Origin of the sequence: Pantoea sp. DY-15, from assembly GCF_019795935.1 — a bacterium.
In the GTDB taxonomy this organism is placed as follows: domain Bacteria; phylum Pseudomonadota; class Gammaproteobacteria; order Enterobacterales; family Enterobacteriaceae; genus Pantoea; species Pantoea leporis.
In genome coordinates, this window is sequence record NZ_JAIMIF010000003.1 from 344,450 (window position 1) to 402,120 (window position 57,671).

The window sequence follows — 57,671 nt, forward strand, 5'->3', positions numbered from 1 at the left end:
GAAATCGAAGCGAACCGCGGTACCGTCGGCGATACCATCATCGGCCCAGGCGGATTGTGCAAACAGCGTGGAGAGACCCGTCATGCCGCTAACAGCGGAGAGGGCCATGGACGCTTTCATAAATTTTCTACGATTCATGCCGGAAATCTAATCCTTAGCTGCTCGGGTGTATTTTGACTCTCGTAAGACGAGAAGCGTCTGACTACAGGGGGTTACGACAGTCGTGAAAATGAAAAATTCAGTCTGCGGAAAATTTATCAGATTAATCAAATAAGCGAAGCAGAATTCGCGCCGCTCCGCCGCTGATGACACAACTTTTCATTGAGAGGGATGAAACTCGGTTAAATCCTGGCAGCTGCCGCCCAGCAAATCTGGAATTTATGACTATAGTTAAACCACAACGAGTTAGGAACATGGAGGAACTACATAGTGTCATCTTCAGACCAATTTGAAACGCACCTTGACGACGACCTGGCGCTGCTGACGGAAACGCTGGAAGAAGTGTTACGCGCGTCAGGCGATCCGGCCGATCAGAAATACATCGAACTGAAACTCAAAGCTGAACAAGCGCTGGAAGACGTGAAATCGCGCGTTAGCCAGGCGTCAGACAGCTATTACTATCGTGCCAAAAATGCGGCCTATCGCGCCGATGATTATGTGCATGAAAAACCGTGGCAGGGGATTGGCATCGGTGCCGCCGCTGGCCTGTTTGTCGGTTTACTGCTGGCTCGACGTTAAGTTCCAACGGGCGCGACACGCTTCGCGCCCGCTTCCTGATTTCCTCGCCGCTTTTCCCGCTAAATCCCTGTTTCGCATCATCCGCGATTGTGTTTAGCCTGCGCGCTTCCTACAGTAAAGCGACAGGGAAAAGGAGAACGCAACGTGATACGTGTAGAAATGCTCTCAACGGGCGATGAAGTGTTACATGGGCAGATTGTCGATACCAACGCCGCGTGGCTGGCCGATGTGCTGTTCCAGCACGGTTTACCGATGACCAGCCGTAGCACCGTCGGTGATGCAATGACCTCGCTGGTGGAGGCGCTGCAGAGCCGCAGTCAGATTGCTGACGTGCTGATCGTGAATGGCGGTTTAGGACCGACCAGTGATGATCTCAGCGCGCAGGCCGCAGCCATTGCCAGCGGCAGCGAATTAGTTATTCAGCAAACCTGGCTGGAAAAAATGGAAGCCTGGTTCGCCAGCCGCGGACGTGTGATGGCACCGAGCAACCGCAAGCAGGCAGAAATCCCCGCCATTGCTGAGATGCTCGATAATCCGGTCGGCACCGCATGCGGCTTCGCGCTGCAGCTCAATCGCTGCTGGATTTTCTTCACCCCTGGCGTGCCGTCGGAATTTAAAGTGATGGTTGAGCAGGAGATTATTCCGCGCCTCAAAGCACGCTTTGAACTGCCTGAGCCACCATTGTGTTTGCGCCTCACCACCTTTGGACGTGGGGAAAGTGACATTGCCGCCGAGCTGGAGCCGCTCCCGTTGCCGGAAGGCGTGGTGATGGGCTATCGCTCATCGATGCCGATTATTGAAATCAAACTCACCGGACCCGCCAGCCAGCGCGTGGCAATGGAGCAAGTGTGGCAGCAGGTAAAACTGTTGCTGGCTGAATGCACCATCTTTGAAGGCACCGAAGGTTTACCGGCGCTGCTGGCGCGCGAGTTGCAGCAGCGTGGCTTCCATTTGGCGCTGAGCGAGCAGTTCACCGCCGGCTTACTTAACTGGCAGCTGGCCGCAGCGGACGTGCCGCGCAGCAAAGCAGAGATTCTGCCGCCGCAGGATGAGGATCTGGAAGCGCAGGTTGCACGCACGCGTGACTGGGCGAAACAGCAGGGCGTGGCGCTGGCGTTGTCGGTGGGAAATTTAGTGGAAGGCGAAGTATCGATTGCGCTGCATACGCCGGAAGCCAGCTGGGGCCAACGCGTAAAGTTCACTCATGGACGTCATAACGTGGAAACGCGGCAGAAAGTGGTGGCAATGATGGCGATGAACATGTTGCGTCGCTGGCTGCACGGCAGTGAAGTCAGCACCGGTCACGGTTGGATTGATGTGCTGGAAACGGTGAAACGCTGATTGATCACCAGGTCGCCATAAATGGCGGCCTGGTCAATCACAGCTCGATCTCAATCTCCCCTTTGGCGCGACAGCAGCACGGCAAAATCTCGCCTTGCTGCACAAACGCCAACGGGGTTTCGGCATAATCCACTTCGCCTTTTAGCAAACGCATGCGGCAAGAGCCGCAGTAGCCTTCGCGACACTGAAACTCAACGCACAGATTATTAGCTTCCAGCGTCGCCAGCAGATTGGGGTGATCTTCTGCGCACTCCAGCCGGGAGCCGGAGCTACGCAGAATAACAACAGAGCGGCTCATGCTTACAGCTGGAAGCCGTCGAAATCGTCTTCGCCCACTTCAGAATCAATCTGACCGACCAAATACGAGCTCACTTCAACTTCCTGCGGTGCAACCTGTACGTTGTCCGACACCAGCCACGAGTTGATCCATGGAATGGGGTTGGAACGCGTCTGGAACGGCAGATCGAGACCCACCGCCTGCATACGGATGTTGGTGATGTACTCGATATACTGGCACAGAATGTCTTTGTTCAGGCCAATCATCGAGCCGCCGCTGAACAGGTATTCTGCCCACTCCTTTTCCTGCTCGGCTGCCTTCTTGAACAGATCGAAGCATTCATCACGACACTCCGCGGCGATGGCTTTCATCTCTGGATCGTCTTCACCGGTGCGCAGCAGGTTCAGCATATGCTGGGTGCCGGTCAGATGCAGCGCTTCATCGCGTGCAATCAGCTTGATGATTTTGGCGTTGCCTTCCATCAGCTCGCGCTCGGCGAAAGCAAATGAACAGGCGAAGCTGACGTAGAAGCGAATCGCTTCCAGCGCGTTGACGCTCATCAGGCAGATATAGAGCTGCTTTTTCAGATCGCGCAGGTTAACGGTAACGGTTTTACCGTTGACCTGATGCGTACCTTCACCCAGCAGATGCCAGTAACTGGTCATCTCGATCAGGTCGTCGTAGTATTTCGAGATATCTTCGGCGCGCGCCAGAATCTGCTCGTTGGTGACGATATCGTCAAACACCACCGCCGGATCGTTAACGATGTTACGGATGATGTGCGTGTAGGAGCGCGAGTGAATGGTCTCGGAGAATGCCCAGGTTTCAATCCAGGTTTCCAGCTCAGGGATGGAAATCAGCGGCAGCAGCGCCACGTTCGGGCTACGACCCTGAATCGAGTCCAGCAGCGTTTGATACTTCAGGTTGCTGATGAAGATGTGCTTTTCATGCTCCGGCAGCGCCTGGTAATCGATGCGATCGCGCGAGACGTCCACTTCTTCCGGACGCCAGAAGAAGGAGAGCTGCTTCTCAATCAGCTTTTCAAAGATGTCATATTTCTGCTGATCGAAACGGGCAACGTTGACGGACTGGCCAAAGAACATCGGCTCTTTCAGCTGGTCATTTTTGTTCTGCGAGAATGTGGTGTAAGCCATTTTGAGTCCAAATGTGAAGAGGGCCGACCAATGTCGGCCCTGACAAGATGAGATTAGATCTTACATGCGCCGCTTTCGCAGCCATCATCCTGAATGGAAGGTGCCAGATCGTCCTGTGCATCTTCCGCACCGTCGCGGGTGTTTTGATAGTACAGGGTTTTCACGCCGAACTTGTACGCGGTCAGCAGGTCTTTCAGCAGCTGTTTCATCGGCACTTTGCCATTCGCAAAGCGGCTCGGATCGTAGTTGGTGTTCGACGAAATCGCCTGATCGATGAACTTCTGCATCACGCCAACCAGCTGCAGATAACCGTCGTTAGACGGCATTTCCCACAGCAGTTCGTACTGGTCTTTCAGACGCTCATACTCTGGCACCACCTGACGCAGAATGCCGTCTTTCGATGCTTTGATGCTGATGTGTCCGCGCGGCGGCTCAATGCCGTTGGTGGCGTTCGAAATCTGCGAAGAGGTTTCAGACGGCATCAGCGCAGAGAGCGTCGAGTTGCGCAGACCGTGCGTGGTGATGGATTCACGCAGGCCTTCCCAATCCAGATGCAGCGGCTCGTTGCACACTGCGTCGAGATCCTTTTTATAGGTATCGATCGGCAGAATGCCCTGCGAGTAAGTGGTCTCTTTAAACCACGGGCACGCACCTTGCTCTTTCGCCAATTCGTTCGAGGCTTTCAGCAAGTAGTACTGAATGGCTTCGAAAGTTTTGTGCGTTAGATTGTTGGCGCTGCCATCAGAGTAACGCACGCCGTTTTTCGCCAGGTAATACGCGTAGTTGATCACGCCAATACCCAGCGTACGACGGCCCATGGCGCCGCGTTGTGCTGCCGGAATGGGGTAATCCTGATAATCCAGCAGTGCATCAAGCGCACGCACCGCGAGGGTGGCCAGCTCTTCCAGATCGTCAAGGCTGTTAATCGCGCCTAGGTTAAAGGCAGACAGCGTACACAGGGCGATTTCGCCGCTTTCGTCATTGACGTCGTTCAGCGGTTTGGTCGGCAGTGCGATCTCGAGGCACAGATTCGACTGACGAACTGGCGCGATGCTTGGATCGAACGGGCTGTGCGTGTTGCAGTGATCGACGTTCTGAATGTAGATACGGCCAGTTGACGCACGCTCCTGCATCATCAGTGAGAACAGCTCAACGGCTTTCACGCGCTGTTTGCGGATGCTGTCGTCTTTCTCGTATTTGGTGTACAGACGCTCGAACTCGTCCTGATCGGCGAAGAACGCATCGTACAGGCCAGGCACGTCAGACGGGCTGAACAGCGTGATGTCTTCACCTTTCAGCAGGCGGGTGTACATCAGTTTGTTGATCTGTACGCCGTAATCCATGTGACGCACGCGGTTGCCTTCAACACCGCGGTTGTTTTTCAGCACCAGCAGGCTTTCAACTTCCAGATGCCACATTGGGTAGAACAGCGTCGCTGCGCCGCCACGTACGCCGCCTTGTGAGCAAGACTTCACGGCAGTCTGGAAATGTTTGTAGAACGGAATACAACCGGTGTGGAACGCTTCGCCACCGCGGATCGGGCTGCCCAGCGCACGAATGCGGCCAGCGTTGATGCCGATACCCGCACGCTGAGAAACGTATTTCACAATGGCGCTAGAAGTGGCGTTGATAGAGTCGAGGCTGTCGCCGCACTCGATCAGTACGCAAGAGCTGAACTGGCGCGTTGGGGTACGCACGCCGGACATAATTGGCGTTGGCAGCGAGATCTTAAAGGTTGAGATCGCATCGTAGAAGCGCTTCACGTAATCCATACGGGTTTCGCGCGGATAGCCAGAGAACAGGCACGCCGCCACCAGAATGTAGAGGAACTGGGCGCTTTCGTAGATTTCGCCGCTAACGCGGTTCTGCACCAGATATTTCCCTTCCAGCTGCTTAACCGCTGCGTAGGAGAAATTCATGTCGCGCCAATGGTCGATAAACTCGTCCATCTGCTCGAACTCTTCGGTGCTGTAATCTTCCAGCAGATGACGGTCGTATTTGCCCATCTCAACCATCTTCACCACCTGATCGTACAGCTTCGGCGGCTCAAACTGGCCGTAAGCTTTTTTACGCAGGTGGAAGATAGCCAGACGCGCGGCCAGGTATTGGTAATCCGGCGCATCACGAGAGATCAGGTCTGCGGCAGCCTTGATGATGGTCTCATGAATATCAGAAGTTCTGATGCCATCGTAGAACTGAATGTGTGAGCGCAGTTCAACCTGTGAAACTGAAACATTGTTCAGCCCTTCGGCTGCCCAATCCAGTACACGGTGAATTTTGTCGAGATCAATGCGCTCCTGGCGGCCATCGCGTTTAGTAACGAGCAGACTTTGGTTCATGTCGCGTTTTTACCTGTCCATGCATGAATGACGTATTTATCCCCCATCTATGCACAAGGTTTATGCACAAGCCGCTCGTTGTGAGTAAGCCTGTGGATAAACACTATATATAGGGGGTGCGGGAAGTTTGAACAACAATATGGTGAGTATTCTAGTCAGCAATCTCTTCTTAACAAGAGTTGATTTTCACTCAAAAATCGTCCTTACCGGCTGGCTAAAATCCTGGATCCGCATGCCGCAAGGCCTGCACTTAGTGTCAACCGCTCAGCACTTTTTTTTCACTTTATGATCGGACGCGTGTTTCTTGCTCAACCACCGTGCTTCAGGAATTTTCTTAGATGAAAAAAGCCCCGACAAGGCCGCCAGCAGCGAACTTATCTAAAATTGCTTATGAATTTTTTGTGACTTGCTTAGCCTATAAAAAAGGCTGGTACGCGTCTAAAAGGAAATTGATCTGGATAGGGCCAAAATTAGGGGATAAGAGGTCGCCATGAAAGAGGTAATGCTTGTTAGTTAAGAAAGCATTTTGCTTGAAATCTGCTGCGGGCTCTGACACATCTGCTGCGTCACGGGCCGTCCTCGCGCCGCTAGCGCGGTGCCTTCGGCTTCCACGTCGTGCCAACGGACCGTTCGCGGATCGGCCATCTCGGCCGGCCCCGAACTGCCTCACGCATCCCTGCGTGAGGCTCCTGACCCAATGTAAAAGCCTCAGCGCTGCGAATGGCCCTTTTGCCGCAGCAGAAGCGCCAGCGCCTCTGGCAAAGGATGACATCACTCCTGACGATGCGTATGAATCATGTAGTTCACATCGACACCGCGACCCAGACGGAACTGGTTGGTTAGCGGATTGTAGTGCAGGCCAATCATATTTCTTTCACGCAGCGGGGTTTCATCCACCCAGTTCAGCAACTCGGCGGGACGGATGAATTTCTTCACGTCGTGCGTCCCGCGCGGCACCATGCGCAGCACATACTCAGCACCAAATACCGCCAGCAGCCAGGCTTTTGGATTGCGGTTGATGGTGGAGAAAAACACTTCGCCGCCGGGCTTCACCAGCTGCGCGCAGGCTAAGACTACCGAGCGCGGATCCGGCACATGCTCCAGCATCTCCATGCAGGTCACCACGTCATATTGCCCGGCGTGACTTGCGGCGTGATCTTCCACGGTTTGCTGCACATAGTTAACGTTAACGCCGCTCTCCAGCGCATGCAGACGCGCCACTTCCAGCGGCTCAGCGCCCATATCCAGGCCGGTAACCTCAGCGCCTTCACGCGCCATGCTCTCCGCCAGAATGCCGCCGCCGCAGCCGACATCGAGCACTTTCTTGCCGAACAGGCCATTACTGTGCTGCGCTATCCAGCCAAGTCGCAGGGGGTTAATACGGTGCAACGGCTTAAATTCACCCTCTAAATCCCACCAGCGGGATGCCACGGCCTCAAACTTGGCGATCTCGGCGTGGTCAACGTTCTGGCGGCTTTCCTGCGGTTGTTCACTCATTGAATCATCACTCCAGACAAAATATTCCCTCAGTATAAACGCTTAACTCACGCGAACGCATCTCTCACGCTCAAGGAAAAGCGGGATTAAGGCCTGGTTAACGTTCACCGAAGGGAAGCAATGTGATATACTTTCGCACCTTTAAATCCGGGATTATGTAGAGGGATAGCGGCTCCATGAGCGACCTTGCGAGAGAAATTACACCGGTCAATATCGAAGAAGAGTTGAAAAACTCCTACCTCGATTACGCCATGTCGGTCATTGTTGGCCGAGCCTTACCCGATGTGCGTGATGGTCTGAAGCCGGTACACCGCCGTGTGCTTTTTGCCATGAGCGAACTGGGCAACGACTGGAATAAACCCTATAAAAAATCCGCCCGTGTGGTCGGTGACGTCATCGGTAAATATCACCCGCACGGCGATTCCGCGGTATACGAAAGTATCGTGCGTATGGCCCAGCCATTCTCCCTGCGCTACATGCTGGTTGACGGTCAGGGTAACTTTGGTTCGGTCGACGGCGACTCCGCCGCAGCGATGCGTTATACCGAAGTCCGCATGGCAAAGATCTCTTCGGAGCTGCTGGCTGACCTGGAAAAGGAAACCGTCGATTTCGTGCCGAACTATGACGGCACCGAGCAGATCCCTGAAGTCCTGCCAACTAAAATTCCTAACCTGCTGGTAAACGGTTCTTCCGGTATCGCCGTTGGTATGGCAACCAACATTCCACCGCACAACCTGACGGAAGTGATCAACGGCTGTCTGGCGTTTATCGAAGATGAAGACATCACCGTTGAAGGCCTAATGGAGCACATCACCGGGCCAGACTTCCCGACGGCGGCCTTCATCAATGGTCGTCGTGGTATTGAAGAAGCCTATCGCACCGGGCGCGGTAAGATTTACATTCGCGCACGTGGCGAAGTGGAAACCGATGCCAAGACCGGCCGTGAAACCATCATCGTGCACGAACTGCCGTATCAGGTGAACAAAGCGCGTCTGATCGAGAAGATCGCCGAGCTGGTGAAAGAGAAGCGCGTGGAAGGCATCAGCGCACTACGTGACGAATCTGACAAAGACGGCATGCGTGTTGTCATTGAGATCAAACGCGATGCGGTGGGTGAAGTGGTTCTCAACAACCTCTACTCGCTGACACAGCTGCAGGTCTCTTTCGGCATCAACATGGTGGCGCTGCATCAGGGCCAGCCGAAGATCATGACGCTGAAAGGCATCATCGAAGCCTTCGTGCGTCACCGTCGTGAAGTGGTTACGCGTCGTACCATTTTCGAACTGCGTAAAGCGCGCGATCGTGCTCACATCCTTGAAGGCCTGGCGATTGCGCTGGCTAACATCGATCCGATCATCGAACTGATTCGTCGTGCACCAACGCCAGCCGAAGCGAAACTAGGCCTGCTGGCGCAGTCGTGGGATCTGGGTAACGTTGCCGCGATGCTGGAACGTGCCGGTAATGACGCTGCACGTCCGGAATGGCTGGAAGCCGAGTTCGGTATTCGCGATGGTCAATATTATCTGACTGAGCAGCAAGCGCAGGCGATTCTGGATCTGCGTCTGCAGAAACTGACCGGCCTCGAGCACGAAAAGCTGCTCGACGAATACAAAGAGCTGCTGGATCAGATTGCTGAGCTGCTGCACATCCTGCAAAGCGCTGAGCGCCTGATGGAAGTAATCCGTGAAGAGCTGGAGCTGATGCGCGATCAGTTCGGCGACGCACGTCGTACTGAAATTACCGCGAACAGTGCAGACATCAACATCGAAGACCTGATCAATCAGGAAGACGTTGTGGTGACGCTGTCGCATCAGGGTTATGTCAAATACCAACCGCTGACCGACTATGAAGCCCAGCGCCGCGGTGGTAAAGGCAAATCCGCCGCACGTATTAAAGAAGAAGACTTTATCGATCGTCTGCTGGTGGCCAACACCCACGACACCATTCTGTGCTTCTCCAGCCGTGGCCGTCTCTACTGGATGAAGGTCTATCAGCTGCCGGAAGCCAGCCGTGGTGCGCGCGGTCGTCCAATCGTCAACCTGTTGCCGCTGGAAGCCAACGAACGTATCACCGCCATTCTGCCGGTGCGTGAATACACCGAGGGCTTCAACATCTTCATGGCTACCGCGAGCGGTACCGTGAAGAAAACCGCGCTGCAGGAGTTCAGCCGTCCGCGTAGCGCGGGCATCATCGCCATCAACCTGCGTGAGGATGACGAGCTGATTGGTGTGGCGCTGACCAACGGTAGCGACGAAGCGATGCTGTTCTCTGCCGCCGGTAAAGTGGTGCGCTTCGCTGAAACGGCAGTACGTGCGATGGGCCGTTCGGCTTCAGGCGTTCGCGGTATCAAGCTGGCTGAAAGCGACAAAGTGGTGTCGCTGATTGTGCCACGCGAAGAGGGCGCGATCCTCACCGTGACGCAGAACGGTTACGGTAAACGTACCGCCAACAGCGAGTATCCAACCAAGTCGCGTGCGACGCAGGGCGTGATCTCGATTAAAGTCACCGAACGTAACGGACCGGTTATCGGCGCGGTACAGGTGGTGGATGGCGATCAGATCATGATGATCACCGATGCCGGTACGCTGGTGCGTACTCGCGTGTCGGAAGTCAGCGTGGTAGGCCGTAACACTCAGGGCGTGATTCTGATTCGTACTGCGGAAGATGAAAACGTGGTGGGTCTGCAACGCGTCGCGGAGCCGGTGGAAGAGGAAGAACTCGACGCCATCGACGGTAGCGTAGCGGAAGGCGAGGAGGATATCGCGCCGGAAGTGGACAGCGACGACGAAGCACCAGAAGCTGACGACGAAGAGTAATTCGTAACGGCTTTAATAAGCGGCAGGTCAGGAAACTGGCCTGCCGTTTTTTTATCTGAGTTTTCCCCTAAAGGCGCGGGCTAGCTGGCTTTTTAGGGCCGATAAAGCTAGTGTATGGAAGCTTTTCAACATCCTGATAACCTCTTACCGCCAGTGAGCCTCTTTTGAAATATCTCGTCTCCTTTCGCACTACGCTTCGAATTTCGCGCTATCTGTTTCGTGCGCTGGCGTTGCTGCTCTGGGCGCTGGGTGCGCTGCTGACCACTTTCTACATCATCAACGTGCTGCATGAGAAAGAGAACGCGGTGCGTCAGGAGTTTGCCGCCAATTATGGTCAGGCTGAGTGGTACGTGCGCCATTCGGCGGACGTGATGCGCGAGCTGAAATACATCACCGAAAATCGCCTGAGCAGCAGCGCTAATGGTCTGGATGTGCTCAACGGTTTGCCGCCGGGCAAAGGTGCGCTGCCGCAGTTCACGCCGCTATTTTCCGATGGCGACTGCACGTCAATGAGCAATACCTGGCGTAACTCGCTGGACTCGCTCAGCTACTACATCAATTACTGGAAAAGCAATTTTGCCTCGGCGTATGAATTGAACCGCGTGTTCTTCATCGGCGGAGAGAATCAGTGTCTGGCTGATTTCACCATCGGCAGCAACAATTCGGTCGATCGTGAACGTAGCCTGAAAGCGCTGCGCGAACGCGTGCTGCATTATCGCAACGGCAATGAAGAAGAGCGCCGCCAGCCGATGTATTGGATCACCAGCAGCGCGCAGCCGGGCGTCGGCAACTTCTATATGGTGATGCCGGTATATGTGGCGAACAAGCTGCAGGCGTTGCTGGGCGTGGAGCAGAATATTCGCCTTGATGAATTTATTCAGCCGGGCGGTTTGCCGCTGGTGGCCACCATCACCGATGAAAACTACCGTCCGCTGATCAGTTCGCGTCGTGGCGGGCCGGGCTACTCGCTCGACGATCTGCCGGATAACAGCACCTGGTTCGGCTATCTCGACAGCTATCGCCAGCTGGTGCTGAAAAAGCCGCTGCCGCCGTCGAATCTCAATGTGGTGTGGTCGCTTTCCACCGACGTGTTAACCGATCAGCTCAAGCTGATGCTGATTAACGCGCTGCTGCTCAATATCTTAACCGCGGTGATTTTGTTCACGCTGGCGTGGATTTTTGAGCGCCGCATGTTCCTGCCGGCCGAGGAGAATGCGCATCGGCTGGAGGAGCACGAGCAGTTCAACCGTAAGATTGTCGCCTCGGCGCCGGTCGGCATCTGTATCCTGCGCACCAGCGATGGCACCAACATTCTGAGTAACGAGCTAGCGCATAACTATCTGACACTGCTGACGCAGGAAGATCGCCAGCGTCTGAATGAAATCATTGGCGGTCAGCAGGTCAACTTTGTCGATGTGCTGACCGGCAGCAATACCAACCTGCAAATCAGCTTTGTGCATTCGCGCTATCGTAATGAAAACGTGGCGATTTGCGTGCTGGTGGATGTTTCGGCGCGCGTGCGCATGGAGCAGTCGCTGCAGGAGATGGCGCACTCGGCCGAGCAGGCCAGCCAGTCGAAATCGATGTTCCTCGCCACCGTCAGTCATGAACTGCGCACGCCGCTGTACGGCATTATCGGTAACCTCGATCTGCTACAAACCAAAGTGCTGCCAAAAGGCGTCGATTCACTGGTGACGGCGATGAATAACTCGTCGAGCCTGCTGCTGAAGATCATCAGCGACATCCTCGACTTCTCGAAGATTGAATCCGAACAGCTGAAAATTGAACCGCATCCGTTCTCACCGCGTGAAGTGGTCAATCACATTGCCAGCAACTATCTCTCGCTGGTGGTGCGTAAACGCCTAACGCTGTATGTGTTTATCGAAAACGATGTGCCGCTGATCATGGATGGCGACGCCATGCGTCTGCAGCAGGTGATATCCAACCTGCTGAACAACGCCATTAAATTCACGCATACCGGCTGCATCATCCTGCATGCTTACGTCAAAGAGGGGTATCTGGCATTCCGCGTACGCGATACCGGCGTCGGTATTCCGGCCAAAGAGGTAACGCGCCTGTTCGATCCGTTCTTCCAGGTGGGTTCTGGCGTGCAGCGTAACTTCCAGGGCACCGGCTTAGGGTTGGCGATCTGTGAAAAGCTGATCAACATGATGGACGGCGACATCGAAGTCGATTCCGAACCGGGTATGGGCAGCCAGTTTATCGTGCGTATTCCGATCTATTCCGGTCAGCTGGCGGCGCCACCGCTGCTCGACGGCTTGCAGGAAAAAGCCATCTGGCTGGATATGCGTAATGAGTATCTCGCCAGCTTCCTGCTGCGTCTGCTGCAACAGCAGGGCATTCAGGCAGCGTATTACCACGGCCAGGCGGCGGCTGATGATGTGATCATCAGCGATCACGATGAGCCTGCCGCGCAAACTGGACGCGCACATATTCGTATCTGTGGTGAGCACATCGATATGCCGCACGAAACCGCGCCGGGGCAATGGATTCAGAGCAGCGCGATGCTCCACGATCTGCCGCAGCTGCTGGGCCGCATCTACCGCATCAACATTAATAGCCAAACCGCCACGCCGCTGCCGTTAACCGCGCCAAAAGCCGCCGCGACTTTCGAAGATATTATCGTGCTGATTGTTGATGACCATCCGATCAACCGCATGCTGCTATCAGAACAGCTCGGCACCGTCGGCTATCAAACCAAAACCGCGCAGGATGGCGTTGATGCGCTGAACGTGCTGAGTCGCAACCATATCGATATCGTGCTGAGCGACGTGAACATGCCGAACATGGATGGTTATCGCCTGACGCAACGTCTGCGTCAGCTGGGACATACTTTCCCGGTGATTGGCGTCACGGCAAATGCGTTAGCGGAAGAGAAGCAGCGCTGTATGGATGCGGGTATGGATAACTGTTTGTCGAAGCCGGTCACGCTGGATGTGTTGAAAAGCACGCTGGCGGTGTATGCGGAACGCGTCAGAAAGGGCAGGGTAGAGGCGTAAAGCGGATACTAAAAAATGGGCGGTGTCAGAAGACGCCGCCCATTCGTATTACTCTTTGTCGACCTGAGTGGCGCTGACAGAAGAGAGATAGTTCAGCAGCGCGATATCGTTTTCCACGCCCAGTTTCATCATGGCTGATTTCTTCTGGCTACTGATGGTTTTGATACTGCGGTTAAGTTTCTTAGCAATCTCAGTCACCAGGAAACCCTCTGCGAACAGACGCAGTACTTCACTCTCTTTCGGCGACAGACGTTTGTCACCGTAACCACCGGCGCTGATGCGCTCCAGCAGTTTTGCCACGCTTTCCGGCGTATATTTTTTGCCTTTCTGCAGAGCCGCGAGTGCTTTTGGCAGATCGGTTGGTGCGCCTTGCTTCAGTACGATCCCTTCGATATCCAGATCCAACACCGCGCTCAGGATCGCTGGGTTATTGTTCATGGTCAGAACGATAATCGAGAGGTCCGGATAGTGACGTTTGATGTATTTAATCAGGGTGATACCGTCACCGTACTTCTCGCCTGGCATGGAGAGGTCGGTAATCAGGACATTAGCGTCCAGTTTGGGCAAGCTGTTTACCAGTGCTGTTGAGTCTTCAAACTCACCTACAACGTTAACCCATTCAATCTGTTCCAGTGACTTACGGATACCGAACAGAACGATCGGATGGTCATCGGCAATAATTACGTTCAAGTTATTCATCTTATTGGTTACCTTGCTGCAGCAGTTGGCTGACGTAAGCGTCAATTTCACTGGTGGTATTTTTAATGGTTAAATCGTCACATACTTTAATGTGTTGTTCTAACGCTTCACAAAGCTGTTTACCTGAACCCAGATTGAGCATGGCAAACACGCCTTTCAGGCGATGTGCTGTCTGAGCAAGCGAGGGATAATCCTTTTCCGCCGCTTCAGTATACAGTCTCTTCACATCTGGCGGTACTGTCTCGGTAAACAGCTGGAAATAGCCTCCGCTCATTAGCGGCGTGGCTTCTTCATCTTCGCGACTCTCCTCTAACAAATCATGAGAAAGTTGCTTTTCAATCAGGGCCAGCAGCGCATCAAGCAGTGCATTACTGAGATTGAAGTTGACCCGGAATTGCTGATCGTTCAACGCGTGATGACCCATTTCGTCACCGGCCAGCAGCAGCGCCCAGCCGTTCAGGCGCGCCGGATCGTCGGTCACCAGCACATCATGATCCTGACCAGTTAAACGCTCATCCGAGGTCAGGCATTTCGCTCCCCAGTTTTCGAGGTGGCGACAAACGATCTTGTGTACGTCTTCTACGGCGATATCCACCAACGCGGTCACCCCTTCCAGCAGTTTTTCTTCCTGCTCGCCTTGCTGCTCTAACGCCAGCGGCAGCTGAATATTGTAGCGTGTGCCGATATCGGGTTTAGCGATGATCTCCAGCTGGCCGCCCATCTGTTTGCACAGCTGCTTACAGAGGAAAAATGCCATGCCGGACGCCTGGCCAAAACGATCTTGCGTGGTGTCGCCGAGATAGGGGAAATCGACATTCGCCAGTTCATCGACGCTCAAGCCGGAGCCGGTATCCACCAGCTGCAGCAAGACCTGGTTGGGCTTGTCTTCACTGGTTTTGATCTCCAGCGAAATCTTGCCCCAGCGCGTGGTGGTCAGCGAATAGTGCATCAGCGTGGTCAGCACTTTACGCAGCGCACGACGATCGCCAAAACGCATCTCGTCATTGGCTAAATGGTTATTCACCACCAGCGCTAAACCTTTACGACGCAGCAGCGGCAGGCTTTCCAGCGCGATTTCGTCCAGCATATCCTGCAGGTTGAACACGCTGGCATCAGGCGACCAGTCATGCGCTTCCAGGCGATTAAGCAGCACGATGTCATCCACCAGGCGCGCCAAACCCTGGCTCTCGTCGAGCAGATCGAGCACGCTTTCGTCATCGTCACGCTGGCTAAGTTGTACTAGTTGCTTAACCATGCTTTGCAGTGGACCATTGAGGGCGTGACCGAGGTTATGCATTAACTGCTGACGCATCTGGTGATTACGATCCAGCACCTGTTGCGCCTTCTGCAACTTCTTATTCACCAGTAATTCGCGGTCCTGATCGCGCATCATAAATAGCTGAGTATGCGGCGACAGCACGCTACGCGCGTGGCGAATTTCATACACTTCGTTATTGATGGTCGCCTGCAATACGCCCTGATGTTGATCGGACATATTGATGATTTTCTGCAGATTCAGGTGCGGCAACAGATGTTCAGCGATTTTATTGCTGAGCAGCGTGCGGTTAGTGGCGAAGTCGTACACCAGCAAGCCGACCGGCAAACTGGCGACGATCTCTTCGTTAAGCATGCGCAGCGAATCCAGCTCGGCGCTCTGATTCTCGTTCGGGCGCAGCGATTGCTGACGCAGCAGCGTAATGCCCGCAATCGACAGTAAAAACAGCACAAGGTTGATCAGCAGCGGCCACATCAGATTATGCAGCGTATCCAGCGCCAGGCTGGTGAGCGGCACGCGATACACCAGCTGCAGCGAAGTGCTAGGCAGCGAGGCGGCGATCTCCAGATTCGGGTTTACAAGCGCCACGTGCGTGCTTTCGCTGCTAGTGTCGTCGCTGGTGGTGGTGTTGGTGGTCGACGTTTGCGTCGCGTCCTGACGCAGTTGGAAGTTCTCCAGCGGCATATTACGCGGAATCAGATCGTTAACCGGCAAATCAAATGCCACCACGGTGGCTAAATGGCCCGGCTGATTGAAAGTGGTGCGCAGGGTAAAGTAGTGATCGTTCTGCCAGGCGAAGTGACGCAGCGGCGAGAAGCTTTCGCGCTCATCCAGCGCATTGGCCTGCTGCAGCATCTCGGCGCGGCGGCTATCAACCAGCGAATTGATCGCACTCTCTTTATAACGTGTCGCCATGTCTTTCAGCGGCAGCGTGGAGATCATAATCAGGCTGTTATCCTGACCATTGAGGAAGTACATCGACCAGGTCGGATTTTCCGCGCCCCACAGCGTATCGAGATAGTTGGACATGCGCATGGTCATATCCAGCGTGCTGCTATCGTGCGAACCGAAAATCAGTGCTTCGGTTTTGCGGCGGGTTTTTTCCAGATAATAGACATCCGGGCGCAGGCGGGTTTCCTGAAGATTACTGTTCGGCGACGAACCGGCGGCGCTGGTGGCCAGGTTCTCATAGATCTGCCACGTAGCGAAGCGCGACGCATCGATGCGTTTCTGCATCGCACGCGCCAAATCGGTCATCGCATAGCGCTTCTCTGTCATCCAGGCATTCACGCTGTTGTGCACCATCGCGCCCAGCGCCAGAAAAAGCACCAGGTTAAACACCACGAAAAAGCGCGTTACATTGCCGGATGTCAGAGGAAATTTATAAGGCAGCATAGTGTCTCAGGATCATGGAATTAGCGCGCAACCCGTCGGGCACTGGCAGCGACGGCCAGCAGCAGCAGAGCGATAAGCAAAAATGCACCACTCAGGCTGATCCACTGGGAAATTAATCCGATTAAAGCCGGACCTGAAAGAATACCTGCATAGCCTAACGTTGTCATGGCCGAAATCGCCAGATTCGACGGCATATCGTGTTGATTCCCGGCAGCATTGAACAACATCGGCACCGTATTGGCGAGGCCAAATCCCACCAGCAGGAAAGCCAGCAGCGCAATTTGCGGCCACGGCAGCAACACCGCCAACGTCATGCCTGCGGCAGCGGCTAACGCACCGGTCAACATCACCGGATAACGGCCGAAGCGCTGAATCACTTTATCGCCGGTCAGACGACCAATGGTCATTGCCACCGAGAACACCGCATAACCTAAACCGGCGTGCGCCGGGCTCATCTCCGGGCTTTGCAGCAGCAACAGCGCTCCCCAATCCAGCACCGCACCTTCGGCAAGAAACAGAATAAAGCAGAGTAAACCGAGGAATGCCACCCAACCGCGCGGAATAACCAGCCACGGCTGATCGGGCTGATGCAGGCGTTCGGTCATCAGCGTCGGCAGGCTCCACACCAGCAGCAGCACAATCAGCGCCATCACCGCGCCAACCGCTTGCAACGGCGTCAGGCCGCTGCCGAGTAACAAGCTGACGGAACCGGCGCCGATGATCCCGCCGAGGCTAAAGAAGCCGTGGAAACCGGACATCATCGGCTTGCGTGCGGCTTTTTCCACTTCGACAGCCTGCACGTTCATCGCGACATCCAGCATGCCGAGTCCGGCACCAAACACCATTAAAGTGGCGGCCATCAGCCACATCACATTAAGCGTCGCCAGCAGCGGTAACATCGCCAGCACCACCAGCGTGGAGCACAACATCACCCGACGACCACCGAAGCGCGCAATCAAACCGCCGGTAATCGGCATCGCCGCCAGCGAGCCAATTCCCAGACACAGCAGCAAACCGCCCAATGATGCGCCGCTCAATGCCAGACGCTGGCTGGCGAATGGCACCAGCGGTGCCCATGCGGACATGCCCAATCCAGCGATGAGGAAAACGATACGTGTCCCGAGGTTGACACGGTGATGCAATTTATTTTGCGGCGCGGCGTCCAGTGCTGTCATAAAGAGTAGTTTTCATTAGCGGGTGAAGCGACGAAGTTTAGCATCAAAGCGCATGTCACACCGCGCATCAGACCCTATCAGATGGCAGCGATTAAACGCCAGAAACAGGCATATTACCGATTTTTTACGCATCGCTGCGCTTTTCCAGAACTTTCCTGGCATGTGCCAATCATTACTGGAGTGACTTAAGTAAAATTTTTTCTGCCGAATGATGCAGTATACTGATGAAAGATTCCGCGCCACATGCGGCCTGGACGTCAATTTTTTGGCGCTGTCGCAAAGCATGCATTTCCGGATTTTCGCCAATAGGCAGCGACCACGTAAAACCGATATGTTAGTCATCCCATCAGCTCCCGATGCGGAATATAGCGAGATCGAGATTATTTCTCCCCCTTTGGGAGAATTTTGCTGTGCCTTATTTTAGTCCTTGTTACCTGCGGGTAACCCGTTTTCATCAGGCGAAGCGGGCCATTGATTAATGGCCTGTATGGCGCACCGGTACGCTTAAAACATTAATAAGCTTAATGACCGTTGCAATACCTTCCCTGTAACGAGGTTACCTATGTCTTCACGTCAATCCGAACAACAATTAGCGGCGATTCTGCACTCTGCGGTCACTCTTTATCCGCTGGCAGACGACACATCATCTTTGCAAACGCGCAGCGTGGATACTACGCCGCCCGCGCCGTTACGTCCTTATGAACCTATTGCACAAGATGGCGTGATTGCCGCATGGGAATCCGGCAGGAATATTCACCTGCGCGGTCGCGCCGAATCTGAGCCAGGCGCCACCGTAACGCTGACCTTTAACGGCGAAGTCTGGCACAGCACGGTAAATAAATGGGGTTACTGGAATGCTTCGATGCCGCCGTCGGTGCTCAACGGATTGTCCGACGGTGCTTATTCGCTGACGCTAACCCTCACCGACAAAGCCGGTAATAGCACCGATACGCAGGTGGGCTTTGGGGTTTACGTGGATAAAACCATCAAGCCTACGCTGACGGTGGATCCGATCAGCGGTGATAACGCGGTCAGCGTGGCAGAAGGCATTTACGGCGTGGAGGTGCACGGCAGTGTTACGCACATGCCGGCGAACAGCCATATCACGGTGATTTTAGCCGGGAAAAAATACTCTGGCGGCGTTAACGATAAAGGCGAATGGACCGCCGCTATTCCTTCACAGGATCTTCAGGCGTTACAGGATGGCGTCTACAGCCTGAAAGTCAGCGCTACCGATCCCAACGGCAAAACCGCCGCTTATCTGCAGGATGTCACCTTAATTACCCACGTTAGCAGCCTGCCGCACATCAGTTTCGATAAGGTCACGGCAGACAACGTGATCAATAAAGAAGAGAGCCAAAACGATCTCACCTTTAGCGGCGATCTCTCGGTGGTGGTACCGGGCCAGCAGCTGTTGCTGTGCAGTGGAGATGCGGTCTATCACGCGCAGATTGGCAGCGACGGTCACTGGCAGGTAACGATTCCGGCCAGTGAAGTGGCGAGCTTTATTGCACTGGGCGAAATCCGCGTTTATGCGCAGGATGGCGCTGGCAACAGCACTGACGCAATGCTGGAACTGAACGTGGTCACCCAACTGCCAGACATCTATTACGAAATCAATATTGGCGGCGATACCACGCTGAATCAGCAGGAAGCGCAGCACGATCTCAGTTTCTATCTCGAAGGCGTGAAGGAGCTGACGCTCAACGGCAAAAACTACACGCCGGTCAACGGCATGGTCACCATCAGCGCCGAAGATCTGCAGGCGCTGCCGGATGGCGAAGTGTCGGCGCTGGCCACGCGCTGGGATGAGTACGGCAACCACGATACGCAGATTATTGAGAACCTGTTCAACGTTGCCACGCATCAGGTGCCTACCATTACGCTGAATCAACCGTTTGGCGACGGCGTGCTGGATGCGGCGGAGCTAAATAGCTGGCATCTGATTCAGGGCAGCAGCAGCCATCTCGATCAGGGCAGTTTGGTGACGTTGACGCTAGGCGATCAGAGTTACACCGCCACGGTTAAAGCCGACGGCAACTGGGCGCTGACCATTTTGGCGGGTCAGTTGGCACCGCTGGATGATGGCAGCTACCAAATGAAGGTCAGCGCGCAGGACAAAGCGGGCAATGTGGCGACGGCGACGCAGCCGGTGACCATCGATAGTCATGAGGCGGCCGCCAGCGTCAGCAGCGAGCCGCTGAATACGCTGCTGACCAACGCAGGCGACAGCGCCGCCGCTCAGCCCAGCGATGCGCGCGCCACGGAGAGCCACTACAACGCCAGCGATAGCAGTTACACCCTCGGCGATCATCTGCAGCAACATCAGGTTCAGAGCCTGGCGTAATCCGCCATCAACCGCTAGTAACATCGGCTAGCGGTTGCCTGCCCACACTCATTGCTCACGGGACAACAGGGATGACAGCACAACCCTTTAACAGCGACAACGGCATCGCGGCGATGCTGCGCGTCGCGGCACGCTTCGGTAAACCGGCGGACGGCAGCACGCTGCGCCAGCAGATGCGCTGGTTTCAACATCTGGCCCCGACGCAACAATTAGAACGTTTAGCCCGGCTGTTAGGCCTGCATTTGATGCTGGTGCCGCACAGCAAACTGCGCTGGCGGCAGGAAATTGTGCCGGTATTGCTGCTGCTGGAAAACGGCAGCGTGGCGTTGATAGAAGAGGTGGATAGTAACGGTGGCGTAAGTTACTGGCTGAGTGAAAGTGGCGATGTGGTGCGCGCAGGTCAGCTGCAGGATTTGCTCATGCAGGCCGACATGCAGGTCGGCGTCGTTGGTGTGGCGGCGCGGGCGCGTGATGCGCGCATCGATGAGTTTGTGCAGCCTTATCAGCCGCACTGGTTCTGGCATCACTTTCGTGGCATGAAGCGGCGCATTGCGGAAATCAGCCTGGCCTCGCTGGTCGGCAACGTGCTGGCGCTGGCGGGCATTCTGTTTTCCATGCAGGTGTACGATCGGGTGATTCCGGCGCAGTCGCAGCCAACGTTGTGGGTGTTGTTCGCCGGCGTGGTGCTGGCGGCCGCCATTGAGTATCTGATTCGTCTGATGCGCACCCAGGTTTCTGACCTGATGGGCAAACGCATCGACCTGAAAATATCCGCCATGCTGTTTGCGCGGGCGATGAACATCCGCAACGAAGCGCGTCCGCGTTCCACCGGCTCCTTTATTGCCCAACTGCGTGAAATTGATCAGGTCCGCGAGCTGCTGACGTCCACCACGGTGAATGCCGCCGCCGACCTGCCGTTTGTGCTGCTGTTTCTGCTGATCATGGCGTCGATTGGCGGCTGGCTGGTGCTGATTCCGTTACTGGCAATCCCGCTGATCGTCATTCCTGGCTTACTGGTGCAGATCCCGATGGCGCGTCTGGCGCAGGAAGGGTTGCGGGAAAGCGCGCTGCGTCAGGCGGTGCTGGTGGAAACCTTAGAAGGTGTAGAGGATATCAAAGCGCTGCAAGCGGAACCCTATTTTCAACGCCAGTGGGAGCAAACGCACGAAGTTAGCGCGGCCATCAGCAATCAGCAACGTTTGTGGGGCGCGCGCCTCACCGGTTGGTCGGCCAGCGTGCAGCAGCTCACCTATGCCGGCATGTTGGTGTTCGGCGTCTATCTGGTGCTCGACAATCAGATCACCACCGGCACGCTGGTGGCGTGCAGCTTGCTCTCATCACGCACCATCGCGCCGCTGATGCAGCTCACCATGGTGTTTTCGCGCTGGCAGCATGCGAAATCGGCGATGAAAGGGCTGGATGAACTGTTAAAGAAGCCGCTCGACCAACCCGATCACGCCACGCTGGCGCACTGTCCGGTGCTCAGCGGCCACTATCTGCTGCAAAATGTGCATTACCGCTACGAAGAGGAGAGCGGTAATAGCGTGCTCAACATTCCGCAGTTGCAGATCACGCCCGGCGAACGCGTGGCGATTCTCGGTAAAGTCGGCGCGGGCAAATCGACGCTGCTGAAGATGCTGGCCGGTCAGGCGCGCGCCAGCCAGGGCAAAGTGCTGGTGGACGGCGTCGATCTCACCTGCATCGATCCGGTCGATCTGCGGCGTCAGCTTGGCTGGCTGTCGCAGGATGCGCGGCTGTTTTTCGGCACGCTGCGCCAGAACCTGCTGCTCGGGAATCCGCACGCCAGCGAGCAGGAGATGCTGCAAGCGCTGCGCATCAGCGGCGCGTTAGCCTTGGTGCAGCAGGACGCCGCCAGCCTCGATCGCATTATTCATGAAGGCGGACGCGGCTTGTCCGGCGGCCAGCGGCAAATGGTGCTGCTCAGCCGGTTGATTCTGCGCCAGCCGCAGGTGGTTTTGCTGGATGAACCGACCGCGGCGATGGATGAGCAACTGGAGGCGCAGGTGATTCGTCAGCTGGCGCAATGGGGCACCGGGCGCACGCTGGTACTGGTCACGCATCGTCCCGCTCTGCTGCGCATGGTTGATCGCATTATCGTGATGGATAACGGCCGCATCGTGGCCGATGGCGCGCGCGACGAGATTCTGCGTCACGCCGCCAGTAAAAAAGGAGATGCGGCATGAGCGTGATGCTGTTGGATAAAGATCTGACGCGGCGTGAACGTCGCACCTCGGCGATCATCTGGCTGTGCGTGGTGGCGCTGCTGCTGTTTCTGCTGTGGGCGTACTTTGCGGTGCTGGACGAAGTCACGGTCGGCATCGGCAAAGTCACGCCTTCCAGCCGCGCGCAGATCATTGATAGCCTTGATGGCGGCATCGTCAAACAGCTCAATGTGCACGAAGGCAATATCGTGCAGCGCGGCGAGGTGCTGGCAACACTCGATCCTACGCGCTTTCAAACCAACTTTGGTGAGGCGATTGCGCGGGTGCGCACGCTGCGTGCCTCCTCTGAACGTTTACAGGCCGAGCTCAGCGACACGCCGCTGAGGTTCAGCGCCGATATCCTGCAACATCCCGAACTGGTGGCGCGCGAAACGCAGCTCTATCAGGCGCGGCGGCAGAATTTTGTCGAGACCATCGGCAATTTGCAGCAATCCCTTGCGCTGGTGCAGGCAGAACTCAACGTGACGGAGCCGCTGATGCTGCGCGGCGCGGCGGGTAAGGTGGATGTGATTCGCCTGCGTCGCCAGGTTAGCGATCTGCGCGGCAAAATCGACGAAGCGCGCAACGATTATTACGTGCGCGCCCATGAAGAGCAGGTGAAGAACAACGGTGAGCTGGATGCGCAGCTGCAGGTGGCGGCAGGCAAGCAGGATCTGCTGACGCGCACTACGCTGATTTCGCCGGTGCGCGGCATTGTGAAGGATGTGCGCGTCACCACCGTGGGCGGCGTGCTGGAGCCGGGTGGCAAGCTGATGGAGATTGTACCGCTGGAGGATCAATTGCTGATTGAGACGCGCATCAATCCACGCGATATCGGCTATATCCGGCCGGGTTTAACCGCGGTGGTGAAGATCACCGCCTACGACGCGTCGATTTATGGCGATCTGCACGGGGAAGTCGAAACCGTCTCGCCTGATACGCTGCAGGACGAAGTGCGGCACGACGAGTTTTACTATCGCGTCTATGTGCGCACGCAAAAAGCCGAACTGACCAATAAAAGCGGCCGCAGGTTCGCCATCATGCCCGGCATGGTAGCGAATGTTGAGATTAAAACCGGTCAGAAAACCGTGATGGATTATTTGCTTAAGCCACTGAATAAAGCCAGGGAATCACTGCGTGAGCGTTAACAATATGTGCCGGCAAATATTGCAGCGATCTTTGTTACGCCCCGAAATTAACATTGCCGATTTAAGACTATGAATTGAACGAAATGTGCGAAAAGAGACAAATAATGCGCGGCAATTATTGTGGTTAATTTAACCTGCGTAATTAACTTTACGCAATATAAGGCGATGTCTGAATTGCGGGCAAAAAAATGCCGGACCATCTGGTCCGGCGGGAAATTAGGGTAAATCAAAACATTCGGGGTGAATGAAGGTAATAATGAAATAAATGATGATAGCGGGGATAATTGTATGCTCTGGATGGCTTAGAGTTTTGTCATTCAGTGCGGAAATGTAACTCATGTAATTTGATGTTTTTAAACAATTAAAATATATGTTGTCAAAAAGTGCTATATTTTTTACCTATCTGTGCTGGTTATTAGTTCCCCGTAATTTACATTCTGAAATAACTATTAAATACACTGAAACAGTTTTGGAAATTTAGTAGCATTTTCGTGATAGATTATTGCCCAACATAAAATAACAATGGCGTGCCGGCTGAATTTTTAATCATTCAGTTCGCAGTGGCAAAAATAAAGGCACATTATAGAGGGTAATAAAAATGAAACGTCGCGTTCTCTCCCTGATGATTCCTGCATTGCTGGTGGCAGGATCAGCAAGCGCAGCTGAAATTTACAATAAAGATGGCAACAAATTAGACCTTTACGGCAAAGTGGACGGTCTGCATTATTTTTCTGACAACTCTGGCTCAGACGGTGACCAGTCTTACCTGCGTTTTGGCTTCAAAGGTGAAACTCAGGTGACCGATCAGCTGACCGGTTACGGCCAGTGGGAATACCAGGCTGCACTGAACACCGCAGAAAGCGAAGGCACCGCGAACAGCTATACGCGTGTTGGTTTTGCCGGTCTGAAATTTGGTGATGCAGGTTCATTCGATTACGGCCGTAACTACGGCGTGATGTACGATCTCGGCGCATGGACTGACGTTCTGCCAGAGTTCGGTGGCGATACCTACGGCGCGGACAACTTCCTGTTCCAGCGCAGCAACGGCCTCGCAACCTATCGTAATACCAACTTCTTCGGTTTAGTCGATGGCTGGAACTTCGCGGTTCAGTATCAAGGCAAAAACGACAACCCAACCGAATCTACTGGCTCTGGTCGTGATGTGTTGGGCGAGAATGGTGACGGCTACGGCCTGAGCACCACTTACGATCTGGGTTCAGGTTTCGGTATTGGTGCAGCGATGTTCCAGTCTGACCGTACCAATAACCAGAACGGTAACAATCCACGTACCGCCAACATCCTGGGTCGCGGTGATAAAGCCGAAGCTTACAGCGGTGCGCTGAAGTATGACGCTAACAACGTTTACCTGGCCGCAATGTACAGCCGTTCATACAACGCGACGCGTTTCGGCGCCAGCGATAGCGGCACCGTTTACGGTTACGCCAACAAAGCGGATAACTGGGAATTGGTGGCACAGTACCAGTTCGACTTCGGCCTGCGCCCATCTCTGGCGTTCGTCTCTTCTCGCGGCTCTGACATCGAAGGTTACGGCAGCCAGAACCTGAAGAAATACATTGATGTAGGCGCAACCTACTACTTCAACAAAAACATGTCGACCTACGTTGATTACCAGATCAACCTGCTGGACGACAACAACTTCACCGACGCAGCCGGTATCAATACCGATGACGTCGTAGCACTGGGCTTGGTTTACCAGTTCTAAGGGTGATGGAGCGTGACTTGCCGGTCACGCTCCCGTTTTCAGCAGCGCATCCAGCGCGGCATGCAGTACCTCAACCACCCGTTCCGCCTCCTCGCCAATCTGTACCTGCACAATCGCGCCCTCAACCAGTAACACAATCTGCGCCGTTTTCACCTGCTGATCGGGCAACAGTTTGTCGCTGATCGCCTGCGCCATCTCACGCTTATGCTGACGTATCAGTTCGCTGGCTTCCGCTAACGTGCTGCCCAGTTCCGCAGCGGTATTGATAAACGCACAGCCACGATAATCGTCATCCCTGAACCAGCTCAGTAACGCCGCGGGCAGCGCATCGATCAATGCCGCGTGCTGATTTAGCGCCTGGCGAAACGCCAGCATCCAGCGCTGATGGCGCTGCTGTAAAAACGCCAGCACCAGCGCATTCTTCGCCGGAAAGTGACGATAGAAAGTCACTTTGGTCACGCCCGCTTGCGCAATCACCTTATCCACACCGGTGGCGCGAATGCCTTGTTGGTAAAAAAGCTGTTGCGCGCACAGCAAGATACGATCGCGCGCGGAGGCGGTGGCATCAAAGATCAGAGGCTCAAGCATAAAAATTCCTGTGTTTGCATGTAGACAGAATTGTCTACATACGGCAGGATGAATCAAGTAGACAGACCTGTCTACATAATCGGGAGAAATAACATGCTGGTGCCACCGTTCAATCAACAAACCGCATTACAGAAAGTCCGCATGGCGGAAGATGCCTGGAACAGCTGCGATGCGCAGCGTGTTTCGCGGGTGTACAGCGAAGATACGCGCTGGCGCAATCGCAGTGAATTCGTCAATGGACGCGCAGAAGTCGTGACCTTCCTGCAGCGTAAGTGGATGAAAGAGTTGGATTATCGACTGATCAAAGAGCTATGGGCGTGGCATGAAGATAAGCTGGCGGTACGCTTTGCCTATGAATGGCATGATGACAGCGGTAACTGGTTTCGCAGCTATGGCAATGAGAACTGGCACTTTGGTGCCGATGGTTTGATGATTCAGCGATTCGCCTGCATCAACGATCTGCCGATCAGCGCAGATCAGCGTCTTTTCCACTGGCCAGCCGGCACGCGCCCGGACGATCATCCGGGCCTGAGTGAGTTGGGACTGTAAAGATTACTGAATACCGCGCCATTTTTTGGCTTTGGGCGCCGGTTGCGGCGGCGGGTTGGTGATGGCGCTCAGGCTGCCTTCCATCGCGACACCCGCCAGCGTAAAGGCCGAGAAGCTCAGCCAGTGCTGCCATTTACTGTTTTGTGTTTTGCTATTTTCCATTCTGCACCTCGCTGAAGTTCAACTCATCTTCAACAATGCAGCATTCATGCCAGCGCACCGCTCTCAGCGCCACGCGGGTTGCAGCGACTTTGCTACACTGCGCCAGCGCTGAAGCGGTGCAGAAGGGTGATTTTCTGGTGCAATAATTTAACGTCGGCGTGCAGGATAGTGCTGAATCAGGCGATGGCGGTACGTCTGCCAACATTTGAAACTGCCATAAATAAACAGCCCGGCGGTTACGGCAATAATCATATAAATCATCTGATGCTCCTGTAGGCATAACGTTGCAGGAACCGGTTATCCTGTGTCAGCGTTTATCGAACATCAAGCAGCTTTAGACTGCTTTACAAGCGAGTTATGCTTTGTAATTGGCTGTAGTAATGGTTTACAGATGAGGAATTGATGAGTTTTCAGAACATTCTGCTAATTAGCCTGCTGGCATTAGGACTCAGCGGTTGCGAAAAAAACAGCAGCCAACCCGCGATGGTGCTGGAAGGCAAAACCATGGGCACCGTGTGGCGCGTCAGCGTCGCCGGCGTTGATCCGCAGCGTAAAGCGGCGTTGCAACAGCTGATCCAGCAACAGCTGGATCGCGATGACGGCGAACTCTCGACGTGGAAAAGCGATTCGGTGCTGTCGCACTTTAATCAGTATCAAGGCAACGCACCGCAGCCGGTAAGCGCTGATATGGCGGACATCGTTACTGAAGCGCTGCGAATCGGGCATAAAACGTCGGGTGCGATGGATATCACCGTGGGCCCGCTGGTCAATCTGTGGGGTTTTGGCCCGACGAAGCAACCGGCGCATACCCCCAGCGAGGCAGAAATCGCCGCCGCTAAAGCGCGGACTGGCTTGCAGCATCTGCGCGTGATTCAGGGCGTTAACGGTCAATGGCTGCAGAAAGATCTGCCCGGCCTGTATGTCGATCTCTCCACCATGGGCGAAGGCTATGCCACCGATCATCTGGCGCGTCTGATGGAGCAGCAAGGCATCACTGATTATCTGGTTTCAGTGGGCGGCGCAGTATTGAGCCGTGGCGTCAATGCTAATCAGCAGCCGTGGCGCGTGGCGATCCAGAAACCCACCGATCGCGAAAACGCGGTGGAAGCGCGCGTCGATCTGCAAGGACACGGCATTAGCACCTCCGGCAGCTATCGCAACTATTATGAACTGGATGGCAAACGCATTTCGCACGTCATCGATCCGACTACCGGAAGACCGATTGAGCACAAGCTGGTGTCGGCAACGGTGATAGCCACCACCGCGCTGGAAGCGGATGGCTGGGATACCGGTTTGATGGTGCTCGGCAGCGAACGCGCTAAAGCGTTAGCGGTGAAAGAGCATCTGGCGGTCTATTTGATCAGCAAGCAGGGCGACGGTTTTACTCACTGGATGTCGCCGCAGTTTAAAACCTTCCTCATCGATCAGGCATCTCAATAAAGGAGGCGCACATGCTGGATTTATTTAGTGACGAAGCGCCGTGGCAGGAACCGCTAGCGGATGGCGCGGTGATTCTGCGACGTCGTGCCCGCGAACAGGCCGACGCGCTGCTGGCGGCGATTCACGATATCGCCGCGAAAAATCCCTTTGCCCATCGCATCACGCCCGGTGGCCATCGCATGTCGGTGGCGATGACCAACTGTGGTGATTTTGGCTGGTCCACCGATTCGCGCGGCTATCAATATACCGAGCAAGACAGCAACAGCGGACACCATTGGCCGCCGATGCCCGCGCTGTTCCGCGAGCTGGCGCAGCAAACTGCGCGCGAAGCGGGCTTTGCCAGTTTCAATCCTGATGCCTGCCTGATTAACCGCTATGAACCCGGCGCAAAACTGACGCTGCATCAGGATAAAGATGAGAAGGATCTGCGCCAGCCGATTGTGTCGGTTTCACTGGGATTGCCTGCGGTATTCCAGTTCGGCGGTTTCGAACGCGGCGACGCCACCCAGCGCGTGCTGCTGGAACATGGCGATATCGTGGTGTGGGGCGGGCCATCGCGCCTGCGTTATCACGGCATTCTGCCGCTCAAACCTGGCATTCATCCGCAGGCGGGCGCTTTCCGTTTCAACCTGACTTTCCGCCGCGCATTTTAGTTTTTGTTGTGGCGGCACAATTTATTCTTAATGTTAGTTAAGCCAGTGATGAGGGCGCTGGCCGGTGCCACTTTGGGCCGGCGGTCCTCGCGCCGCTTGCGCGGTGCCTTCACTTCGTTCGTCTGCCTGACGGACCGGCGGAGACGGGACATCCTTGTCCCGGCTCCGCCTTTCGCCCGCGTCCTGCGGGCTCTCCTGGCTTCCTCGCTTCGTTCAGCGCTGCGGAATGCCGGCCCAAAAGTGGCCCCGACCAGCTCCGAACCTTCATTGCGCGTTATTAAAAAGGGCACATTAGCAGAGGCGCTGGCGCGTCTGCTGTGGCAAAAGGGCCATTCGCAGCGCTGAGGCTTTTACGTTGGGCCAGGAGCCACGCGCATGGATGCGCGTGGCAGTTCGGGGCCGGCCAGGAAGGCCGATCCGCGAACGGTCCGTTGGCACAATGTGGAAGCCGAAGGTACCGCTTTAGCGGCGCGAGGACGGCCCTTGACGCAGCAGATGTGTCAGAGCCCGCACCAGCTTTAAATCGAAATATCTCCTTATCTGACAAGCATTGCGCAAGTTAATGCGCGATAAATCGCGCTGCTACAAACTAGCGGCAAGCAACACTGTGCTTAGGCAACTATAGGATGAGAATTATTCTTGCTATCAGCCAAGGCGACATTAAACTGCAGGCTGCTTTATTGACCGCTGGAACCCTTTGATGGCATTGCTGCAAGTCGTTTTTCGCCAGTACCGCTGGCCTTTTATTGGCGTCATTCTTCTCACGTTGTTAAGTGCCGTGCTCGGTATCGGCCTGATTGCCTATATCAATAATGAGCTGATCGTCGCGGTGAATACCTCGATTTCGGTGCTGCCGAGTTTCCTTGGGCAGCTGTTCCTATTGATGGCGGTGACGCTCGGCTCCCAGCTGGCGCTGACCATGCTCGGCCATCACTTTGTCTGGCGGCTGCGCGGCGAATTCATCAAACGGATCCTCGATACGCGCGTGGAGCGCATAGAACAGATCGGCAATGCCCAACTGCTGGCCGGTCTCACCAGCGATGTGCGTGCCATCACCATCGCCTTCGTGCGTTTACCCGAGCTGATTCAGGGCATCATTATTACGCTCGGTTCGGCGCTTTATCTCGCCTGGCTCTCGCCAAAAATGCTGTTGATCACCTGCCTGTGGCTGGTGGTGACGCTGGTTGGCGGCTGGTTGCTGGTATCACGCGTTTATCAGCACATGGCTAAGCTGCGTGAAATCGAAGATGACCTGTATCGCGATTTCCAGACCATTATCGAAGGGCGTAAAGAGCTGCAGCTTAACCGCGAACGTGCGCAGCTTATTTACGACAGCGTTTATCAGGAGAATGCCAAAAGCTATCGCCACCACATCGTGCGCGCCGATACCTTCCACCTCAGCGCGGTGAACTGGTCGAATATCATGATGCTCGGCGCGATTGGCATCGTGTTCTTTATGGCGAACGGGCTGGGCTGGGCAAATACGGCGGTGGCGGCAACTTATTCGCTGACGCTGCTGTTCCTGCGCACACCGCTGCTGGCGGCGGTCGGCGCCTTGCCAACGCTGCTCAGCGCGCAGGTGGCGTTTCGCAAGCTCAACAGGTTTGAACTGGCGCCCTATGAAGAAAAGTTCAAGGCGCTGCCAAAAGTCAGCGACTGGCAAACGCTGGAGCTGCGCGACGTCTGCTTCCACTACGGCGAGCACGGATTCCAGGTTGGGCCGATCAATTTGACGCTACGCCGCGGCGAGCTGGTGTTCCTGATTGGCGGCAACGGCAGCGGAAAATCGACGCTGGCGATGCTGCTCACCGGCCTCTATCAGCCGCAATCGGGCAGTTTGCTGCTGGATGGCAAGGTGGTGGATTGGCAAAACCTCGATGCGTATCGCAAACATTTCTCGGCGGTGTTTACCGACGTGCATCTGTTTGATCGCCTCATCGGCGATCAAGGGCAGCCAGCCAATCCTGCGCTGGTGCAGCAGTGGCTGGAGCGTCTGAAGATGCAGGACAAGCTCAAGCTGGAAGGCAACAGAGTGCTTAATCTGCAACTGTCGAAAGGGCAGAGCAAACGTCTGGCGCTGCTGCTGGCAGCCGCCGAAGAGCGCGATATTCTGTTGCTCGACGAATGGGCGGCGGATCAGGATCCGCATTTCCGTCGCATCTTCTATCGTGAGCTGCTGCCGTGGTTACAGGAATCGGGTAAAACGGTGTTCGCTATTAGTCATGACGATCACTACTTTATTCACGCCGATCGCTTGCTGGAGATGCGCGAAGGTCAACTGAGTGAGTTAACCGGTAATGAACGCGAGATGGCAACGCTGGATGCGGTGCAACGCACCGATACCGGCCATTAACGCCAGCCGGGAAAGCTTAGCGAAAACCCTTATTGGGCAAGAAGTTGCGGAGTGAGTAAAGTCACTCCCAGCAGAAATCCTCGTTTCTGCGTCCCTGGAACACTTTTCTGTCGTCTTGTGTTGTCACCGGCTCGGGTTTATTTCTGAGCCGGTTTTTTATTTTGTCGGAAGCGGATGCGTCAGCAACGTAATCACGCGATCTCCAGTCAGCCAGAAACGCGCCTGCAGCAACGCTTTGGTGGTGAAATACGCATCAAAATCCTGACACAACCGCAGCGTTGCGCGGCCTTGCTGCACGTCCAGTTCCAGCACTTCCGCCTGAAGAAAATCCATTGGCTGATGCAATTGCGGCCACAGCGCTTTGTATACACTCTCTTTCAATGAAAACAGCAGCGTAGCGGCCTGGGCAAAGGGCAGAGGCCGCGCCAGCAGGCGCTGTTTTTCCGCCGCGCTCATCAACATCCCAGCGGTTTCATCGGCGGTTTCCTCCGCCATAATCTGCTCAACATCCACACCCACGCACAGTGGCTCGCGCGTCGCAGCCATCACCGCAACGCTGTGCGTATGCGACAGCGACGCCTGAATGCCGGCGGGCCACAACGGTGAACGATCGGGCGCATTACACAACACAAAATGCGCTAAACCGAAGTGCGCGAAATTTTGCTGCACCAGCCAGCGACTCGCCAGATGCTCGGCTTTGCGTTTGGTCACCGCGCTCTGTAGCGACGCGGGCAGCGGCAGCTGCCACGCCTGATGCAGCTCAGCATGCCAATGTTGTTGATCGAATTCGCACCAGGCGATCGGTAATGTATCCAGCGACATGCCAGCAGCGCGGATAAACGGGGAAGAGGGCAGAGCAAGCGACGTTTGAGAGGCGAACATAAAAAATCACGGCTGACGGAAAACGTAGTTTTACCAGCCAGCCGGATGGAGAGCAAGCCAAAGGGGCTCGCCTACTTTTAGTTGTTTGGCGGAATCGCCATGCCTTTAATCTGCACTACGAAGTGCTGATGGCCTTTGGTGATGCGCGCACCGCGATCGCACCAGCGCGAGGCGAGACGGAAGAAATCGTCGCTGCCGATATCGTAAGCCAGTTCAACTTTATTGATACCCGAGTGCAGGAGTTCTTCCGCATCCTGCAGGTTTTTTGCTTTGATGACCATAATGGTTTCCATCGAAAAAACAAGAGCCCTAAGAGTAAGAGAAGTCTGTGACAGTTTTGTTTCAATTTGATGAAGCGCTGTAACATTTATCCAGAAATGTGATCTGGCTCGGGTTGAGTTGCTTTCGGTAAGTTACTGATTAAAAGCCAATAATCAGCATTTCTTTGGCGATAATCTGAGAATGCTTTATTGCATGGAAAACATATGAAATCGCCAGACTTTATATTCTGCCTTTACTTCCAACACATATGAATTACCATATGTAATAGATTTTTACTGGAACCTGGCCCAATGCTCCCTGTTCAACTTTTCAAACTGCTTGCCGACGAAACGCGTACGACCATCGTTTTATTATTACGAGAGGCCGGAGAGTTGTGTGTCTGCGATCTCTGCACCGTTACCCAACAATCACAGCCAAAGATTTCACGCCACATTGCCTTGCTGCGCGATGCTGAGCTGATTCTGGATCGACGTGAAGGCAAGTGGATACACTATCGCCTTTCTCCGCATATGCCGGCCTGGGCTGCATCGATTATCGATACGGCCTGGAATAGCCAGCGTGAGGAAGTGCGTGAGTCGCTGAAGAACGCCGCTGCTACGGGTTGTGAATAATCATTAAACACATTCGATTATTCGAATGCATTGGAGGCGTGATGTTTCTGGCTGGCGCAATATTTGTTTTGACCATCGTGTTTGTCATCTGGCAGCCGCGCGGCCTGAGCATTGGCTGGACGGCAACGATAGGGGCTTTACTGGCGCTGGTGACCGGCGTTATCCAGTTAAACGATATTCCCGCGGTGTGGCATATCGTCTGGAATGCGACAGCGGCTTTTATCGCCGTCATTATCATCAGCCTGTTGCTGGACGAATCCGGTTTTTTTGAGTGGTGCGCTTTGCACGTAGCGCGCTGGGGAAGTGGGCGAGGGCGGCTGCTTTTCACCTATATCGTGTTGCTCGGTGCATGCGTTGCCGCGCTTTTCGCCAATGATGGTGCGGCTCTGATATTGACGCCGATCGTTATCGCGATGCTGCTGGCACTGGGCTTTAGTAAAGGTGCAACCCTGGCTTTTGTCATGGCAGCAGGATTTATCGCCGATACCGCGAGTTTGCCGCTGATCGTATCCAATCTGGTTAACATCGTTTCTGCTGATTTCTTCAAATTGGGATTCAACGCTTACGCGGCGGTGATGGTTCCGGTTGATATTGCCGCTATTATCACCACGCTAATAGTGCTGCACCTTTTCTTTCGCAAAGACATTCCCGCCAGCTATGAGGTTTCACGCCTCAAACTACCAGCTGAAGCCCTAAAAGATCCCGCTACCTTTAAAGCCGGTTGGCTGGTGCTGTTATTGCTATTGGTGGGATTTTTCCTGCTGGAGCCGCTGGGCATTCCAGTCAGTGCTATCGCCGCACTGGGCGCGTTAATTCTGTTTATCGTTGCCAAAAGAGGTCAGGCGATTAATACCGGTAAAGTGTTACGCGGCGCGCCCTGGCAGATCGTGATTTTTTCCCTTGGCATGTATCTGGTGGTTTATGGCCTTAAAAATGCCGGGCTGACGCAACATCTTACTGACTTACTCAACCTCTTTGCCAGCCACGGTTTATGGGCCGCTACCCTGGGGACCGGTTTGGTGACGGCGCTGCTTTCTTCAGTAATGAATAATATGCCAACGGTGCTGATTGGTGCGCTGTCGATTGATGCCAGCACCGCGCAGGGCGTGATAAAGGAAGCGATGATTTATGCCAATGTTATTGGTTGCGACCTGGGACCAAAAATTACGCCGATTGGTAGTCTTGCCACCTTGTTATGGCTGCACGTACTCGACCAGAAGAATATCAACATCAGCTGGGGTTATTACTTCCGCGTGGGTGTCGTGATGACGTTGCCCGTGCTGCTGGTCACCCTGAGCGCGCTGGCCCTGCGCCTAACGTTGTCCCATTAAGATGAGAAAACCATGACTGACATCACCATCTACCATAATCCTGCCTGCGGCACATCGCGCAACACGCTGGCGTTAATTCGCAATAGCGGCGTTGAGCCGACCATTATTCTCTATCTTGAGACGCCGCCAAATCGTGAGCAGCTTAAGGCGTTGATTGGCGCAATGGGGATCAGTGTGCGCTCTTTATTACGCAAAAATGTCGAACCTTACGAACAATTGGGGTTGGCTGAAGAGAGTTTTAGTGATGAGCAACTCATCGAGGCGATGTTGAATTATCCCATCCTGATTAACCGCCCGATTGTTGTCTCCCCGCTGGGAACGCGTTTGTGCCGGCCTTCAGAAGCCGTGCTCGATATTCTTACCGATGCGCAGCAGGGCGCATTCAGTAAGGAGGATGGTGAGAAGGTGATAGATCAGCAAAGAAATCGAATCGTTTAGACCGAATTAGAAACAATAAAAAAGCAGCCATTAAGGCTGCTTTTTTTGGCTTTTGGTCGGCACGAGAGGATTTGAACCTTCGACCTCGGACACCTCATATGCTTTGGGCGTTTCCATCAACTAGCCAGGGTGGCAAAGTGAGTAAGGATGATGGGAATGTTTCTATAGTAGAGATATTAGTGTGATTAAGATCAAATTTCCGACAATTGAGAAGTGTATAAATACGTCAACTTATTATTTGCTACGAATAAACCGAGCTCTGACGAGCTTTTCAATTCGGAAATTAACAAATGAAAAATACTATGCTTGCTTTACTGGTAATGAGTTCATTTTCTACCGTGGCTGCAACTGTAGCGCAAGGTGAAGAGGCTGTATCTCATGCAGGCCGTATGATGGATGCTGCTAACGCTCGTGTAGATGCTGCTGCTTCTTCTTATGGAACAGGTACGCCAGATTCATGGGCTAATGCTTCTGATAGTGCAGCAAGAGAACAGGCTAACGCTCATGCACAAATGAACGGGGCAATCAGTACGCTAGCTAGTTCTGTTGCTACTCAGGCTGGCCCTATGGCTACGCCTCAGAAAACACCACAAACCACACCAACAACTAACACACCTCAAGCAACACCACATAAAACACCATCTTACAGTGTGCCTACTCCTACAGCACAGTTAACGTCTCAGATCGCACCTACTGAACAGTTAACTCCTTCCTACAGTGTTCCGACTGTTAAGCAACAGCTCACCCCGCAAGCCGTACCAACCAAACAACCTAAGATTACCGGTGCTTCTTACCGTGCCTATGTTAATCAGCTTGAGCAAGCACAAACAATAAACGTAGCTGTTAGCAGCCTGAAACCTTCAACACTGGTTAACGTCACTGTGAACGGGATAACTAAAACTATAACGGCTGGAGTTATTGCGGCTGTTAATCCATCCGTACAAGTATCAGTCCCACACGTTCCCGCGTTTCAGGTTAATAGGGGCAAAGGTTCCAAAAATGATAAGGCTTCATCACATTCTTTTGGCGGTAGCGGTAATGGTGCTAATAATGCTGCTAACACTAATAGCGCTCACGGCTTAGGCGGTGGGCCGCATATTGGTGGCGGTTCAGCGATGGGCGGTGGATTCCACGGTAACTGGTAAGCGAGAAAATTCAGATATGAAAAAGGGATTATCCCGCAAGATAATCCCTTTTCCGAAGTGATTTGGTCGGCACGAGAGGATTTGAACCTCCGACCCCGGACACCCCATGACCGTGCGCTACCAGGCTGCGCTACGTGCCGAACGTGGAAGAATATTACTGTTTCTACACACGATTGCAATATGAGCAGCATTTAACTGCCTCATAATTAATCAGTTTGCGACGAATCGCTTCTCTTCCGTCAATACCTGCAGCAGCAACGCCAGCTGCGGTTTATGATCTTTCAGCTTGTGACCCTGCGCATCGTAAGCGCTGTAGCTGCCGTTGTTATTCAGCACTAGCGTCACGGTTGGCGTGGTCACCACCAGTTTGCCATCTTCGCTGCTCGCCACCCAATCGTGGCTGCGTTGCGCGGCAAACAGATCTTCACCCTGCGAGAAATTGGCGGGGTTGGTGCGCACGTGCAGCAGACGCTGCATCAGCGTGGTCATCACATCCTGCTGATCGGTCAGGCGATCGATGGTTTGCGCTGGCGTATTCGGCCAATGCACCACCAGCGGCACCTGTAACGTCGCACGATTGCCTGGATTGTCATCGTTGCTATCCAGATTGACCGCACGCTGCGCCGTGATCACCACCACGGTATTTTTCAGCAAATCGCGATCCTGCAAGGTTTGCAGCACCGCATTAATCTGCTCATCGACACTGCTTGCCTGACGCGTATAGTTGCGCTGGCGTGCCTTCAGGTTGTCGCCATTAACCGTGACACCGTTCAGAGCAATCCACGAGAACCACGGCGCGCTGTTAGATCTCTGGCCGTTGAGCCAGTTTTGCCACTGCGTCACCGTGGTGCTATTCGGCTGGGTATCGGCCTGCGGCAGCGAGTAATCGGCTAACAAAGCCTGACGATACAGCGGTTGGCTGAAGCCGTCCGATGAGAACAAGCCAAACTGATAGCCTTGCGCGTTCAGCGCATTCAGCAGCACGGAAGGCGTACGCGACGCTAACACGCCATCCATATAGCTGGAAGAGATGCCGTAGAACAGGCCAAATAACCCTTTTTCCGGCTGTAGCCCCGCGCTGAAATGCTGGGTGAAGCGCACGTTCTCACTGGCGAATTGATGAAGCGACGGCAGCGCTTTTTCCACCGTGGCGTTGTTCAGACCATCAACGGTTAGCACCAGCAGATTGTGGCGCGTACCACCATCACGGAAAGTAATATCACTCAGCGGATACTGCACTGACAACGCTTCCGGATCGCCCTGTTGCACCAGACGGCGCTGATACTCTTGCGCATCTAGCAAACCGTGACGCTCAAGGAAGCGACGCGCGGTCATCGGATAGGAGAGCGGCAGATTGGCACGCTGCATGGTAATCGGGCGATAGAAATTGGCATCGGCCCAGATATAGAGCAGATGACTGGCGAAGAAGGCGCTGATAAACAGCGCAGCCAGCGGTTTACCGAACGAGCGTCGATTAAGGCTGCGCAGCTTTTGCCAGCTCCAGGTCGCGAACAGCATCTCGACGAGGAAAATCAGTGGCACGCTGATAAACATCAGCTGCCAGTCGCGCGCCATCTCGCTTTGATCAGGGTTGATCACCAACTCCCATACCACCGGATTGAGGTGCAAGTGGAAGCGGCTGAATACGGCGCTGTCGACCATTATCAGCGTCAGCCCGGCGGTGGCGATAATCGCCGACAGCACCCTGAGCAATCGCTGTGACATCACCACAAAGGTGAGCGGGAAAATGATCAGCAGATAGGCCGCGAAGACAATAAAACTGAAATGACCGATCCAGCTGGTAAAGGCATAGATACGTCCCGCGAGCGACGCGGGCCAGTCGGCGACCAACAGGTAGCGGCTGCCTAATATAAACGCGAAGATAATATTAAACAGGGCAAACCAATGCCCCCAGCTGATCATCTGGGAGACTTTTTCGCGGTAGCGCTGCCGGTTGGTTACCATATTATGAGGTCAAATCTGCATATTAATGAGCGTTATCGTCGCGTACGGATGACTGCAACGCATCCGCGAAAGATCGTGCCAGAGTGCGGCGTTGAGCCGGTGAAACGCTGGTATTGATCAAGTTAGTTACCATGTTACCCAATACCATCAGGGAAAGGTCGGTTGGCGCTTTGTCTTTTTCAAGAATCTGCGCCATCTCTGCGAGGAGCTTTTCCACGCGTTCGTCACTGTAACGGGATGATTGTGGCATATCGTCGTCTAATCAAGGGTGAAAAGGCGGTATATTACCGTAACAACGCACTTTTTTCCGCAATTTTATCGCAAGCAGAGCGATCAGTTTGTGCTGGTAGTTGAAAGCGGCTGCGGGCGGTGTTTGAATACGCGCCTGAGCTAAAAGGAGAGTCTACCATGAGTCTGGATATCGACCAGATTGCCCTGCATCAGTTAGTTAAACGTGATGAAAACCAGCTGGAACTGGTACTGCGCGACACTTTGCTGCCTGCGACCCGCGCGGTTGAAGAGATGGCAGAAGAGCTGCACCGGGTTTATAGCGCCAAAAGCAAAGCTTACGGCCTGTTTAACGAAGATAGCGAACTGGCCGATGCGTTGCGTAACTGCCGCAAAGGGGAAGATGACTTTCTGGCGTTTAGCCGTGCGGCGACCGGACGTCTGCGCGATGAGCTGAGCAAATATCCGTTTGCGGAAGGCGGCGTGGTGCTGTTCCTGCACTATCGCTATCTGGCCGTCGAATATTTGCTGATTGCGGTTCTCAACAGCCAGTCGAGCATGCGCGTCAACGAGCAGCTGGATATCAGCAGCACCCATTATCTCGATATCAATCATGCGGATATTGTGGCGCGTATCGATCTCACCGAGTGGGAAACCAATCCGGAATCTACCCGTTATCTGACTTTCCTGCGCGGTCGCGTGGGACGTAAAGTAGCGGATTTCTTTATGGATTTTCTCGGTGCCAGCGTTGGTTTAGACACCAAAGCGCAAAACCGTGGATTGCTGCAAGCGGTGGATGATTATTGCGCCGAATCGGATCTCGATAAAAACGAGCGCCAGAACTATCGTCAGCAGGTTTACACGTACTGCAACGATCAGCTGCAGGCCGGTGAAGAGATTGCGTTGCACGATCTCTCCAGCGAATTACCGCCGCTGGGCGAAAAAACCTTCCAGGCGTTTACTCAGGAGCAGGGTTACGAACTGGAAGAGACCTTCCCAGCGGATCGCAGCACCTTGCGTCAATTGACCAAGTTCGCAGGTAGCGGCGGTGGCTTAACCCTGAACTTTGATGCCATGCTGCTTGGCGAGCGCATCTTCTGGGATCCCACTACTGACACGCTTACTATCAAAGGTACGCCACCGAATCTGCGCGATCAGTTGCAACGTCGTACCAGCAGTAAATAAAATAAGCCGGGTCACCAAAGTGCCCGGCTTTTTTATCAGAAAGAATAGTTTATTCCACTGCTGATGAGTGAATCGGTGCGGAACTTGCCACCAAAGCTGTGTTTTGCGCCAATATTCGCTGACCAGTTGTCGCTGATTTTCCCTTCGAAGCTCAGATGAGCCCGGTAACGATCGTCGTCCATCGCGGCATACACGCGTCGGCTGTGGCGATCCTCAAGGGTCAGTGAAGAGCCGGAGCTGCCCGGTGAAAACTGTTTTTCAACGGTTGCGCTGAATCGCACCCTTGGTAGCAGCGCACCGAGCCCCTGCTTGCTGACTTCAATACCCGGCGTGAGTCCCCACGGCATGGCTGAACTCAGAGTAATGCTGGCATCTCGGCTTTGCAGCGTATAACCCGGCATATGGCCTGCGCTGGCCTTCACGTAAGGCGACAGCGTGAACGACGTGTCCACCAGAGGAAAGGATTTACCCAGTTTTGCACTGCCGGCCAACATATGACTGGTTTTTGAGGTGCTTTCCACTCCCAATATCGGGTCAAGGTTGATGTCCTGACGCAGGTGCAGGTAGCTGGCAGCAAGATCCATAAACCATCCATTTTCGCTCATGCCGCTTGCATACAGACCCAGAGTACTCAGCTTATGGCTGACGCTGGCTTCATCCCGGGCATTTCCCAGGCTGTAACTGGCGGTGACGCCGTACAGCCAGGCATCCGCTTGCGTATCGGCACCGACCTCCAGCTTACTGTCTTTTAACGTTATGCTATCCATCCTGCCGCTATTCTGGCTAAGACTGGCCCATGCACCGCTGTCTTCATGGCTACCGCGCAGCAGCTGAGCGCGATCGGTCAGCATGCTGCTAATTTCACTGAACAGGTAGTGGCGCGAAGCGAGTAGGGCGCGAGTACTCTGCACCAGTGGCTGATTATCAATGACGTCAAACCAGTCTTCAGCAGTACCCGGTTTTGGCGTGATCTCTGGCTCAGGCTTCACTTCAGGCTCAGGCTTAATTTCGGGCTCAGGATTAATTTCGGGCTCAGGCTTAATTTCGGGTTCAGGCTCAGGGTTAGTTACCGGATCGGGTGGCAGCACCGGATCGGGCGTTTTGGCAATGATCCATTTCACGCGACCATTCTCTTCCACAACCTGATGATCGGCGGTATACAGCGAGAACCCGCGTTTAACCGCAGGTAGCGTGAAATAGTCATGCGCGGTACCGGCGGGTGCGTTTACCAACACGATCTCTTTTGCGATGCGATTGGGGAAGGTTTCGCCCAGCATAAAACCGAGATCGAGCGTGTTGCTGCCGCCCTGCGCGCTGGAACCAATGTATAAACTGTCGCTGATGGCGGATTGTGGCGCGATACCGAAACCAAGCTGCAGATTATTTGCCGTCAGATGTTCAACAGAGAGCAGCTTCGGCGTCCAAGCCATTTCATCTGCAGAAAGCAGGGAGATGATACCGCCTTTACCTGCATCCAGGCGGTGCACGCGGCTGTTACCGTTCATGTTCCAGAACGTCTCACTGCTCAGGGTCATTCGCGCTGAATGACTGTCGTTGATGTGGCCGTGATAATTGACCTTGCCAAGATGGAGCGCTGCGTTATCGCCCAGCGTGATGTTGCCTTCGACTGTACTGGCGGGTAGCACGCGTAGCTCATCATTGTTTCTGCGTGCGACAGTGCAACTGCTGGAACTTTTCAGTACGGTTGAAGTGCAGCGTAAAATTTGTTGCTCATCAGCAGCATCGGGATGGTAACCAAGAATAACCTGACTGTTGTCACCAGTCTGAATATCGGCTTTAACCTGCGCGTATTCACCCACCTGGAAGCGCGCGCCACTGGCGACCACTACGTTATTGGCGGAGAAAGAAGAGGCATACCAGTCATCGTCAATAATCAGGCCACCGGCATGAGGAACGGGCTGGCCGGAAAGCAATAATGTTCCGTTATCGACATTGATATTGCCGTCAATATCAACATTGCCGGTGAGTGCTAAATTATATTTTTCATCCACTGGAGAAAAGCGTAAATTAAATTTGTCACGTTTTTTATCCTGAGAAACTGAGCCAATGTCTCCACGAAAGACTAACTGATTCAACTGAGTCAGTCGATAATCTCTGGCCTCATTCAGGTCATAGCCCAGATACTTCCAGTCGGCATTGTCCTGCTGGTTGGTGGGGAAGTACCAGTATTTTTCTTTTTTTAACTGGAAGTATTCTGTACGAGCAGTACGAGAGTTATAGTATTGATAAATATCTCCAATATTACCCTTATCGACACTGCTCCAGGTATTGATTTTGATGTCGCTATTCGAAAAGCCTGTGAGCGTTAAATTAGCTAAAGAAGTCTGGTTTTGATTAATTAATGTTGCGCCACTGTCAGTGTGATTAATTCTTTTCATTGTCAGGCTGTTGCCATTCAAATCGAGATTTCCACCTCGGTATCCAAAGAAGATGTTATTCGCATCAACCTGATCGCTGCTGTTCATTACTACTGTTGGGCGACCACTGGTTATATAAAGGCGAGAAAACGCCTGACGATTGCCCTGCGCATCTTTTTGTTGATCGAGAATAACGGTGCCATCGCCGATATTCAGCCCCCCTTCATTGATGCCGTTTGCATTAATGTGCAGCACGCCACCGCCAATTTTATGCAGATCGTCATCTTTCAGGCCATTCACCTGCCATCGCACGGTTTTATCTTTATCGACTTCAACGCCGCCGCCCACCCAGGTGGCGTCAACATCAGCGGCAGATTTGAGCGTGTAATTATTAGAGAACTGCAGCTTACCTGCCCCTAGGTTGACGGCATCGGAGAGAATAATGTCGCCACCGTCACCGTTAAACCTTATATCCTTACTCGCGTCCAGTTCGGCATTACTGGCAGCCGCAGGGGCAAGATGACGATATTTTTTATCCAAGCCTTTCCAGCTCCATTGCTGGCTGCCTTGATCAATTGTTGTCGCATTCCATAAAATAGCACCGGCATTGTTACTGTCCTTAACATCAGGAGATGTATTAATAGCAACAATGCTTTCATAAAAACCATCTGGAATTAACGTACCGCCTGACTCACGAGAATAAGGATATGGGGCTTCACCATAACCACTTCCATAATGAACAGCGACAAGTTTCCACTGCTTATCTATTGAGTCGTAGCCATAGTAAGGGCTACCACTGTCGCCGGGTTGTCCGGTAATAGTAAGTGCTGTAGAAAGGGGGTTATCAGGTGATAACTGTGTAAAATAAAAATAATTTTTGGTAAATTCGACGAGTTTTGGGTCGATAGCACCACCTGCAAGCCATGAATAAGCGCCTGCGAGTTGTACAACATCCTTTTGATCATCGGTTACTTGAACCATTTTCCCTGCACCGGCTCGCGCATAAGCATTATAACGCGAAACATGGCCTTTTTTAAGCTCGCTATTTTCAATGAGATCAAGCGGTGAAGCTTCTGTAACAACTTTGTTTAATCGCGGCATCATGTAATCTTGATCGATGACATCTGGAATGGCATTACGACTAATACCAACATAGTGCCGAGAGTATTCGGAATTACCACCAAAAAATATACGATCTAAATCTGTGTTATGACGGACGCTAATAATATAAGAGGGAGCGTTTAAAGTAGCATATCCACCTCGAATGATGCCACCCAGATCAGGCATAGGAAAATTCAGATTACCCGATAAATCGCCATTTTTTTTATAAATTGGAATATTACTGATGCCAGGACGAAATTTGCCCATATTCTCAGCAAAATCGCGGTAATCTTGCACATTGGTATCATGGCGCATGACTCCCGCATACGAGGGGAGCGCAACAAGCAGCGCGCTGTAAAATAAAGCGGTGATTTTATTCATTTGAAGTCCTTAGGGGGCGTTTCCTTGAAAATGCTGAGCAAACCGCATTGTCCAGAAAGTCCTATGACTTCACCCTGAAGAATGGTCTTAAATACAATAAGAACGAGGCTGAGGAGGGAACAAGGTAATTACGTCGATAACGAAATCGGGTTGATTTTAGGCAAAATAAAAGGGCCGGTTTCGCAACCGGCCCTTCTACTTACAACTCATTTCGCGATTATGCGCGAACGAAGTCGATGTGGAACAGTTTTGGCTTGAACGGATGACGCTGTACCGCCTGAGCCTTAACTTTAACTTCTTTGCCATCAACCGCGATGGTCAGCACTTCGCTGTAGAACTCAGGTTTAACCTGTACATTCATCACTGCATCGTGGTCGAGTTCGATAGCAATTGGTGCTTCATTTCCGCCATAGATGATGGCTGGGAATTTGTTTGCTACACGCAGGCGGCGGCTCGCACCCTTACCCTGGTCTTTACGTACTTCAGCGTTAATAGTGAACATTTGATGTCTCTTCAATAGTTCCTGCTACAGGCGACCCAGCAACAGGACGGTTATTCAAACTGCTTTTACGGATGCAAAAGCGGGCGGCATTATAGCCCCAATGATGCCACAGGGGCAAATGATTCCGCCGCTTAACGCAGCTCATTGGCACGGCGATAACGGCCCTGATAATCAAACATTTTTTCGCGAATCTGCCAGAAATGGCCTTTTGCGCGTGCCACCACAAAGTCCGGATGACGCAATAAAGGCTGTAAGGCGATGACATCCGCTGCGGTTTGCCAGCCGAGTTCCACGCCAGGCGCGCGCTGATGCGGGCGCATAAACAGCTGCTCAAAGGCTTTACGTTGTGCCGGCGTTTGCAGGCGAAAACGCTCGCTGACGCTGGTGCCATCTTCATCGAAATAGGTGGCTTTCAGCCATTCGCCTTTATCATCGCGTCCTTGCTCCAGCGTCATGCCGGCGCAGCGCAACACGCGCGCATCTTTCAGTTTCAGCGCGGCTTTCAGCATGTCATCCGCATCGACCAGAATTTTGTCGCATTGATTGCAGCGCCGCGCGGCGATGTCATTCTCGGCGCCGCAATCCGGGCAGCTTTTGAAGCGGAAGCGATAATCACACTGTTCTCGCTCGCCTTCGTCATCTTCCAGCACGCCCTGACAGCGGCGGCCAAAATGCTCGATGATGTGTCCATCTTCGGTGGCTTTGCCCCAAAACGTGTTGGCGAAACCGCAAGCGGGACAGAACACTTGCACCGGCTGATTATCGCTGGTCCCTTTCGGTGCGCCGACTTCGGGGGTGAAAAGATCGTGCGGATTACCGGCGTAATCCAGCACCAGACAATCGCTTTTGCCGGGCGACAAGCGTAAACCGCGACCCACGATCTGCTGATAGAGGCTGACGGATTCGGTAGGACGCAATATGGCAATTAAATCCACATGTGGCGCGTCAAAGCCGGTGGTCAGAACGGCAACGTTGACCAGGAACTTCAGCTGCTGCGCTTTAAATGCACCAATTAAGCGATCGCGATCCTTCACCGCCGTTTCCGCTGAGACCAGCGCGCTGTTTTCAGGCAGCAGCGTGAGGATTTCGCGGGCATGTTCCACGGTGGAGGCGAACACCATCACGCCACGTCGATCTTCAGCGAACTCGATAATCTGACGGATAATATGCGGCGTCACGCGTTGCTGTTGTTTCAGCTCGCGGTTGAGATCGGCTTCGCTAAACAAGCCATTATTTTGCGGGATCAAACGGGTGAAATCGTACTGCACCACCGGCATATCTAAGCGCTCCGGCGGCACCAGAAAGCCGTGTTTTATCATATAGCGCAGCGGCAGCTCATAAATGCAGTCGCGGAACAACGCTTTCTCATCTCCGCGCACCATGCCGTGATAGTGGAACTGGTAAATCCAGCCTTTGCCGAGACGGAAGGGCGTGGCGGTCAACCCCAACAGGCGCAACTGCGGATTGTGCTGCCGCAGGTGAGTGAACAGCAGCTGATACTGGCTCTCTTCGTTATCGCTGATGCGGTGACACTCATCGACGATCACCAGCGAAAAGGCGCTGTCGAAGCGGTCGAGATTGCGCGCCACCGACTGCACGCTGCCAAACACCACTTTGCTTTCGCTCTGCTTGCGCTGCAAACCGGCAGCGAAGATATCGGCTTGCAAGCCATACGCCTGATATTTGCTGTGATTCTGCTCCACCAGCTCTTTGACGTGGGCCAGCACCAATACACGTCCGCGCGCTAAGCGCGCCAGTTCAGCAATCACCAAACTCTTACCCGCACCGGTCGGCAGCACAATCACCGCAGGCGTGGTATGGCGACGAAAGTGGTTGAGAGTGGCGTCAACCGCCTCTTGTTGGTATGGGCGCAGGGTGAATGACATCGGGGCAAACTTTTTTCTGGAACGGACGCGCATTATGGCATGAAAGCCAGTTAAACGCAGGTTCACTACTGTTAGCACTCTAAGGATCAAGCTATACTGCCCACACTTTCTTAACGGACAAAAACACCGTTTCAGTTTCCCCCGCAGTAACAGGCAAAGCGAATTCATGCGACTCGAAAAATTCATATCTCAGCAACTGGAAGTTAGCCGTGCTATCGCCGGACGCGAAATCCGCGCCAAAAAAGTCACCATTAACGGCGAAGTTGTGCGCGATGCGGCATACAAAGTACAGCCAGACGATGAAGTCGAATACGACGGCAATCCGCTGGTGGTGCAGCAAGGGCCGCGCTATTTCATGCTGAATAAGCCGCAGGGTTACGTCTGCTCAACCGACGATCCCGATCATCCCACCGTGCTGTTCTTTATCGAAGAACCCGCAGCGTTCAAGCTGCATGCGGCGGGCCGTCTGGATATCGACACCACCGGTTTGGTGCTGCTGACCGACGATGGCCAATGGTCACACCGCATTACCTCACCGAAGCATCACCTGGAAAAAACCTATCTGGTGGAAGTGGAGGAGCCAATCGATCCTGCTCTGGTTGAGAAGTTCGCTGCGGGTGTACAGCTGCACAATGAAAAAGAGCTCACCAAGCCGGCCGTGCTGGAGATTCTCGATGAGAAAGCCGCCCGTTTGACCATCAGCGAAGGGCGTTACCATCAAGTCAAACGCATGTTTGCGGCGATGGGTAATCATGTCTCAGCGCTGCATCGCGAACGTATTGGTGACATCGAGCTGGATGAAGATCTCGGCGAAGGTGAATATCGTGAACTGACCCAGCAAGAGGTCGACAGCATCGGCCTGCCAGAAGAACTCAAACAACGTAAATAGCGGGAGAACGCGGTGCGCAAGGAAAAGAATTCACCGGTCGGTTTAGTGGTCATCCTCGGATTGCTGGCAATGCTGATGCCGCTCTCTATCGATATGTATCTGCCGGCCATGCCGCAAATCGCCCATGAGTTTGCGGTTTCGGCGGGCAGCGTGCAGATGACGCTCAACCTTTACATCCTCGGTTTCGCCATTGGCCAGTTAGTTTATGGTCCACTGGCAGACAGCTACGGACGTAAACCGGTAATTGTGCTGGGAACGCTGATCTTTGCCTGCGCCGCCGCGGCTTGCGCGCTGTCACAAACCATCGATCAGCTGATCTTAATGCGCTTCCTGCACGGCTTATCGGCCGCCGCTGCCAGCGTGGTAATCAACGCCTTGATGCGCGATACCTACTCGAAAGAGGACTTCTCGCGCATGATGTCGTTTGTAATGCTGGTGACCACCATCGCGCCGCTGCTGGCACCGATTGTTGGTGGCTGGCTGCTGTTGCTGTGGAACTGGCACGCTATTTTCTGGACGCTGGCGGGTGCCGCGCTGATCACCACCGTGCTGGTGGTGACGCAAATCCGTGAAACGCTTAAGCCCGAACAGCGCCAGCGCTTTCATCTGCGGACCACGTTGGGCAACTTTGTGGCGCTGGTGCGCCACAAGCGCGCCTTTAGTTACATGCTGGCGAGCGGTTTCTCCTTTGCCGGATTATTCACCTTCCTCAACGCCGGTCCGTTTGTCTATATCGAAGTGAACCACGTTTCCCCGCAGAACTTCGGCTATTACTTTGGCCTGAACGTGGTGTTCCTGTTCGTGATGACGCTGATCAACAGTCGCGCCGTGCGCCGTTTTGGTCCGGTGAAAATGTTCCGCATGGGATTGTTGATTCAGTTCGCGATGGGCGTTTGGTTGCTGATCTCCAGCGCGCTGGATTTAGGCTTCCTGTCGCTGGTGTTTGGCGTGGCGATGTTTATTGGCTGCGTTTCGACGGTGTCGTCGAATGCGATGGCGGTGATTCTGGATGAGTTTCCGCATATGGCTGGCACCGCTTCCTCGCTGGCGGGAACGCTGCGTTTTGGTGTCGGTGCTTTAGTCGGCGCGCTGCTCTCATTAGTCAGCATTAACAGCGCCTGGCCGATGGTTGCCACCATTGCGCTGTGCGCCACAATTTCGATTGTGCTGTTCACCTATGCTTCGCGGCCTCAACAGCCGGCGTGACATCCCCAGGGTCGTCATAAATGGCGACCTGGCCTCTCTTAATTCTTCTCCCTCACTCGCTAATCCCCATTCATTCGTTATGCTTAATGTTTCCATTATGTGAAAATTTAGAGATAAAAAAGTAACGATAATGCGTCTAAAATGATTGTTAACCGCAGCCGAACACGGTAAACATAGGCATAAATGTGAGAAGCCTCGCAAATTATAAATTGGCTACACGCTTTGTGCTTAAAACGAGAAGGCAGACTGAATTGGTATTCAGAGCTAATCAGGTTGGGATTCACCACGTTGTGCCGTCGTCGTGAATAAAGTTAACGTCTCTGGGGGCCGTATAACTATGCTGCAACTTTCCGTTGTGCATCGCTTGCCACAACATTATCGCTGGTCGCTGGAACATGCGGGTGAAATTGAGCGTCAGGAAGCGGCGAATGGCGTGCATGCCGAAGATTTAGTGGTGCTGCGCTTGCTGAGTCACGATGGTCATCCGGCGCTGGAGATTCTGCACCAGCTGAAAGACACGCTGGCGCAGATTCAGGTCGAGTGCAAAATCGCCGAGTGCGAAGGGCAACCTTGTCTGCTGATTCAACGCGATGACGAAAGCGCGACCAACTGCTGCCTGAAAAATCAGGGTGTCGCTATCGCCGAAACCTTCGACGGTCACTGACTCAGATCTTTTCCCTGCGCAGACGCCAGTAGCTGCCGCGTGTAATCGGCTGCTGGTGCGTTAAACAGCGTTTCGCAATCACCTTGCTCCACCACTTCACCCTGACGCAGCACAATCAGCTGATGACAGAGCGCGCGCACCACCTGCAAATCATGGCTGATAAACAGATAGGCGAGCTGATGCTGCTGCTGCAAACGGCGCAGTAAGGTGAGAATTTGCTTCTGCACCGAGCGGTCCAGCGACGAGGTGGGTTCATCCAGCACAATCAGCTGCGGCTCCAGGATCAACGCGCGGGCGATCGCGATGCGCTGGCGCTGACCGCCTGAAAACTCCGCCGGATAGCGTGAGCGGCTGTCGGCATCGAGTCCCACTTCCTGCATCACCGCAATCACTTTGGCTTCCTGCTCCGCACTGCTCAGTTCCGGGCGATGCACCGCTAAACCTTCCGCAATCACCTGTTGCACCGTCATGCGCGGATTGAGCGACGAATTGGGATCCTGAAACACCACCTGAATGCGCTGGCGCAGCGGCAATAACTGCTTTGGCAACAGCTGATGCAGCGGCTGATCGTCAAACCAGATCTCACCGCGCGCGCTAATTAAACGCAGCAGCGCCAGGCCCGTTGTGCTTTTGCCCGAGCCCGATTCGCCCACCAGTCCGAGGCTTTCGCCACGCCGCAGGGTAAAGCTAAGATCCTTCAGCGCCATCTTCTCTGCCACAGTGCGACGCAGCAATCCCCGCCGGATCGGGAAACCAACCTGTAAATTCTTCACCTGCAACAGCGGTTGCGCATCCAGCAGCGGCACCGGTTCGCCATCCGGCTCGGAGGCGATCAGTTCGCGCGTATAGGGCTGCTGCGGCTGGCTGAACAGCGTATCGCAGCGATTATGTTCCACAGCACGGCCATTGCGCATCACCGTGACGCTGTGCGCCAGTTGACGCACGATATTCAGGTTATGGGTGATGAACAGCATGCCCATGTTGAGTTCACGCTGCAGTTCGCGCAGCAGTTGCAGAATTTGCGCCTGCACCGTCACATCCAGCGCGGTGGTCGGCTCATCGGCGATCAGCAGCTTCGGCTGGGTTAGCAGCGCCATGGCGATCATCACGCGCTGTCGCTCACCACCAGAAAGCTGGTGCGGAAAATCCTGCAAGCGCGATGCCGCATGGCGTATGCCGACGCGATCCAGGCAGCTCAGCATTTCGCCACGCGCGGCTTCGCGCCGCATGCCGCGATGCACCGACAGCACTTCATACAGCTGCTTCTCCACGTTATGCAGCGGATTAAGCGACACCATCGGCTCCTGAAAAATCATCGCCATCTGGTTGCCACGCAGCCCGCGCAGGGTGCGTTCGCTGGCTTGTAAAATATCCTGGCCGTTAAACAGAATTTCGCCTTGCGGATAGTTGACCGGCGGCTGCGGCAATAAGCGCATGATCGACAGCGCAGTCACGCTTTTACCTGAACCGGATTCTCCCACCAGCGCCAGCGTTTCGCCGGCGTCAATCTGCAGCGAAATGTCTTCTACCACGCGGCGATCCTGAAAGGCCACCGCCAGATGATTCACCGTTAACAGGCTCATTTAGCGTCCTCGACTCGGGTCAAAGGCATCGCGTACCGCTTCGCCGATAAAGATCAGTAACGACAGCAGCAGAGCGAGGGCAAAGAAGCCCGCCAGTCCCAGCCACGGCGCCTGTAAATTGTTTTTGCCCTGTAACAGCAGCTCGCCGAGCGATGGCGATCCCACCGGCAAACCAAAACCCAGGAAGTCCAGCGAGGTTAACGTGGTGATTGAGCCGCACAGGATAAACGGCAAAAACGTCAGTGTGGCGACCATGGCGTTGGGCAGCATGTGGCGCAGCATAATGCGGCTATCGCTGACGCCGAGCGCGCGCGCCGCACGGATATAATCGTAGTTACGTGCGCGCAGGAATTCGGCGCGCACCACGCTCACCAGGCTCATCCAGCCAAACACCACCGTCACCAGCAGCAGCCACCAGAAGCCGGGCTGAATCACGCTGGAGAGCAGAATCAGCAGGAACAGCGAAGGCATGCCGGACCACACCTCAATCAGGCGTTGACCCACCAAATCGATGCGGCCGCCAAAGTAGCCTTGCACCGCGCCAACCACGATGCCAATTACGCTGGAGAACAGCGTCAGCATGATGCCGAACAGCAATGAGATGCGCGTGCCATACAGCAAGCGTGCCAGCACATCGCCACCGTTAGCATCGGTGCCGAGCCAGTTTTGTGCGGAAGGTGGCGAAGGGAAGGGCACATCGGTGGCGAAGTTGATGGTGCTGTCGCTGAAGCGAATCGGTGCCCAGATCGCCCAACCTTGTTGATCGATGCGCTGCTTCAGCCAGGGATCCTGATAATCAGCGGGTGTGGAAAAATCGCCGCCGTAATCACTTTCGCTGTAGTTGAACAGCAGCGGCACGTACCAGCGTTGCTGATAATGCACCAGCAGCGGTTTGTCGTTAGCCAGCAGCTCAGCGCACAGCGACAGAACAAAAATGATCAGGAAAATCCACAGCGACCAGTAACCACGTCGGTTATGGCGAAAACGCTGCCAGCGCTGCTGGTTAACCGGAGATAAGCGCATCAGCGTCCCTCAAAATCAATGCGCGGATCGACCAGCGTGTAGGTCAGATCGCTAAGAATGTTCATCAGCAGGCCAATCAGGGTGAAGATATAGAGCGTGCCAAACATCACCGGATAGTCGCGCTGAATAGTGGCGTCATAGCCGAGCAGGCCCAAACCATTGAGTGAGAACATCACCTCTATCAACACCGAGCTGGTGAAAAACATGCTGATAAAGGTGGCGGGGAAACCGGCGATCACCAGCAGCATTGCGTTGCGGAACACGTGGCCGTACAGCACGCGCTTCTCATCCAGCCCTTTGGCGCGCGCGGTGACCACATATTGTTTGCGGATCTCATCAAGGAACGAGTTTTTAGTCAGCATGGTCAGCGTGGCGAAACCGCCAATCACCGTAGCCAGCACCGGCAGCGTGATGTGCCACAGGTAATCGCTGATTTTGCTGTACCACGGCAGCGCATCAAACTGCGGTGACGTCAGGCCGCGCAGCGGGAACCAGTCGAAATAGCTGCCGCCGGCGAACAGCACAATCAGCATGATGCCGAACAGGAAGGCCGGAATCGAATAGCCAATGATGATAAAAGTGCTGCTCCAGATATCGAAAGCGCTGCCGTTACGCACCGCTTTTTTGATGCCCAGCGGAATTGATACCAGGTAAATGATCAAGGTGCTCCACAATCCCAGGCTGATGGAGACCGGCAAACTCTCTTTGATCAGCTGCAGCACCGATGCGCTGCGGAACAGGCTGTCGCCGAAATCAAAACGGATGTAGTTCCACAGCATTTCACCGTAACGCTGCAGCAGCGGTTTATCGAAGCCATAGCGATGCTTAATTTCCGCAATCACTTCCGGATCGAGTCCGCGAGCGCCGCGATATTGGCTGTCGCCGGGATTGTCACGCATCAGCGCACCGCGCGCGCCGCTGTCGCCGCCGCCTGAGCCAGGAATGCCGGTGCTGTGACCAAACTGCACATTGGCTAACGCCTGATCCACCGGGCCGCCCGGCGCAATCTGCACAATAAAGAAGTTCAGGGTGATGATCGCCCACAGCGTGGGGATAATCAGCAGTAACCTGCGTAGAAAATAGGCTGCCAAACCAGACTCCTCAGCGTCGATCGGCCGGCAAACGCCCGGCTTTGTTCACATCGTACCACCAGTTTTCCAGACCGGTAGCAAACGCGGGTTTAATCTCGGGATGGGAAAACTTGTCCCAATACGCCATGCGATCTTCCGCGCTGTACCACATCGGAATCATGTAGGCATTCCACAGCAGGATGCGATCCAGCGCCTGGCCGAGCGGCAGCAGCGCTTTCTCATCGCCCTGATGCTCAACGATCTGCTGCACAAAATGGTCGACTATGGGATCTTTCACGCGCGGCCTGTTCCAGGAAGAGTCAATAAATTGAGATTGCCAGATCGTTTGCAAGCTGGTCGAGGGCCATGGCATGGCGTAATAGAGCGATGGGATCATGTCGTAGTCGCCTTCGCGCATACGGCGGAGATATTGCGAGCTGTCAATCTGGCGCAGCGAGACCTGGATGCCAAGCCGTTGCAGGCTGTGCTGGAACGGCAACGCCCAGTCGTTTTGCGTACCGCTGCGCATCAGTAATTCGAAACGGAACGGCTGGCCGGATTTCACATTCACCAATTGCTGATTTCTGATTTCCCAACCCGCCGCTTTCAGCAAGTTCATGGCTTGCAACAGGTTGCCGCGATCGAAACCGCTGCCGTCAGAACGTGGCGGGGCATACTCATTGTTGAACACTTCGGGCGGCAGCTGCGCTTTGTAGGGCGCCAGCAGGATCAACTGCTCGGCTTTGGGATAGCCAAGCGCTGCATATTCAGTGTTCTGGAAATAGCTGCGCGTGCGTTTATAAGCGCCATAGAACAAGGCTTTGTTCATCCACTCGAAATCGAACGCCAGCGTGATGGCTTCACGTACGCGACGATCGGCGAACAGCGGTTTTTCGTTGTTAAATGCCAGCCATTGCGTGTCGGTGGAAACGGTGTTGGGAATGGTCGATTTGACGATGGCGTGACTGTCAAAGTTGCGACCGCGATATTGTGTCGCCCATTTCTTCGCTGAACTCTCTTCGCGCAAATCGTAAGCGCCGGCTTTAAAGGCCTCAAACGCCACGTTGTCATCAAGATAATAGTCATAACGCAAAGTATCGAAGTTAAAACGCCCGCGATTCACCGGCAGATTGGCGGCCCAGTAATCTTTCACCCGGCTGTACTGGATAAACTGACCCGATTTATAGGAGGTGACGCGATAAGGCCCGCTGGCCAGCGGCGGATAACCAATCGGCTCGTTAAACTTTTTGTTTTGCCAGAATTTTTCCGGGATGACCGGCAGCGTTAGCCAGCTGAGAATCCGATCTTTGTCCGGTTTCGGCATGTCGATACGCACGGTGAGACGGTTTAGCGCTTTCACTTGCACGTCACGAAACGCCACGCGGAACTGCGGCACACCTTCGGTCATGAATTTCTGGAAGGTGAAAGCCACATCCTGCGCGGTAATCGGTGTTCCGTCCTGAAACTGTGCATGAGGATTGATCGACACTTCCATCCAGCGATAGTCGTCGGGATAGCGCGCTGATTCCGCGATCAGCGGATAGTAGCTGCCAGGTTCATCATCGGAGGTGGTGAACAAGCCGTCATACAGCGTATCGGTACCAATGCCGGGATTGCCGCGCGAGGCGAAACGATTGAAGTTGTCGTAGGTGCCCACCACCGCCAGCGTGATTTTGCCGCCTTTGGGCGCGGCGGGATTGGCGTAATCGTAGTGAGTGAAATTCACCGCATATTTCGGCTCGCCCAGTTTAGCGAAGGCATAGCTTTCATTGATGGTGGCGGCATGCAGCGGCGCAATGGCGCTACAAATGAACAACGCTGTGACAAGACGCAGCAGCATAAGTGGGGCGATCTCCTGTGGTGTTCCGCACTTTATGGTAGCAGTTTCATGGGGTTCGCGTGATGTTAACTCAGTGCGCGCTGGCGTTGATAATAGCTGACGAGGTTTTCGGGGCGTAACGGACGACTAAACAGATAGCCCTGCAAATGCGTCACGCCGCGATTCACCAGCCACGCTGCCTGATCGCCCGTTTCGACCCCTTCAGCCACGGTTTTGAGATTGAGTTTTTTCGCCAGCAGCAGCACTGCATCAAGCACCGGTGAGGTGACAGTTTCTGTACCAATGCTTTGCACAAAGCCGCGATCGATTTTCAGGTAATCGAACGGATATTTTTCCAGATAGATCAGCGCGCTATGCCCGGTGCCGAAATCATCAATCGCTATTTTAAAATTGTTCTCATGTAGCCAGGCGAAGATTTCTCCCGCGCTTTTTTCACCGACCATGCTGCGTTCGGTAATTTCAAACACATAGTTGAAGTGATCGGTGGGCATGATGTTAATCCATGCCTGGACATCGCGCCGGAAGCTCTCTGAAGCGAGATGCAGCGGCGAGAGATTGAGGCTCAGGCGCGTGCCGCGCGGCAGCTGTTTACAGAGAAACTGGGCATCGCGCGCCACCAGCGTGAACAGATGCTGAGTGAGCGGAATAATCAGGTTTTGCGCTTCGGCGTAGCTGATAAAGGCATCCGGCGGAATCATGCCTTCAGTGGGATGCGTCCAGCGCAGCAGCGCTTCCACGCCGTAGGGTTGTCCATCGTGCGCAGTGACCAGCGGCTGATATTCAACATGAAACTGGCCACGTTTAATGCCCTGCATGATCTCTTTGCCCGGCCGCTGATGTCGCGTCAGCAACAACCCGCTTAGGGCGGAAATCAGCAGTGAGAAGAGTAGGCCGGTCAGCAACGTCAGTGAGTAATCGCGTGGCGCTAAGGTGGTGCCAAACAGCACGAAGTGCAGATCGCTGTTATTAAAGGCTATTTCATGCAGCGATGCCGGTAAATCACTCGCGCGTACCACGTTGTTGCTGCCGCTCAACAGCGCTTTGTTGCCGACCACCAGCGCCATGCCGGTGATTTCGGGATGATAAGAGGCCAGCAGCTGATAAGGCGTCAGGCTGATGTTCATGGTGGCGAAAAGGCCGGTCTCGGCTGAACCTGGATTTTTCACCCATAGCACCAGCGCCGGTTTCTTCGGTAGCAATGGCGTGCCTTCAAGCAAGCGCATATCGCGATCGCGTTCCAGTTCAGACTCAGGAGAAATATCGTTGGCCGGCATCAGAAAAGCGCCGGTGGCAGAAGAGCAGTAAGCGTTGCCATCACGCACCAGCAGGATGGCGCGGATATTACCGGCAAAGGCGGCGCGAGAAGTGAGCTCACGACTGACGTTGTTGCAGGCTAACTGGGTGTATTGCTGTAAGGGATAAAGTGTATCGACCAGGCTTGCTATCACCTGTTGTAAATCGTCGCGGCTGTGTGCCAGAAGCTGTTCGTGTTGTTGTACACGTTTTTGCCAGGTGAGTGTTAATAGCACGGTGACAAAAAGCAGAAAGAATGCCGCGCCGATAATCGCACTATGCCAGGCGATACGGCGTGAATAACTGCGGTGGTGTTTTAATGTCCCTGACAGTGGCATGGAGTGCATTCCCCTTGTCTTGCCATTTTTTATTATGTTTATCGTTTGGTCACTACCCATTTCAGACCGCAGCCACGGTGATAACGGTGTCTGCAGCGCAATATCTGGGTATCAGGAAGTCAACGAGAATATAACGAGAGCGCGAAGAATGTCTCGTTATATTTTTGATTCTCAATTACTTTTTATCGGTTGGATTTGAGTTAAAAACTACGGGCGAAAAAAAACGCTGCCGGGGCAGCGTTTCTGATTCTCTGGCTGAGAGGATCATCAAAGAAATACGTTAGCTTGGGTTTTTAGCAAGAACCCGACGCGCTTCGCGGTAACGATTTTTCCAATAACTGTCATTCAGATTGGAAATCATTACGCCACTGCTGGTGGACGCGTGAACAAAGTTATCGTTGCCAAGATAGATGCCCACGTGGCGACCGGTAGAACCGGCGCGGAATAGCACTAAGTCACCTGCGCGCAATTTATTGCGTGAAATCTCTTTGCCGGTGTCTTGCTGTTCAGACGTTGAGCGTGGCAAATCTAAACCGAACTGCTCGCGAAAGGTGCGCTGAACAAAAGCAGAACAATCAATGCCGCGTTTGGTGTCGCCGCCTAAGCGATAACGTACACCTTTCCAGTCACTGTACTGTTCCATGATGCGGGACTTAACGTCCACGTTCTGCACCATCTGTTCAAATTCGTCCTGAGACGCTTGAAGTAAAAAACCATTCTGGTTGTTAACTTCATGATTCTCGTTATTCGCGTTCTGACCGTTATGGGTACTGCTGCATGCTGATAAAAGTGTTGCGAGTGCTACCGCGGGAATGATCCGCCTGAGGTATCTCAGAATTGGTTGAGACTTGACCATTGTACGTGTTTTCCTTCGATTTCCTTACGACAGAATGTCGTCAGCCAGATGACAAAACGGGTTGAGATTAATAAGTACGACCGTCTAAGACAAATCCTTAATTACTAAAATGTGTTAATGCACACATTTTTGTCGCTTTCAGCACCGCATTTTATGCTGTTGCTTACTAATCGGATTCGAGGTTAACCGATTACAGACCGCGTGGCGAGTGCTTTTATATAAATATTCAAAGGTTTTTTCGATGTGAAATCAATCTGTAACACAATGGCGAGTTTATCAACAATTGGCAGCGATTTAATAGCCAAACAGCGGTGCAATAAGGGGGTAATTCTGGCGCTAAGACCGATTTTAAGAGGGTTCGGGCTGGACAACTTAGGATTAAGGCTATTGTTCCGCGTTTTTCATCATAATCTTTTCTTTTACCTGAATAATGTTAGTTTGCTAATAGTTTATTCAGGTTTTAAATAAGCGCGAGCGACTGACTTTTTGTTCTATGATCACTCGCGCTTAACAATTACGTGCGCGGCTTATATTTGCCCGGCAACGAACGGTTCAGCCAATTCACCAGCTTGTCGCTGAAGGGCGTTAACAGGCACCAGCTCATGCCAACCAGCACGACTGACAACGAACCCACAGCGATATCAGTAAACCAGTGCGCACCCGCCATCACACGTGGCAGAGCAAACACCACGGTAATCATCAAACCCACCAGAAACGCGCGGAAGCCGAAATAGCGCCACATAAAGCAGGTGAAGATCATCAGCATCATGCCGTGGTCGCCAGGGAAGCTATCTTTCGAGGCATCTTTGGCCGGGATGCCGGTCAGTTCGCTTACGCGATGCACATTCTCAAAGAACAGCGTTGGGCTGGAGTGCTGTACCGGCAGCAGATGACCGAGTTGGTTCAGTACTACCGCGCTCAGCAGCATCGTGATGCCAATGGCCAGCAAACGGCGGCGACCTTGCGGTGTCTCGCGACGCCAGTAGCTTAAATAGAGCAAACCCATAGCCAACAGCGAAACCACATCGAAACCGCGGAAGTTAGTGATAGCCACTAACAGTGCGAAACCGTGATGATCAACCATCTGGTCATTGAAGCCATAAAAGATGGCTTTATCGATACCAAACCAGAACCCGTGATCCGGCGGCAGGTACCATGAAAGGAAAAGCATCACACCCAGTGCATTCAGCAGCAGGATGGTGACTAATCGAGAAGCGCGCATAGAAAATAGACTCAAAGTGAAAACAACGGGGCAACCTAACGCATCTAATTTAAACGAATCTTCAACAAAGCGGTCTGCAAAAGGTTCCAGTCAGCAGGCTGATGATGAATCAATTCGATGCGGCTATCAGGCGGTGTAGTAGGGCGGGTTTCTATAAACAAATCGTCGCCCTGGCGATTGATATTCACTAAACCATCGGCAGTGCGCAACACACCTTTAACGCGATCAACCGGCGCATGCCTTGCCCACTCTAGCGCTTTAATCGTATCAAACACGGTTTCACCATCGAAAATCCAGCCACAGGAAGCATAGCCCTGGCCTTCATTTAGCGCACGACGCCAGCGCGCCTGGCCATCCAGTTTCAGTGCGGCCAAGCCTTGTGGACGTGAATTCTGGTGGTGATGTGCTGCATCGGGAACCGCACGATCCGCCAAGGCGGGTTGAGTCAACAGCGCGGGAT

At 53.9% G+C, this 57,671-nt stretch carries 45 protein-coding genes and 1 tRNA gene (2 of these 46 running past the window's edge); 20 read left to right on the top strand and 26 right to left on the bottom strand.

Annotated elements, in window-relative coordinates; translation table 11 throughout:
* A protein-coding gene (locus tag K5Y32_RS14230; RefSeq protein WP_222184640.1) for a glucan biosynthesis protein D crosses the window boundary here: on the bottom strand, positions 1-138 show its beginning. 1,521 nt of this gene lie to the left of the window's left edge; the window shows 138 of its 1,659 coding nt (coding positions 1-138); the start codon lies at positions 136-138; the stop codon falls past the left edge of the window.
* A gap of 291 nt (positions 139-429) precedes the next feature.
* On the opposite strand from K5Y32_RS14230, the gene elaB reads away from it, so the two are divergent.
* Complete coding sequence (elaB, locus tag K5Y32_RS14235) at positions 430-738, top strand: stress response protein ElaB (protein ID WP_008105125.1); 309 nt, start codon at positions 430-432, stop codon at positions 736-738.
* A 144-nt stretch (positions 739-882) separates the two neighbouring features.
* Positions 883-2,079, top strand: coding sequence for a nicotinamide mononucleotide deamidase-related protein YfaY (locus K5Y32_RS14240; RefSeq protein ID WP_222184642.1), 1,197 nt, complete (start codon positions 883-885; stop codon positions 2,077-2,079).
* Between the two features lie 37 nt (positions 2,080-2,116).
* Here the strand turns inward: K5Y32_RS14240 and yfaE are convergent, their stop codons facing one another.
* From yfaE to ubiG, 4 genes are all read right to left on the bottom strand, one after another.
* On the bottom strand, positions 2,117-2,377 hold the full coding sequence (gene yfaE / locus K5Y32_RS14245; protein ID WP_061717835.1) for a class I ribonucleotide reductase maintenance protein YfaE: 261 nt from the start codon (positions 2,375-2,377) through the stop codon (positions 2,117-2,119).
* Positions 2,378-2,379: 2 nt separating this feature from the next.
* The gene (gene nrdB, locus K5Y32_RS14250; protein ID WP_101763665.1) at positions 2,380-3,510 is read right to left on the bottom strand and encodes a class Ia ribonucleoside-diphosphate reductase subunit beta; all 1,131 of its coding nucleotides are present in this window, start codon (positions 3,508-3,510) and stop codon (positions 2,380-2,382) included.
* A gap of 53 nt (positions 3,511-3,563) precedes the next feature.
* Positions 3,564-5,849, bottom strand: a complete 2,286-nt coding sequence (gene nrdA, locus K5Y32_RS14255) for a class 1a ribonucleoside-diphosphate reductase subunit alpha (RefSeq protein ID WP_137386188.1) — start codon at positions 5,847-5,849, stop codon at positions 3,564-3,566.
* 771 nt (positions 5,850-6,620) lie between these two features.
* Positions 6,621-7,346 (bottom strand): bifunctional 2-polyprenyl-6-hydroxyphenol methylase/3-demethylubiquinol 3-O-methyltransferase UbiG, encoded by a 726-nt coding sequence (ubiG, locus tag K5Y32_RS14260; protein ID WP_222184651.1) that lies wholly within the window; start codon positions 7,344-7,346, stop codon positions 6,621-6,623.
* A 176-nt stretch (positions 7,347-7,522) separates the two neighbouring features.
* Here ubiG and gyrA point away from each other — a divergent pair, with 176 nt between their 5' ends.
* A complete protein-coding gene (gene gyrA / locus K5Y32_RS14265) occupies positions 7,523-10,162 on the top strand; it encodes a DNA topoisomerase (ATP-hydrolyzing) subunit A (RefSeq protein WP_110866580.1) in 2,640 nt (879 codons plus the stop codon).
* A 164-nt stretch (positions 10,163-10,326) separates the two neighbouring features.
* Complete coding sequence (gene rcsC / locus K5Y32_RS14270) at positions 10,327-13,182, top strand: two-component system sensor histidine kinase RcsC (RefSeq protein WP_222184653.1); 2,856 nt, start codon at positions 10,327-10,329, stop codon at positions 13,180-13,182.
* Positions 13,183-13,230: 48 nt separating this feature from the next.
* On the opposite strand, the gene rcsB is transcribed toward rcsC, so the two are convergent.
* The 3 genes from rcsB to K5Y32_RS14285 are packed head-to-tail and all read right to left on the bottom strand — an operon-like array spanning position 13,231 to position 17,727.
* Positions 13,231-13,881, bottom strand: coding sequence for a response regulator transcription factor RcsB (gene rcsB, locus K5Y32_RS14275; RefSeq protein ID WP_007889370.1), 651 nt, complete (start codon positions 13,879-13,881; stop codon positions 13,231-13,233).
* Position 13,882: 1 nt separating this feature from the next.
* Complete coding sequence (gene rcsD / locus K5Y32_RS14280) at positions 13,883-16,549, bottom strand: phosphotransferase RcsD (protein ID WP_110866697.1); 2,667 nt, start codon at positions 16,547-16,549, stop codon at positions 13,883-13,885.
* A 23-nt stretch (positions 16,550-16,572) separates the two neighbouring features.
* On the bottom strand, positions 16,573-17,727 hold the full coding sequence (locus K5Y32_RS14285) for an MFS transporter (RefSeq protein WP_222184655.1): 1,155 nt from the start codon (positions 17,725-17,727) through the stop codon (positions 16,573-16,575).
* A gap of 562 nt (positions 17,728-18,289) precedes the next feature.
* On the opposite strand from K5Y32_RS14285, the gene K5Y32_RS14290 reads away from it, so the two are divergent.
* From K5Y32_RS14290 to ompC, 4 genes are all read left to right on the top strand, one after another.
* Complete coding sequence (locus K5Y32_RS14290; protein WP_222184663.1) at positions 18,290-20,074, top strand: Ig-like domain-containing protein; 1,785 nt, start codon at positions 18,290-18,292, stop codon at positions 20,072-20,074.
* 71 nt (positions 20,075-20,145) lie between these two features.
* Positions 20,146-22,278 (top strand): type I secretion system permease/ATPase, encoded by a 2,133-nt coding sequence (locus K5Y32_RS14295; RefSeq protein WP_222184665.1) that lies wholly within the window; start codon positions 20,146-20,148, stop codon positions 22,276-22,278.
* Complete coding sequence (locus K5Y32_RS14300) at positions 22,275-23,444, top strand: HlyD family efflux transporter periplasmic adaptor subunit (RefSeq protein WP_222184667.1); 1,170 nt, start codon at positions 22,275-22,277, stop codon at positions 23,442-23,444. Before K5Y32_RS14295 ends, K5Y32_RS14300 begins: the two co-directional genes overlap by 4 nt.
* Before the next feature lie 598 nt (positions 23,445-24,042).
* Complete coding sequence (gene ompC, locus K5Y32_RS14305) at positions 24,043-25,167, top strand: porin OmpC (RefSeq protein ID WP_101763675.1); 1,125 nt, start codon at positions 24,043-24,045, stop codon at positions 25,165-25,167.
* Positions 25,168-25,191: 24 nt separating this feature from the next.
* On the opposite strand, the gene K5Y32_RS14310 is transcribed toward ompC, so the two are convergent.
* Positions 25,192-25,755: a TetR/AcrR family transcriptional regulator gene (locus K5Y32_RS14310; protein ID WP_222184669.1), complete on the bottom strand. Its 564-nt coding sequence runs from the start codon at positions 25,753-25,755 to the stop codon at positions 25,192-25,194.
* 93 nt (positions 25,756-25,848) lie between these two features.
* Here K5Y32_RS14310 and K5Y32_RS14315 point away from each other — a divergent pair, with 93 nt between their 5' ends.
* A complete protein-coding gene (locus tag K5Y32_RS14315; protein ID WP_222184671.1) occupies positions 25,849-26,304 on the top strand; it encodes a nuclear transport factor 2 family protein in 456 nt (151 codons plus the stop codon).
* Positions 26,305-26,307: 3 nt separating this feature from the next.
* On the opposite strand, the gene K5Y32_RS14320 is transcribed toward K5Y32_RS14315, so the two are convergent.
* Entirely contained in the window at positions 26,308-26,466 is a 159-nt protein-coding gene (locus K5Y32_RS14320; RefSeq protein ID WP_167391201.1) for a hypothetical protein, read from the bottom strand.
* A 402-nt stretch (positions 26,467-26,868) separates the two neighbouring features.
* Between K5Y32_RS14320 and apbE the strand changes: the two genes are divergently transcribed.
* The 3 genes from apbE to K5Y32_RS14340 all read left to right on the top strand — a co-directional run bounded on the left by apbE (position 26,869) and on the right by K5Y32_RS14340 (position 30,912).
* Positions 26,869-27,906 carry an FAD:protein FMN transferase ApbE gene (apbE, locus tag K5Y32_RS14330; RefSeq protein WP_370634202.1) on the top strand — a complete coding sequence of 346 codons (1,038 nt, stop codon included), beginning with the start codon at positions 26,869-26,871 and terminating at the stop codon, positions 27,904-27,906.
* An 11-nt stretch (positions 27,907-27,917) separates the two neighbouring features.
* Complete coding sequence (gene alkB / locus K5Y32_RS14335) at positions 27,918-28,559, top strand: DNA oxidative demethylase AlkB (protein ID WP_222184674.1); 642 nt, start codon at positions 27,918-27,920, stop codon at positions 28,557-28,559.
* 700 nt (positions 28,560-29,259) lie between these two features.
* Positions 29,260-30,912: a multidrug ABC transporter permease/ATP-binding protein gene (locus K5Y32_RS14340; RefSeq protein WP_222184676.1), complete on the top strand. Its 1,653-nt coding sequence runs from the start codon at positions 29,260-29,262 to the stop codon at positions 30,910-30,912.
* 156 nt (positions 30,913-31,068) lie between these two features.
* Here K5Y32_RS14340 and K5Y32_RS14345 read toward each other — a convergent pair whose 3' ends face one another.
* Both K5Y32_RS14345 and K5Y32_RS14350 read right to left on the bottom strand, forming a co-directional pair.
* Positions 31,069-31,794: a 4'-phosphopantetheinyl transferase gene (locus K5Y32_RS14345; RefSeq protein WP_222184678.1), complete on the bottom strand. Its 726-nt coding sequence runs from the start codon at positions 31,792-31,794 to the stop codon at positions 31,069-31,071.
* A gap of 77 nt (positions 31,795-31,871) precedes the next feature.
* Positions 31,872-32,075, bottom strand: coding sequence for a hypothetical protein (locus K5Y32_RS14350; RefSeq protein WP_008105079.1), 204 nt, complete (start codon positions 32,073-32,075; stop codon positions 31,872-31,874).
* Positions 32,076-32,366: 291 nt separating this feature from the next.
* Between K5Y32_RS14350 and K5Y32_RS14355 the strand changes: the two genes are divergently transcribed.
* The 4 genes from K5Y32_RS14355 (at position 32,367) to K5Y32_RS14370 (ending at position 35,601) form a co-directional block, all read left to right on the top strand.
* Entirely contained in the window at positions 32,367-32,687 is a 321-nt protein-coding gene (locus K5Y32_RS14355) for a metalloregulator ArsR/SmtB family transcription factor (RefSeq protein ID WP_101763682.1), read from the top strand.
* Positions 32,688-32,728: 41 nt separating this feature from the next.
* A complete protein-coding gene (locus tag K5Y32_RS14360; protein WP_222184679.1) occupies positions 32,729-34,018 on the top strand; it encodes an arsenic transporter in 1,290 nt (429 codons plus the stop codon).
* A gap of 12 nt (positions 34,019-34,030) precedes the next feature.
* Positions 34,031-34,456 carry a glutaredoxin-dependent arsenate reductase gene (gene arsC, locus K5Y32_RS14365; RefSeq protein WP_222184681.1) on the top strand — a complete coding sequence of 142 codons (426 nt, stop codon included), beginning with the start codon at positions 34,031-34,033 and terminating at the stop codon, positions 34,454-34,456.
* Between the two features lie 290 nt (positions 34,457-34,746).
* The gene (locus K5Y32_RS14370; protein WP_222184683.1) at positions 34,747-35,601 is read left to right on the top strand and encodes a hypothetical protein; all 855 of its coding nucleotides are present in this window, start codon (positions 34,747-34,749) and stop codon (positions 35,599-35,601) included.
* Between the two features lie 63 nt (positions 35,602-35,664).
* Here K5Y32_RS14370 and K5Y32_RS14375 read toward each other — a convergent pair.
* The 3 genes from K5Y32_RS14375 to K5Y32_RS14385 all read right to left on the bottom strand — a co-directional run bounded on the left by K5Y32_RS14375 (position 35,665) and on the right by K5Y32_RS14385 (position 37,816).
* Positions 35,665-35,741 (bottom strand) — tRNA-Pro (locus K5Y32_RS14375).
* A gap of 70 nt (positions 35,742-35,811) precedes the next feature.
* A complete protein-coding gene (yejM, locus tag K5Y32_RS14380; RefSeq protein WP_222184685.1) occupies positions 35,812-37,566 on the bottom strand; it encodes an LPS biosynthesis-modulating metalloenzyme YejM in 1,755 nt (584 codons plus the stop codon).
* Positions 37,567-37,588: 22 nt separating this feature from the next.
* Complete coding sequence (locus tag K5Y32_RS14385; RefSeq protein WP_036648480.1) at positions 37,589-37,816, bottom strand: YejL family protein; 228 nt, start codon at positions 37,814-37,816, stop codon at positions 37,589-37,591.
* Positions 37,817-37,974: 158 nt separating this feature from the next.
* Here K5Y32_RS14385 and yejK point away from each other — a divergent pair, with 158 nt between their 5' ends.
* Positions 37,975-38,979, top strand: a complete 1,005-nt coding sequence (gene yejK / locus K5Y32_RS14390) for a nucleoid-associated protein YejK (RefSeq protein ID WP_222184687.1) — start codon at positions 37,975-37,977, stop codon at positions 38,977-38,979.
* Positions 38,980-39,014: 35 nt separating this feature from the next.
* Here yejK and K5Y32_RS14395 read toward each other — a convergent pair whose 3' ends face one another.
* The 3 genes from K5Y32_RS14395 to K5Y32_RS14405 all read right to left on the bottom strand — a co-directional run bounded on the left by K5Y32_RS14395 (position 39,015) and on the right by K5Y32_RS14405 (position 45,227).
* Positions 39,015-42,839 carry a S6 family peptidase gene (locus K5Y32_RS14395; RefSeq protein ID WP_222184689.1) on the bottom strand — a complete coding sequence of 1,275 codons (3,825 nt, stop codon included), beginning with the start codon at positions 42,837-42,839 and terminating at the stop codon, positions 39,015-39,017.
* Between the two features lie 217 nt (positions 42,840-43,056).
* Positions 43,057-43,341, bottom strand: a complete 285-nt coding sequence (rplY, locus tag K5Y32_RS14400; RefSeq protein ID WP_101763688.1) for a 50S ribosomal protein L25 — start codon at positions 43,339-43,341, stop codon at positions 43,057-43,059.
* A gap of 131 nt (positions 43,342-43,472) precedes the next feature.
* Positions 43,473-45,227 carry a DEAD/DEAH box helicase gene (locus K5Y32_RS14405; RefSeq protein WP_222184691.1) on the bottom strand — a complete coding sequence of 585 codons (1,755 nt, stop codon included), beginning with the start codon at positions 45,225-45,227 and terminating at the stop codon, positions 43,473-43,475.
* Positions 45,228-45,393: 166 nt separating this feature from the next.
* Here K5Y32_RS14405 and rsuA point away from each other — a divergent pair, with 166 nt between their 5' ends.
* From rsuA to K5Y32_RS14420, 3 genes are all read left to right on the top strand, one after another.
* Positions 45,394-46,116, top strand: coding sequence for a 16S rRNA pseudouridine(516) synthase RsuA (gene rsuA / locus K5Y32_RS14410; protein WP_222184693.1), 723 nt, complete (start codon positions 45,394-45,396; stop codon positions 46,114-46,116).
* Positions 46,117-46,128: 12 nt separating this feature from the next.
* Positions 46,129-47,322 (top strand): Bcr/CflA family multidrug efflux MFS transporter, encoded by a 1,194-nt coding sequence (locus tag K5Y32_RS14415; protein ID WP_222184695.1) that lies wholly within the window; start codon positions 46,129-46,131, stop codon positions 47,320-47,322.
* 337 nt (positions 47,323-47,659) lie between these two features.
* Positions 47,660-47,986, top strand: a complete 327-nt coding sequence (locus tag K5Y32_RS14420) for a hypothetical protein (protein WP_176972342.1) — start codon at positions 47,660-47,662, stop codon at positions 47,984-47,986.
* Here K5Y32_RS14420 and yejF read toward each other — a convergent pair.
* The 8 genes from yejF to K5Y32_RS14460 form a co-directional block, all read right to left on the bottom strand.
* A complete protein-coding gene (yejF, locus tag K5Y32_RS14425) occupies positions 47,980-49,569 on the bottom strand; it encodes a microcin C ABC transporter ATP-binding protein YejF (RefSeq protein ID WP_222184697.1) in 1,590 nt (529 codons plus the stop codon). The two genes, K5Y32_RS14420 and yejF, sit on opposite strands and share 7 nt — an antisense overlap.
* Positions 49,570-50,592, bottom strand: coding sequence for an ABC transporter permease (locus K5Y32_RS14430; RefSeq protein ID WP_222184698.1), 1,023 nt, complete (start codon positions 50,590-50,592; stop codon positions 49,570-49,572).
* Complete coding sequence (locus tag K5Y32_RS14435; RefSeq protein ID WP_137386169.1) at positions 50,592-51,683, bottom strand: microcin C ABC transporter permease YejB; 1,092 nt, start codon at positions 51,681-51,683, stop codon at positions 50,592-50,594. The genes K5Y32_RS14430 and K5Y32_RS14435 overlap by 1 nt, the downstream gene beginning before the upstream one ends.
* A gap of 10 nt (positions 51,684-51,693) precedes the next feature.
* A complete protein-coding gene (locus K5Y32_RS14440) occupies positions 51,694-53,502 on the bottom strand; it encodes an extracellular solute-binding protein (RefSeq protein WP_222184700.1) in 1,809 nt (602 codons plus the stop codon).
* Positions 53,503-53,567: 65 nt separating this feature from the next.
* Positions 53,568-55,133: a cyclic di-GMP phosphodiesterase gene (locus tag K5Y32_RS14445; protein WP_222184701.1), complete on the bottom strand. Its 1,566-nt coding sequence runs from the start codon at positions 55,131-55,133 to the stop codon at positions 53,568-53,570.
* A 280-nt stretch (positions 55,134-55,413) separates the two neighbouring features.
* The gene (mepS, locus tag K5Y32_RS14450; RefSeq protein WP_008105015.1) at positions 55,414-55,989 is read right to left on the bottom strand and encodes a bifunctional murein DD-endopeptidase/murein LD-carboxypeptidase; all 576 of its coding nucleotides are present in this window, start codon (positions 55,987-55,989) and stop codon (positions 55,414-55,416) included.
* A 514-nt stretch (positions 55,990-56,503) separates the two neighbouring features.
* Positions 56,504-57,211, bottom strand: a complete 708-nt coding sequence (locus tag K5Y32_RS14455) for a phosphatase PAP2 family protein (protein ID WP_101763698.1) — start codon at positions 57,209-57,211, stop codon at positions 56,504-56,506.
* 44 nt (positions 57,212-57,255) lie between these two features.
* A protein-coding gene (locus tag K5Y32_RS14460) for a GTP-binding protein (protein ID WP_192411497.1) crosses the window boundary here: on the bottom strand, positions 57,256-57,671 show its final stretch. 559 nt of this gene lie beyond the right edge of the window; the window shows 416 of its 975 coding nt (coding positions 560-975); its start codon lies beyond the right edge, outside the window — the gene reads right to left on this strand; its stop codon occupies positions 57,256-57,258.

Coding starts and splice junctions, on each gene's coding strand:
- yfaE (WP_061717835.1), bottom strand. CDS start 2,377: ATGAGCCGCTCTGTTGTTATTCTGCGTAGCTCCGGCTCCCGGCTGGAG.
- nrdB (WP_101763665.1), bottom strand. CDS start 3,510: ATGGCTTACACCACATTCTCGCAGAACAAAAATGACCAGCTGAAAGAG.
- nrdA (WP_137386188.1), bottom strand. CDS start 5,849: ATGAACCAAAGTCTGCTCGTTACTAAACGCGATGGCCGCCAGGAGCGC.
- ubiG (WP_222184651.1), bottom strand. CDS start 7,346: ATGAGTGAACAACCGCAGGAAAGCCGCCAGAACGTTGACCACGCCGAG.
- gyrA (WP_110866580.1), top strand. CDS start 7,523: ATGAGCGACCTTGCGAGAGAAATTACACCGGTCAATATCGAAGAAGAG.
- rcsB (WP_007889370.1), bottom strand. CDS start 13,881: ATGAATAACTTGAACGTAATTATTGCCGATGACCATCCGATCGTTCTG.
- K5Y32_RS14285 (WP_222184655.1), bottom strand. CDS start 17,727: ATGACAGCACTGGACGCCGCGCCGCAAAATAAATTGCATCACCGTGTC.
- K5Y32_RS14290 (WP_222184663.1), top strand. CDS start 18,290: ATGTCTTCACGTCAATCCGAACAACAATTAGCGGCGATTCTGCACTCT.
- K5Y32_RS14295 (WP_222184665.1), top strand. CDS start 20,146: ATGACAGCACAACCCTTTAACAGCGACAACGGCATCGCGGCGATGCTG.
- K5Y32_RS14300 (WP_222184667.1), top strand. CDS start 22,275: ATGAGCGTGATGCTGTTGGATAAAGATCTGACGCGGCGTGAACGTCGC.
- ompC (WP_101763675.1), top strand. CDS start 24,043: ATGAAACGTCGCGTTCTCTCCCTGATGATTCCTGCATTGCTGGTGGCA.
- K5Y32_RS14310 (WP_222184669.1), bottom strand. CDS start 25,755: ATGCTTGAGCCTCTGATCTTTGATGCCACCGCCTCCGCGCGCGATCGT.
- K5Y32_RS14315 (WP_222184671.1), top strand. CDS start 25,849: ATGCTGGTGCCACCGTTCAATCAACAAACCGCATTACAGAAAGTCCGC.
- K5Y32_RS14320 (WP_167391201.1), bottom strand. CDS start 26,466: ATGGAAAATAGCAAAACACAAAACAGTAAATGGCAGCACTGGCTGAGC.
- apbE (WP_370634202.1), top strand. CDS start 26,869: ATGAGTTTTCAGAACATTCTGCTAATTAGCCTGCTGGCATTAGGACTC.
- alkB (WP_222184674.1), top strand. CDS start 27,918: ATGCTGGATTTATTTAGTGACGAAGCGCCGTGGCAGGAACCGCTAGCG.
- K5Y32_RS14340 (WP_222184676.1), top strand. CDS start 29,260: ATGGCATTGCTGCAAGTCGTTTTTCGCCAGTACCGCTGGCCTTTTATT.
- K5Y32_RS14345 (WP_222184678.1), bottom strand. CDS start 31,794: ATGTTCGCCTCTCAAACGTCGCTTGCTCTGCCCTCTTCCCCGTTTATC.
- K5Y32_RS14350 (WP_008105079.1), bottom strand. CDS start 32,075: ATGGTCATCAAAGCAAAAAACCTGCAGGATGCGGAAGAACTCCTGCAC.
- K5Y32_RS14355 (WP_101763682.1), top strand. CDS start 32,367: ATGCTCCCTGTTCAACTTTTCAAACTGCTTGCCGACGAAACGCGTACG.
- K5Y32_RS14360 (WP_222184679.1), top strand. CDS start 32,729: ATGTTTCTGGCTGGCGCAATATTTGTTTTGACCATCGTGTTTGTCATC.
- arsC (WP_222184681.1), top strand. CDS start 34,031: ATGACTGACATCACCATCTACCATAATCCTGCCTGCGGCACATCGCGC.
- K5Y32_RS14370 (WP_222184683.1), top strand. CDS start 34,747: ATGAAAAATACTATGCTTGCTTTACTGGTAATGAGTTCATTTTCTACC.
- yejM (WP_222184685.1), bottom strand. CDS start 37,566: ATGGTAACCAACCGGCAGCGCTACCGCGAAAAAGTCTCCCAGATGATC.
- K5Y32_RS14385 (WP_036648480.1), bottom strand. CDS start 37,816: ATGCCACAATCATCCCGTTACAGTGACGAACGCGTGGAAAAGCTCCTC.
- yejK (WP_222184687.1), top strand. CDS start 37,975: ATGAGTCTGGATATCGACCAGATTGCCCTGCATCAGTTAGTTAAACGT.
- K5Y32_RS14395 (WP_222184689.1), bottom strand. CDS start 42,839: ATGAATAAAATCACCGCTTTATTTTACAGCGCGCTGCTTGTTGCGCTC.
- rplY (WP_101763688.1), bottom strand. CDS start 43,341: ATGTTCACTATTAACGCTGAAGTACGTAAAGACCAGGGTAAGGGTGCG.
- K5Y32_RS14405 (WP_222184691.1), bottom strand. CDS start 45,227: ATGTCATTCACCCTGCGCCCATACCAACAAGAGGCGGTTGACGCCACT.
- rsuA (WP_222184693.1), top strand. CDS start 45,394: ATGCGACTCGAAAAATTCATATCTCAGCAACTGGAAGTTAGCCGTGCT.
- K5Y32_RS14420 (WP_176972342.1), top strand. CDS start 47,660: ATGCTGCAACTTTCCGTTGTGCATCGCTTGCCACAACATTATCGCTGG.
- yejF (WP_222184697.1), bottom strand. CDS start 49,569: ATGAGCCTGTTAACGGTGAATCATCTGGCGGTGGCCTTTCAGGATCGC.
- K5Y32_RS14430 (WP_222184698.1), bottom strand. CDS start 50,592: ATGCGCTTATCTCCGGTTAACCAGCAGCGCTGGCAGCGTTTTCGCCAT.
- K5Y32_RS14440 (WP_222184700.1), bottom strand. CDS start 53,502: ATGCTGCTGCGTCTTGTCACAGCGTTGTTCATTTGTAGCGCCATTGCG.
- K5Y32_RS14445 (WP_222184701.1), bottom strand. CDS start 55,133: ATGCCACTGTCAGGGACATTAAAACACCACCGCAGTTATTCACGCCGT.
- mepS (WP_008105015.1), bottom strand. CDS start 55,989: ATGGTCAAGTCTCAACCAATTCTGAGATACCTCAGGCGGATCATTCCC.
- K5Y32_RS14455 (WP_101763698.1), bottom strand. CDS start 57,211: ATGCGCGCTTCTCGATTAGTCACCATCCTGCTGCTGAATGCACTGGGT.